General features: G+C 70.8%; 50 protein-coding genes and 1 pseudogene. 25 read left to right on the top strand and 26 right to left on the bottom strand.

Features of this window, described 5'->3' with window-relative positions; all coding sequences use genetic code 11:
* Window positions 1-157: 157 nt before the first annotated feature.
* Window positions 158-1,540, bottom strand: a complete 1,383-nt coding sequence (locus AB0I54_RS04370; protein WP_363294332.1) for a cation:dicarboxylase symporter family transporter — start codon at window positions 1,538-1,540, stop codon at window positions 158-160.
* Between the two features lie 153 nt (window positions 1,541-1,693).
* Here AB0I54_RS04370 and AB0I54_RS04365 point away from each other — a divergent pair, with 153 nt between their 5' ends.
* Together AB0I54_RS04365 and AB0I54_RS04360 are read left to right on the top strand one after the other, a co-directional pair.
* Window positions 1,694-3,358 carry a sensor histidine kinase gene (locus tag AB0I54_RS04365; RefSeq protein WP_363294331.1) on the top strand — a complete coding sequence of 555 codons (1,665 nt, stop codon included), beginning with the start codon at window positions 1,694-1,696 and terminating at the stop codon, window positions 3,356-3,358.
* Complete coding sequence (locus tag AB0I54_RS04360) at window positions 3,355-4,044, top strand: response regulator (RefSeq protein WP_363294330.1); 690 nt, start codon at window positions 3,355-3,357, stop codon at window positions 4,042-4,044. The genes AB0I54_RS04365 and AB0I54_RS04360 overlap by 4 nt, the downstream gene beginning before the upstream one ends.
* A 21-nt stretch (window positions 4,045-4,065) precedes the next feature.
* Here AB0I54_RS04360 and AB0I54_RS04355 read toward each other — a convergent pair whose 3' ends face one another.
* Entirely contained in the window at window positions 4,066-4,668 is a 603-nt protein-coding gene (locus AB0I54_RS04355; RefSeq protein ID WP_363294329.1) for a hypothetical protein, read from the bottom strand.
* Window positions 4,669-4,701: 33 nt separating this feature from the next.
* Between AB0I54_RS04355 and AB0I54_RS04350 the strand changes: the two genes are divergently transcribed.
* On the top strand, window positions 4,702-5,550 hold the full coding sequence (locus tag AB0I54_RS04350) for a 5'-methylthioadenosine/S-adenosylhomocysteine nucleosidase (protein WP_363294328.1): 849 nt from the start codon (window positions 4,702-4,704) through the stop codon (window positions 5,548-5,550).
* Between the two features lie 177 nt (window positions 5,551-5,727).
* Complete coding sequence (locus AB0I54_RS04345) at window positions 5,728-6,357, top strand: XRE family transcriptional regulator (RefSeq protein WP_363294327.1); 630 nt, start codon at window positions 5,728-5,730, stop codon at window positions 6,355-6,357.
* A gap of 90 nt (window positions 6,358-6,447) precedes the next feature.
* Here the strand turns inward: AB0I54_RS04345 and AB0I54_RS04340 are convergent, their stop codons facing one another.
* Window positions 6,448-7,473, bottom strand: a complete 1,026-nt coding sequence (locus AB0I54_RS04340; protein ID WP_363294326.1) for an ATP-dependent 6-phosphofructokinase — start codon at window positions 7,471-7,473, stop codon at window positions 6,448-6,450.
* 181 nt (window positions 7,474-7,654) lie between these two features.
* Between AB0I54_RS04340 and pta the strand changes: the two genes are divergently transcribed.
* From pta to pyk, 3 genes are all read left to right on the top strand, one after another.
* Window positions 7,655-9,739: a phosphate acetyltransferase gene (gene pta / locus AB0I54_RS04335; protein ID WP_363294325.1), complete on the top strand. Its 2,085-nt coding sequence runs from the start codon at window positions 7,655-7,657 to the stop codon at window positions 9,737-9,739.
* A gap of 38 nt (window positions 9,740-9,777) precedes the next feature.
* Window positions 9,778-10,998, top strand: coding sequence for an acetate kinase (locus tag AB0I54_RS04330; protein ID WP_363294370.1), 1,221 nt, complete (start codon window positions 9,778-9,780; stop codon window positions 10,996-10,998).
* A gap of 132 nt (window positions 10,999-11,130) precedes the next feature.
* Complete coding sequence (gene pyk / locus AB0I54_RS04325) at window positions 11,131-12,558, top strand: pyruvate kinase (RefSeq protein ID WP_363294324.1); 1,428 nt, start codon at window positions 11,131-11,133, stop codon at window positions 12,556-12,558.
* 98 nt (window positions 12,559-12,656) lie between these two features.
* Here pyk and AB0I54_RS04320 read toward each other — a convergent pair whose 3' ends face one another.
* From AB0I54_RS04320 to AB0I54_RS04305, 4 genes are all read right to left on the bottom strand, one after another.
* Window positions 12,657-13,994 (bottom strand): hypothetical protein, encoded by a 1,338-nt coding sequence (locus tag AB0I54_RS04320; protein ID WP_363294323.1) that lies wholly within the window; start codon window positions 13,992-13,994, stop codon window positions 12,657-12,659.
* Complete coding sequence (locus AB0I54_RS04315) at window positions 13,984-14,559, bottom strand: DUF6114 domain-containing protein (protein WP_363294322.1); 576 nt, start codon at window positions 14,557-14,559, stop codon at window positions 13,984-13,986. Before AB0I54_RS04315 ends, AB0I54_RS04320 begins: the two co-directional genes overlap by 11 nt.
* A gap of 118 nt (window positions 14,560-14,677) precedes the next feature.
* Window positions 14,678-15,331, bottom strand: a complete 654-nt coding sequence (locus tag AB0I54_RS04310; RefSeq protein WP_363294321.1) for a DUF6230 family protein — start codon at window positions 15,329-15,331, stop codon at window positions 14,678-14,680.
* A 659-nt stretch (window positions 15,332-15,990) separates the two neighbouring features.
* Window positions 15,991-16,962 (bottom strand): tetratricopeptide repeat protein, encoded by a 972-nt coding sequence (locus AB0I54_RS04305; protein ID WP_363294320.1) that lies wholly within the window; start codon window positions 16,960-16,962, stop codon window positions 15,991-15,993.
* A 222-nt stretch (window positions 16,963-17,184) separates the two neighbouring features.
* Here AB0I54_RS04305 and AB0I54_RS04300 point away from each other — a divergent pair, with 222 nt between their 5' ends.
* A complete protein-coding gene (locus AB0I54_RS04300) occupies window positions 17,185-17,811 on the top strand; it encodes a TetR/AcrR family transcriptional regulator (protein WP_363294319.1) in 627 nt (208 codons plus the stop codon).
* A gap of 442 nt (window positions 17,812-18,253) precedes the next feature.
* On the opposite strand, the gene AB0I54_RS04295 is transcribed toward AB0I54_RS04300, so the two are convergent.
* From AB0I54_RS04295 to AB0I54_RS04280, 4 genes are all read right to left on the bottom strand, one after another.
* Window positions 18,254-19,954, bottom strand: a complete 1,701-nt coding sequence (locus tag AB0I54_RS04295; RefSeq protein ID WP_363294318.1) for a methylmalonyl-CoA mutase family protein — start codon at window positions 19,952-19,954, stop codon at window positions 18,254-18,256.
* 75 nt (window positions 19,955-20,029) lie between these two features.
* Window positions 20,030-20,368, bottom strand: coding sequence for a DUF3817 domain-containing protein (locus AB0I54_RS04290; protein WP_363294317.1), 339 nt, complete (start codon window positions 20,366-20,368; stop codon window positions 20,030-20,032).
* A gap of 69 nt (window positions 20,369-20,437) precedes the next feature.
* Window positions 20,438-20,947 carry a MarR family transcriptional regulator gene (locus tag AB0I54_RS04285; RefSeq protein WP_363294316.1) on the bottom strand — a complete coding sequence of 170 codons (510 nt, stop codon included), beginning with the start codon at window positions 20,945-20,947 and terminating at the stop codon, window positions 20,438-20,440.
* A 32-nt stretch (window positions 20,948-20,979) separates the two neighbouring features.
* Window positions 20,980-22,212 (bottom strand): MFS transporter, encoded by a 1,233-nt coding sequence (locus AB0I54_RS04280; RefSeq protein ID WP_363294315.1) that lies wholly within the window; start codon window positions 22,210-22,212, stop codon window positions 20,980-20,982.
* Between the two features lie 203 nt (window positions 22,213-22,415).
* Here AB0I54_RS04280 and AB0I54_RS04275 point away from each other — a divergent pair, with 203 nt between their 5' ends.
* Window positions 22,416-23,396, top strand: coding sequence for a DUF5937 family protein (locus AB0I54_RS04275; RefSeq protein ID WP_363294314.1), 981 nt, complete (start codon window positions 22,416-22,418; stop codon window positions 23,394-23,396).
* A gap of 334 nt (window positions 23,397-23,730) precedes the next feature.
* Here the strand turns inward: AB0I54_RS04275 and AB0I54_RS04270 are convergent, their stop codons facing one another.
* From AB0I54_RS04270 to AB0I54_RS04250, 5 genes are all read right to left on the bottom strand, one after another.
* Entirely contained in the window at window positions 23,731-24,381 is a 651-nt protein-coding gene (locus AB0I54_RS04270) for a TetR/AcrR family transcriptional regulator (RefSeq protein WP_363294313.1), read from the bottom strand.
* A complete protein-coding gene (locus AB0I54_RS04265) occupies window positions 24,378-25,058 on the bottom strand; it encodes a DUF4166 domain-containing protein (RefSeq protein ID WP_363294312.1) in 681 nt (226 codons plus the stop codon). The genes AB0I54_RS04270 and AB0I54_RS04265 overlap by 4 nt, the downstream gene beginning before the upstream one ends.
* Window positions 25,055-25,816, bottom strand: coding sequence for a hypothetical protein (locus tag AB0I54_RS04260; RefSeq protein WP_363294311.1), 762 nt, complete (start codon window positions 25,814-25,816; stop codon window positions 25,055-25,057). Before AB0I54_RS04260 ends, AB0I54_RS04265 begins: the two co-directional genes overlap by 4 nt.
* A gap of 149 nt (window positions 25,817-25,965) precedes the next feature.
* Window positions 25,966-26,259, bottom strand: coding sequence for an MTH1187 family thiamine-binding protein (locus tag AB0I54_RS04255; protein ID WP_363294310.1), 294 nt, complete (start codon window positions 26,257-26,259; stop codon window positions 25,966-25,968).
* On the bottom strand, window positions 26,256-26,600 hold the full coding sequence (locus AB0I54_RS04250) for a DUF3817 domain-containing protein (RefSeq protein WP_363294309.1): 345 nt from the start codon (window positions 26,598-26,600) through the stop codon (window positions 26,256-26,258). Before AB0I54_RS04250 ends, AB0I54_RS04255 begins: the two co-directional genes overlap by 4 nt.
* A 156-nt stretch (window positions 26,601-26,756) precedes the next feature.
* Here AB0I54_RS04250 and AB0I54_RS04245 point away from each other — a divergent pair, with 156 nt between their 5' ends.
* The 4 genes from AB0I54_RS04245 to AB0I54_RS04230 all read left to right on the top strand — a co-directional run bounded on the left by AB0I54_RS04245 (window position 26,757) and on the right by AB0I54_RS04230 (window position 29,413).
* Window positions 26,757-27,389: an AIM24 family protein gene (locus AB0I54_RS04245; RefSeq protein WP_263216708.1), complete on the top strand. Its 633-nt coding sequence runs from the start codon at window positions 26,757-26,759 to the stop codon at window positions 27,387-27,389.
* A 1-nt stretch (window position 27,390) separates the two neighbouring features.
* Window positions 27,391-28,041: an AIM24 family protein gene (locus tag AB0I54_RS04240; protein ID WP_363294308.1), complete on the top strand. Its 651-nt coding sequence runs from the start codon at window positions 27,391-27,393 to the stop codon at window positions 28,039-28,041.
* A 47-nt stretch (window positions 28,042-28,088) separates the two neighbouring features.
* Complete coding sequence (locus AB0I54_RS04235; protein ID WP_363294307.1) at window positions 28,089-28,844, top strand: AIM24 family protein; 756 nt, start codon at window positions 28,089-28,091, stop codon at window positions 28,842-28,844.
* 92 nt (window positions 28,845-28,936) lie between these two features.
* Complete coding sequence (locus tag AB0I54_RS04230; RefSeq protein ID WP_363294306.1) at window positions 28,937-29,413, top strand: MarR family transcriptional regulator; 477 nt, start codon at window positions 28,937-28,939, stop codon at window positions 29,411-29,413.
* Window positions 29,414-29,457: 44 nt separating this feature from the next.
* Here AB0I54_RS04230 and AB0I54_RS04225 read toward each other — a convergent pair whose 3' ends face one another.
* The 4 genes and pseudogenes from AB0I54_RS04225 to AB0I54_RS04210 form a co-directional block, all read right to left on the bottom strand.
* Window positions 29,458-30,714, bottom strand: coding sequence for an MFS transporter (locus tag AB0I54_RS04225; RefSeq protein ID WP_363294305.1), 1,257 nt, complete (start codon window positions 30,712-30,714; stop codon window positions 29,458-29,460).
* A 144-nt stretch (window positions 30,715-30,858) separates the two neighbouring features.
* Window positions 30,859-31,062: pseudogene (locus AB0I54_RS04220) on the bottom strand (methylmalonyl Co-A mutase-associated GTPase MeaB); the annotation flags it as partial.
* A 15-nt stretch (window positions 31,063-31,077) separates the two neighbouring features.
* Window positions 31,078-32,034, bottom strand: a complete 957-nt coding sequence (gene meaB / locus AB0I54_RS04215) for a methylmalonyl Co-A mutase-associated GTPase MeaB (protein ID WP_363294304.1) — start codon at window positions 32,032-32,034, stop codon at window positions 31,078-31,080.
* A gap of 50 nt (window positions 32,035-32,084) precedes the next feature.
* A complete protein-coding gene (locus AB0I54_RS04210; protein WP_363294303.1) occupies window positions 32,085-33,287 on the bottom strand; it encodes an acetyl-CoA C-acetyltransferase in 1,203 nt (400 codons plus the stop codon).
* A 149-nt stretch (window positions 33,288-33,436) separates the two neighbouring features.
* Here AB0I54_RS04210 and mce point away from each other — a divergent pair, with 149 nt between their 5' ends.
* The 7 genes from mce (at window position 33,437) to AB0I54_RS04175 (ending at window position 43,123) form a co-directional block, all read left to right on the top strand.
* Window positions 33,437-33,877: a methylmalonyl-CoA epimerase gene (gene mce, locus AB0I54_RS04205; protein WP_363294302.1), complete on the top strand. Its 441-nt coding sequence runs from the start codon at window positions 33,437-33,439 to the stop codon at window positions 33,875-33,877.
* 211 nt (window positions 33,878-34,088) lie between these two features.
* A complete protein-coding gene (scy, locus tag AB0I54_RS04200; RefSeq protein ID WP_363294301.1) occupies window positions 34,089-37,937 on the top strand; it encodes a polarized growth protein Scy in 3,849 nt (1,282 codons plus the stop codon).
* 183 nt (window positions 37,938-38,120) lie between these two features.
* Window positions 38,121-39,056 (top strand): cellulose-binding protein, encoded by a 936-nt coding sequence (locus tag AB0I54_RS04195; RefSeq protein ID WP_363294300.1) that lies wholly within the window; start codon window positions 38,121-38,123, stop codon window positions 39,054-39,056.
* 81 nt (window positions 39,057-39,137) lie between these two features.
* On the top strand, window positions 39,138-40,091 hold the full coding sequence (locus AB0I54_RS04190; protein WP_363294299.1) for an ABC transporter ATP-binding protein: 954 nt from the start codon (window positions 39,138-39,140) through the stop codon (window positions 40,089-40,091).
* Window positions 40,092-40,094: 3 nt separating this feature from the next.
* Complete coding sequence (locus AB0I54_RS04185) at window positions 40,095-40,865, top strand: ABC transporter permease (protein ID WP_363294298.1); 771 nt, start codon at window positions 40,095-40,097, stop codon at window positions 40,863-40,865.
* Between the two features lie 120 nt (window positions 40,866-40,985).
* A complete protein-coding gene (locus AB0I54_RS04180; RefSeq protein WP_363294297.1) occupies window positions 40,986-42,248 on the top strand; it encodes an ABC transporter ATP-binding protein in 1,263 nt (420 codons plus the stop codon).
* On the top strand, window positions 42,245-43,123 hold the full coding sequence (locus AB0I54_RS04175) for an ABC transporter permease subunit (protein ID WP_363294296.1): 879 nt from the start codon (window positions 42,245-42,247) through the stop codon (window positions 43,121-43,123). The genes AB0I54_RS04180 and AB0I54_RS04175 overlap by 4 nt, the downstream gene beginning before the upstream one ends.
* Before the next feature lie 12 nt (window positions 43,124-43,135).
* On the opposite strand, the gene AB0I54_RS04170 is transcribed toward AB0I54_RS04175, so the two are convergent.
* Window positions 43,136-43,468: an ATP/GTP-binding protein gene (locus tag AB0I54_RS04170; protein WP_363294295.1), complete on the bottom strand. Its 333-nt coding sequence runs from the start codon at window positions 43,466-43,468 to the stop codon at window positions 43,136-43,138.
* A gap of 224 nt (window positions 43,469-43,692) precedes the next feature.
* Here AB0I54_RS04170 and AB0I54_RS04165 point away from each other — a divergent pair, with 224 nt between their 5' ends.
* Window positions 43,693-44,721 carry an LLM class flavin-dependent oxidoreductase gene (locus tag AB0I54_RS04165; RefSeq protein WP_363294294.1) on the top strand — a complete coding sequence of 343 codons (1,029 nt, stop codon included), beginning with the start codon at window positions 43,693-43,695 and terminating at the stop codon, window positions 44,719-44,721.
* A gap of 130 nt (window positions 44,722-44,851) precedes the next feature.
* Here the strand turns inward: AB0I54_RS04165 and AB0I54_RS04160 are convergent, their stop codons facing one another.
* On the bottom strand, window positions 44,852-45,244 hold the full coding sequence (locus AB0I54_RS04160; RefSeq protein WP_363294293.1) for an SCO5389 family protein: 393 nt from the start codon (window positions 45,242-45,244) through the stop codon (window positions 44,852-44,854).
* Window positions 45,245-45,542: 298 nt separating this feature from the next.
* Between AB0I54_RS04160 and nucS the strand changes: the two genes are divergently transcribed.
* Window positions 45,543-46,214: an endonuclease NucS gene (gene nucS / locus AB0I54_RS04155; RefSeq protein WP_363294292.1), complete on the top strand. Its 672-nt coding sequence runs from the start codon at window positions 45,543-45,545 to the stop codon at window positions 46,212-46,214.
* 80 nt (window positions 46,215-46,294) lie between these two features.
* Here nucS and AB0I54_RS04150 read toward each other — a convergent pair whose 3' ends face one another.
* From AB0I54_RS04150 to AB0I54_RS04135, 4 genes are all read right to left on the bottom strand, one after another.
* A complete protein-coding gene (locus tag AB0I54_RS04150; RefSeq protein WP_363294291.1) occupies window positions 46,295-48,802 on the bottom strand; it encodes an ATP-binding protein in 2,508 nt (835 codons plus the stop codon).
* A gap of 267 nt (window positions 48,803-49,069) precedes the next feature.
* Window positions 49,070-49,393 carry an STAS domain-containing protein gene (locus tag AB0I54_RS04145; RefSeq protein WP_263212752.1) on the bottom strand — a complete coding sequence of 108 codons (324 nt, stop codon included), beginning with the start codon at window positions 49,391-49,393 and terminating at the stop codon, window positions 49,070-49,072.
* A gap of 177 nt (window positions 49,394-49,570) precedes the next feature.
* Window positions 49,571-50,419 carry a 3-hydroxyacyl-CoA dehydrogenase family protein gene (locus tag AB0I54_RS04140; RefSeq protein ID WP_363294290.1) on the bottom strand — a complete coding sequence of 283 codons (849 nt, stop codon included), beginning with the start codon at window positions 50,417-50,419 and terminating at the stop codon, window positions 49,571-49,573.
* A 124-nt stretch (window positions 50,420-50,543) separates the two neighbouring features.
* Entirely contained in the window at window positions 50,544-51,185 is a 642-nt protein-coding gene (locus tag AB0I54_RS04135; RefSeq protein WP_363294289.1) for a helix-turn-helix domain-containing protein, read from the bottom strand.
* 92 nt (window positions 51,186-51,277) lie between these two features.
* On the opposite strand from AB0I54_RS04135, the gene AB0I54_RS04130 reads away from it, so the two are divergent.
* The 3 genes from AB0I54_RS04130 to AB0I54_RS04120 are packed head-to-tail and all read left to right on the top strand — an operon-like array spanning window position 51,278 to window position 53,457.
* Complete coding sequence (locus AB0I54_RS04130; protein ID WP_363294288.1) at window positions 51,278-52,099, top strand: ATP-binding cassette domain-containing protein; 822 nt, start codon at window positions 51,278-51,280, stop codon at window positions 52,097-52,099.
* A 19-nt stretch (window positions 52,100-52,118) separates the two neighbouring features.
* Window positions 52,119-52,868 (top strand): ABC transporter permease, encoded by a 750-nt coding sequence (locus tag AB0I54_RS04125; RefSeq protein WP_363294287.1) that lies wholly within the window; start codon window positions 52,119-52,121, stop codon window positions 52,866-52,868.
* A 13-nt stretch (window positions 52,869-52,881) separates the two neighbouring features.
* Window positions 52,882-53,457 carry a cob(I)yrinic acid a,c-diamide adenosyltransferase gene (locus AB0I54_RS04120; protein ID WP_363294286.1) on the top strand — a complete coding sequence of 192 codons (576 nt, stop codon included), beginning with the start codon at window positions 52,882-52,884 and terminating at the stop codon, window positions 53,455-53,457.
* Window positions 53,458-53,493: the final 36 nt, after the last annotated feature.

Raw genomic sequence — 53,493 nt, 5'->3', positions numbered from 1 at the left:
AGTGCCGGTCGATGGCCGCGGCGAGTCGGTCCAGCATGACACCCTCCTTGCTTGAGAGGATCAGGCAATCCTATGCGATCGGTGCCCCGGGTTCAGGCAGGGCCGGGCGCCCGGCGGTCGGAAGGGGCGTCGGAAAAGGCGGAGGATGAGGCCCCGGTCAGGCCTTCGCGAGTTCCTTCTCGCCGTCCCCGGTCGGCTCGGCGGCCGCGGCGGCCTCGCCCTCGTCCAGCAGGGTCGTCTCGTCGAACGGCAGCTCGCCGGCGAGGACCTGCTTGACGCGGTCCTTGTCGATCTCCTTGGTCCAGGTGCCGATCAGCACCGTCGCGACCGAGTTGCCCGCGAAGTTCGTCAGGGCACGGGCCTCGCTCATGAAGCGGTCGATGCCGACGATCAGGCCGACGCCGTCGACCAGCGCGGGCTTGTGCGACTGCAGACCACCGGCCAGGGTCGCAAGCCCCGCGCCGCTGACGCCCGCCGCGCCCTTGGAGGCGAGGAGCAGGAAGAGCAGCAGCGGGATCTGCTCGCCGATCGACATCGGCGTACCGAGCGCGTCGGCGATGTAGAGCGACGCCATGGTCATGTAGATCATGGTGCCGTCGAGGTTGAAGGAGTAGCCGGTCGGCACGGTGATGCCGACGACGGCCTTGCTGACGCCCAGGTGCTCCATCTTCGCGATGAGCCGCGGCAGCGCGGACTCGGAGGAGGAGGTGGACAGGATCAGCAGGAACTCCCGGCCCAGGTACTTGAACAGCGAGAAGATGTTCAGCCCGGAGACGGCGCGCAGCAGCGCGGCGAGCACGATGAAGACGAACAGGAAGCAGGTCACGTAGAAGCCGAGCATCAGCACGGCGAGGCTCTTGAGCGCGTCCAGACCGGCGGAACCGACCACCGCCGCGATGGCGCCGAAGGCACCGATCGGGGCGGCCCACATCACCATGGCGAGGATGCGGAACACGAGCCGCTGGATGTGCTCGATGCCGCGCAGCACCGGCTGGCCGACCGGGCCCATGGCCTGCAGCGCGAACCCGGTGAGCAGCGCCACGAGCAGGGTCTGCAGGACCTGTCCCTCCGTGAACGCGGAGACGAAGGTCATGGGGATGATCGACAGCACGAACTCGACGGGCGGCAGCGCGTCCGCGGACACCTGGTCGTGCCCGGTCGCCTTGAGCGCGTCGGTCAGATGCAGCCCGTCGCCCGGGTGCAGGACGTTGCCGACGACGAGCCCGATGCTCAGCGCGACCAGCGACATGACGAGGAAGTAGCCGAGGGCGATACCGCCGACGGCGCCGACCTTGGCGGCCTTGCGGACGGACCCGATCCCGAGCACGATCGTGCAGAAGATGATCGGCGAGATCATCATCTTGATCAGGTTCACAAAGCCCGTACCGAGGGGCTTGAGCTCGACCCCGAGGTCGGGCCAGATGAGCCCCACGGCGATACCGAGCGCGACCGCCGCGATGACGGCGATGTACAGGTAGTGGGTACGGTCCCGCTTCACAGCGGGTGCGGCTGGAGCCGTATCGGGGGTACTGGCGGCCACGGCTGCCCTCCTTGACGTCTTCGTCGGCAACACACCGGCGTGCGGCTCACGTCCGGGGGTTATGGGGAATGCCGTGACTATCTCCCGCCCTGTGAGGGCGGTCACCCTTCCGTTCATTTAGTTCACGCTTAACCGCAGAGGCACACTGACGACATGCGCTTCCCGTCCGTCCCCCGTCCCCGCAGCCTGGCCGGCCAGCTCTTCGCGATGCAGGCCGTGCTGATAGCGGTGCTCGTGGCCGGGTACGCGCTGTTCACCTACGTCAGCGACCAGCGGCAGGCCGAGGACGCGGCGGCCCGTCACGCCACGGCCGTGGCCCGCTCGATCGCGGACTCCCCCTCGGTCCGCTCTGCCATCCACACCGCCGACCCCACCCTCCGGCTACAGCCCTACGCCCTCCAGGTGATGCGGGACGCGGACGTCGACTTCGTGACGATCATGAACCCGTCCGGCATCCGCTGGACGCACCCCGAGGAAAAACAGATCGGCAGGCACTTCCTCGGCCGTATCGGCCCCGCCCAGCACGGCCACACCTTCACCGAGACGTACACCGGCACACTCGGTCCGTCCGTCCGCGCGGTCACGCCCGTGGAGGAGAACGGCCGCGTCATCGGCCTGGTCAGCGCCGGCATCAAGGTCGAGGCGATCAGCAAGCGGGTGCAGGGCCAGGTCACCGCGCTGCTCGCGGTGGCCGGCGGTGCCCTGCTGCTGGGCGCGGTCGGTACGTACGTCGTCAACGCCCGGCTGCGCCGCCACACCCACGGCATGAACGCGACCGAGCTGAGCCAGGTGCACGACTACCACGAGGCCACGCTGCACGCGGTGCGCGAGGGGCTGCTGATGCTGGACGGCCAGTACCGGGTGGCGCTGATCAACGACGGCGGCCGGGAGCTGCTGGGCGTGCCGGCCGAGGCGGACGTGATCGGCACGTCGGTGGCGGGACTCGGGCTGCCTGCCCCGCTGACGGGTGCCCTGCTCGCCTCCGAACCCCGGGTGGATGAGGTCCATCTGACGGCGGACCGGGTGCTGGTCGTGAACACCTCGCCGGTGTCGGGCGGCGAGCGCCGCGGAACGGTCGTGACGCTCCGGGACGTGACCGAGCTCCAGTCCCTGATGGGCGAGCTGGACTCCGAACGCGGTTTCACCCAGGCACTGCGCTCCCAGGCGCACGAGGCGGCGAACCGTCTGCACACGGTCGTCTCGCTGATCGAACTGGGCCGCGCCCAGGAGGCGGTCGACTTCGCCACGGCGGAGCTGGAACTGGCGCAGGCGCTGACGGACCAGGTGGTGGCGGCGGTGAGCGAGCCGGTCCTGGCCGCCCTGCTGCTCGGCAAGACGGCGCAGGCGAACGAGCGGGGCGTGGAGCTGGTCCTCTCCGAGGACAGCCGCCTGGACGACGGGGTCCTCCCGCGCGGCCTCCCGGCCCGCGATCTGGTGACCATCCTGGGCAATCTGATCGACAACGCGGTGGACGCGGCGCAGGGCAGCGTCGGGGCGCGGGTGACGGTGACCGCATACCCAGAAGGCGGGGCGGGCGCGGAAGGCGGGAAGGGAGGGGATCTCGTCCTGCGGGTCGCGGACACCGGCAGCGGTGTGGATCCGGCCCATGCGGAACTGGTATTCCAGCGGGGGTTCACCACCAAGCCGGCGGGACCCGGCGGGCGCGGGCTCGGCCTGGCCCTGGTCCGGCAGGCCGTGCACCGTCAGCAGGGGACGCTGACGGTGGCGGAGGCCGACGGTGGTGGGGCGGAGTTCGAGGTGCGGTTGCCGTTGCACACGGCGGTCGGGCCGTCCCCGGTGTCTGGAGGCGACGTATGACGAACGAGCAGTCCATCCGCGTGCTGGTGGTGGAGGACGACCCGGTGGCGGCGGACGCGCATGTGATGTACGTCGGCCGGGTGCCGGGGTTCGTCGCCGTGGGCAAGGCGCACACGGGGGCGGAGGCACGGCGCCTCCTGGACCGTACGCGGGTGGACCTGCTGCTGCTCGATCTGCATCTGCCCGATGTGCACGGCCTGCAGTTCGCGCGCTCCCTGCGGGCGGCCGGGCATCACGCCGATGTCATCGCGGTGACCTCGGCGCGGGATCTGACCGTGGTCCGGGAAGGGGTCTCGCTCGGGGTCGTGCAGTACGTCCTGAAGCCGTTCACGTTCGCGACGTTGCGGGACCGGCTGGTGCGGTACGCCGAGTTCCGTGCGGCGGTGGGCGAGGCAAGCGGTCAGGACGAGGTGGACCGGGCACTGGCCTCACTCCGGGCGCCAGGACCGGCGGCACTGCCGAAGGGGCTGAGCGGGCCGACGCTGGAGCGGGTCACGGTGACCCTGCGGGACTGCGCGCAGGGCCTCACGGCCGCCGGTGTCGCCGAGGCGGTCGGCATCTCCCGCATCACGGCCCGCCGCTATCTGGAGCACCTGGTGGACGCGGGACGGGCGGCGCGCAGTCCGCAGTACGGGACCGTGGGGCGGCCGGAGTTGCAGTACCGGTGGGTCAAGGGGCAGCAGTGAGCCGCCCCTTGAGCCGCCCCGTCACCCGGAGGTGTTCGCCCCGGCGTACGACACGACCTGCGCGCCGAGACCGACCACGGCCAGGGCTTCCACGACGGACACCACGAGGAGGCCGCCGCTGCCCTGCCCGCCGGTCCAGTAGACGGTGAGCCCGGCGAGCGGCACGAGGCAGAAGGCGAGCAGGTCGATGACGCACTGCACGGCCTTGCGCGACCGGCGACGCCGGTCGCCGCGATGAACGCGCTCCCAGCCGAAGACCTCCGCACCCTCCCCGCCCTCCCCGGCCTGTCCGGACGCTCCGGACGCGCCGGACCCTCCGACCTCTTCGGACCGGGCGAGCCGCGCGAGCCGGGGACCCAGGTCCTCGCGAACGTACCGGCCGATCGCCGAGATCTTCTGGTCGTTGACGAGATAGGTCCAGCCGAGGACCACACAGACCGGCGGCAGCGCGAGCAGCATGGCGGGCCGTCCGGCCTGCGCCGACGCGGCGATGACGGCGGCGACGACGGTGAGCGTGACGTAGAGGAGGTTGTCCCGGAACCCGATCCTCGTCTTCTGCTCGTCCTTGACGGTCTGGTACTCGATGAGCAGCAACTGCCCCACGGTGACGTCTCGTTCCGGCACTACGACCCCTTCCCCCGGCAGTACCTTAAGAGTGTGCCGGAGACACAGCCCACCGTTCTGGTCCTGACCGCGCTCGCTCTGGAGTACTCCGCCGTCCGCGCCCATGTCGAGGACCGCCAGGAGCTCGTCCACCCCGGCAACGGAACCCGGCTCGAACGCGGACGGCTGCCCGGCACCCCCTGGCACGTGGCGATCGGCGAGCTGGGCGAGGGCGCCAGGGCGACCGCGGCGCTCACCGCGTCGCTCATCGACTGGCTCCGTCCGCGGGCGGTCCTCTTCGTCGGTGTCGCGGGCGGCCTCAAGGACGACATCGGCATCGGCGACGTCGTCGTCGGAACCAAGGTGTACGGCATCCACGGCGGCAAGCAGACCGCCGAGGGCCTGCTCGTCCGCCCGGATGCCTGGTACGGCTCCAACGCGCTGGTGCAGGCCGCGCGTTCGGCCGTACGGGACATGACGGACGTACGGGCCCACTTCAAGCCGATCGCCACCGGTGACGTCGTCCTGGCCGACGCCGGCTCCGAGGTCGCCCGTCACCTCCGGGAGCACTACAACGACGCGGCCGCGATCGAGATGGAGGGGTCCGGCGCGGCCCATGCGGCGCAGCTGAGCGGGCAGGTGGACGCCCTGGTCGTCCGGGGCGTCAGCGACCACGCCGACGCGCGGAAGTCCGAGGCGGACGCCGGGGGTTCACAGCGGCGGGCGGCCACGCGCGCGGCAGCGGTGGCGATGGCGCTGCTGCGCAAGCACCGGCCCGGAGCCGGCGATGCTTCCACGCACTCCGAGGAGGGGCCCCGAGCCGTCTACGGGGGCGACCACATCGACTTCAGGGGCGGGACCTTCTACGGTCCCGTGACCGGGAAGCGGACCGGACGGCAGTAGTCCCGACCGGCCGGAACCGTACGTTCCTACAATCGGTGATCCTGGCCGAACAGACCGTAGTCAGCGCCCCCGCGCACCCGTACGTTGTCCGCTGTGCGCCGACCGCCAGACCCACGGAACCAGCCAGGTCCCCCCTTCAACGCCCCCGCCGCCCGCCGACTCCGTGCCGCTCTCGGCATGACACCCGAACACGTCGCCCACGGAATGCGTGCCTCGTACGGGTTGCCGTACGTCACCGCTGACCTGGTCGTCACCTGGGAGCGGGGCCTCGCCACGCCCAGCAGTCCCGAACTCACCGCTCTCGCCGGGGTGTTGTGGTGTTCACCGGGTGAGCTGATCGGGCGGCCGCGCAGTCTGCGCGAGCACCGCGTCGCCCGTGGGCTGGCGGCGGAGGACGTCGCCCTCGCCGTCGGGGTCGAACTCCTCGCCTATCTGCGGATGGAGGAGCACGACGAGTGGCGCGGCACCGAGCGGCAGTCCGCCGCCCTCGCCGAGCTGCTCGCGTTGTCCCTGCCCGACTTCGTGACCGTCAGCGGCCGCGACGGGAAACTGGCCGAGTTGCTGCGCAGTGCGGTCACCACGCGGTGGCGGGCCTATGTGCGACCGGTGAGCCGGATGGTGCCGCTGGACCGCCGGCTCCTGGAGGGCACCCTCCAGGAGCTGCACCAGGACTACCAGGGGCGGATGGTGGCCACGCTGAGCTGGGGCGGCACCAGTGCCGCGGAGGACTCCAGCGGCAACGGCCGTGACTTCCTCGACCGGATCGTGGAGCACTTCTGGTCGAGGGTGGAGGCCAGTACGGCCTGAGACCAGGAGGACCTGGAGGGCCTGGCTGGACCTGCCGGGACCGCGCAGGACCCGGCAGGCCGACGCAGCACCGCGCCGTGCCTGGACGTCCTAGAAGACCGACTCCGTCTCGTCCATCCGGTCCTTCGGGACCGTCTTCAGCTCGGTGACCGCCTCCGCGAGCGGCACCATCACGATGTCGGTGCCGCGCAGCGCCGTCATCCGGCCGAACTCGCCCCGGTGCGCGGCCTCCACCGCGTGCCAGCCGAAGCGGGTGGCGAGGATGCGGTCGTACGCGGTCGGGGTGCCGCCGCGCTGGACGTGGCCGAGGATGACGGGCTTGGCCTCCTTGCCGAGGCGCCGCTCCAGCTCGTACGCCAGTGCCGTGCCGATGCCCTGGAAGCGCTCGTGGCCGAACTGGTCGATCTCGCCCTTGCTGTAGTCCATGGTGCCCTCGGCGGGGTGGGCGCCCTCGGCGACGCAGACGACGGCGAACTTCTTGCCGCGGGAGAACCGCTCCTCGACCATCTTGACCAGGTGGGCCGGGTCGAAGGGGCGTTCGGGCAGGCAGATGCCGTGGGCGCCGCCGGCCATGCCGGACTCCAGGGCGATCCAGCCCGCGTGACGGCCCATGACCTCGACGACCATCACGCGCTGGTGGGACTCGGCGGTGGTCTTGAGGCGGTCCATGGCCTCCGTGGCCACGCCGACCGCGGTGTCGAAGCCGAAGGTGCGGTCCGTGGAGGAGATGTCGTTGTCGATCGTCTTCGGCACGCCCACGACCGGCAGACCGGCGTCGGAGAGCATCCGGGCGGCGGTCAGCGTGCCCTCGCCGCCGATCGGGATCAGCGCGTCGATGCCGAACTCGCCGACCATGTCGGTGGCCCGCTCACAGGCCTCGCGCAGCCGGTCGCGCTCCAGCCGGGAGGAGCCGAGGATGGTGCCGCCGCGGGCCAGGATGCCGCTGACCGCGTCCAGGTCGAGGGTGCGGTAGTGGCCGTCGAGCAGTCCCCGGTAGCCGTCCTCGAAGCCGATGACCTCGTCGCCGTACTGCGCCACCGCCCGGTGCACGACGGACCGGATCACGGCGTTCAGGCCGGGGCAGTCGCCGCCTGCGGTGAGAACTCCGATGCGCATCGTGCTGTGTCTCCTGGTCGCTGTCGGTACCGGTGAGCAAGTCCGATTGTTTCACGTCCGCCAGGGGGCCGATGCCCTGGCGGGCGCCTTATCTAGCGCCAGGGGTATTGTCAAGAGGGATCTGCTCACCTCGGTGGGCGATTTTTATGCGGAGACGTGCCAGACGAAACGGAGTGCCCGCGTGACGCGCAGCGTGTACGTGACGGGGATCGACCGCGGCGACGGCCGCCAGGTCGTCGAGCTGGGAGTCATGGAGCTGCTGACCCGGCAGGTCGACCGGGTGGGGGTGTTCCGGCCGCTCGTCCACCACAGCCCCGATCGTCTGTTCGAGCTACTGCGCGCCCGGTACCGGCTGTCCCAGGATCCGGCGACCGTCTACGGCATGGACTACCACGAGGCGTCCGCGCTGCAGGCCGAACAGGGAACGGACGAACTGGTGTCCATCCTCGTCGACCGGTTCCATCTGGTCGCGCGGGACTACGACGTCGTCCTGGTCCTCGGCACCGACTTCGCCGACACCCAGCTCCCGGACGAGCTGTCCCTGAACGCCCGGCTCGCCAATGAGTTCGGCGCGTCCGTGATCCCGGTCGTGGGCGGCCGCCGGCAGACCGCCGAGTCCGTGCGCGCCGAGACGCGCAACGCGTTCCGGGCGTACGACAGTCTCGGCTGCGACGTCCTCGCCATGGTCGCCAACCGAGTGGCCCGCGAGGACCGCGCCGAGATCGCCGAGCGGCTCGGCAACCGGCTGCCGGTCCCCTGCTGGGTGCTGCCCGACGAGCCCGCGCTGTCCGCGCCGACGGTCTCCCAGATCACCCAGGCCCTGGGCGGCACCGTGCTGCTCGGGGACGACTCGGGGCTGGCCCGGGACGCGCTCGGCTTCGTCTTCGGCGGCGCCATGCTGCCGAACCTGCTCGGCGCCCTGACCCCCGGCTGCCTGGTGGTGACCCCCGGCGACCGCGCCGACCTGGTGATCGGCTCGCTCGCCGCGCACAGCGCCGGCACCCCGCCGATAGCCGGCCTGCTGCTCACCCTGAACGAGCGGCCCTCCGAGGAGATCCTCACCCTCGCCGCCCGGCTCGCCCCGGGCACCCCGGTCGTCTCGGTGCCCGGCAACAGCTTCCCCACCGCCGAGCAGCTGTTCTCCCTGGAGGGCAAGCTGAGCGCGGTCACCCCGCGCAAGGCGGAGACCGCGCTCGGTCTGTTCGAGCGGTACGTCGACACCGGCGACCTGCTCAAGCGGGTCTCCGCGCCGAGCAGTGACCGGGTCACCCCGATGATGTTCGAGCACAAGCTGCTCGAACAGGCCCGCTCCGACAAGCGCCGTGTCGTCCTGCCGGAGGGCACCGAGGAGCGTGTGCTGCACGCCGCCGAGGTGCTGCTGCGCCGGGGTGTGTGCGACCTGACCCTGCTCGGTCCCGTCGACCTGATCCGCAAGAAGGCCGCCGACCTCGGCATCGACCTCGGCGACGCCCAGCTGATCGACCCGGCCACCTCCGAGCTGCGCGACGCCTTCGCCCAGACGTACGCCGGGCTGCGGGCCCACCGGGGCGTGACGGTGGAGCTGGCCTACGACGTCGTCTCCGACGTGACCTACTTCGGCACCCTGATGGTCCAGGAGGGTCTCGCCGACGGCATGGTCTCCGGGTCCGTGCACTCCACGGCCGCCACCATCCGGCCCGCCTTCGAGATCATCAAGACCACCCCGGAGTCGTCCATCGTCTCCTCCGTGTTCTTCATGTGCCTGGCCGACAAGGTGCTGGTCTACGGCGACTGCGCGGTCAACCCGGACCCGAACGCCGAGCAACTGGCCGACATCGCCATCCAGTCGGCCGCCACCGCGCAGCAGTTCGGCGTGGAGCCGCGGATCGCGATGCTGTCGTACTCCACGGGTACGTCCGGTTCGGGCGCCGACGTCGACAAGGTGCGCGAGGCGACCGAGCTGGCGCGCTCGCGGCGGCCCGACCTGAAGATCGAGGGGCCGATCCAGTACGACGCGGCCGTGGAGCCGTCGGTCGCGGCCACCAAACTGCCCGGCTCGGAGGTCGCCGGACAGGCCAGCGTGCTGATCTTCCCCGACCTCAACACCGGCAACAACACGTACAAGGCCGTGCAGCGCTCGGCCGGCGCGATCGCCGTCGGCCCGGTGCTGCAGGGGCTGCGCAAGCCGGTCAACGACCTGTCCCGGGGTGCCCTGGTCCAGGACATCGTCAACACCGTCGCCATCACGGCCATCCAGGCCCAGAGCGAGAAGGCAACCGCCCAGTGACCGCCCACCCGTCACCCACCACCGCCCTGTCCGACGAGCTGCGCTCGGCCCCTTCTGCTTCGCGCGTCCTCGTCCTCAACTCCGGCTCCTCGTCGGTGAAGTACCAGCTGCTGGACATGCGCGACAGCAGCCGGCTGGCGGCGGGCCTCGTCGAGCGCATCGGCGAGCAGACCTCCCGGCTGAAGCACACCTGTCTCACCTCGGGCGCCGCCCGTGAGGAGAACGGGCCGATCGCCGACCACGACGCCGCCCTCAAGGCCGTGGCCGAGGAGCTGGCCAAGGACGGTCTCGGCCTGGACTCGCCGGAACTCGCCGCGATCGGGCACCGCGTGGTGCACGGCGGCATGTTCTTCACCGAGCCGACCGTCATCGACGACGCCGTGCTCACCGAGATCGAGCGGCTGATCCCGGTCGCGCCGCTGCACAACCCGGCCAACCTCACCGGTATCCGCACGGCCCTGGCGCTGCGCCCCGACCTGCCCCAGGTCGCGGTGTTCGACACCGCGTTCCACACGACCATGCCGGAGTCCGCGGCGCGCTACGCGATCGACCCGAAGCTGGCGGACCGGTACCGCATCCGACGCTACGGCTTCCACGGCACCTCGCACGCCTACGTCTCCCGGGCGACCGCGAAGCTGCTCGGGAAGGCGCCGGAGGAGGTCAACGTCATCGTGCTGCACCTGGGCAACGGGGCGTCCGCCTCGGCGGTGCGCGGCGGCCGGTGCGTGGACACCTCGATGGGGCTCACCCCGCTGGAGGGGCTGGTGATGGGGACGCGCTCCGGCGACCTGGATCCGGCCGTCATCTTCCATTTGCAGCGTGTTGGCGGAATGTCCATGGACGAGATCGACACTCTCCTCAACAAGAGAAGCGGTCTGTTCGGGCTGTGCGGTGACAACGACATGCGGGAGATCCGCCGTCGGATGGACGAGGACGACGAACGGGCGCGTCTCGCCTTCGACATCTACATTCACCGCCTGAAGAAGTACATAGGCGCCTATTACGCGGTGCTCGGACGGGTGGACGCGGTCACTTTCACAGCGGGAGTCGGGGAAAACGCGAGTCCCGTGCGAGAGGCTGCCGTGGCGGGCCTGGAGGAGCTGGGCCTGGCGGTGGACGGCGAGCTGAACGCCGTACGCGGCGACGGGCCACGGCTGATCTCGCCCGAGAACGCGAGGGTGGCCGTCGCCGTGGTGCCCACCGACGAGGAACTGGAGATCGCCACACAGACCTACGCACTGGTCGGAAAGAACAGCTGAGCGAACAGCTGAGCATTTAGGCGAACAGCTGAGCAATTACACGGCGGTAACACGACTGAGCGCACGTCCGCCCATTTGTATCTTCCACCAGACGGAATATTCCGTAGCGAAACAAACCGATAGGATCGCTCCATGCGCCGTTCGAAAATCGTCTGTACTCTCGGCCCCGCGGTCGACTCCCACGAGATGCTCGTCTCCATGATCGAGGCCGGCATGAATGTGGCTCGGTTCAACTTCAGCCACGGCACCCACTCCGAGCACCAGGCGCGGTACGACCGCGTCCGGGCCGCCTCCAAGGAGACCGGCCGCGCCATCGGCGTCCTCGCCGATCTGCAGGGCCCCAAGATCCGTCTGGAGACCTTCGCCGAGGGTCCGGTCGAACTGGAGCGTGGTGACGAGTTCGTCATCACGACCGAGGACGTACCGGGTGACAAGCAGATCTGCGGTACGACGTACAAGGGCCTGACGGGCGATGTCGCACGGGGCGACCAGATCCTGATCAACGACGGCAACGTCGAGCTGAAGGTGGTGGACGTCGAGGGCCCGCGGGTGCGGACGATCGTCATCGAGGGCGGTGTCGTCTCCGACCACAAGGGCATCAACCTGCCCGGCGCGGCCGTCAACGTGCCCGCGCTGAGCGAGAAGGACGTCGAGGACCTGCGGTTCGCGCTGCGCATGGGCTGCGACCTGGTCGCCCTGTCCTTCGTCCGTGACGCCAAGGACGTGAACGACGTCCACCGGATCATGGACGAGGAGGGCCGTCGCGTCCCGGTCGTCGCCAAGGTGGAGAAGCCGCAGGCGGTGGAGAACATGGAGGACGTCGTGATGGCGTTCGACGGTGTGATGGTCGCGCGCGGCGACCTGGCCGTCGAGTACCCGCTGGAGCGGGTCCCCATGGTGCAGAAGCGCCTGATCGAGCTGTGCCGGCGCAACGCCAAGCCGGTGATCGTGGCGACCCAGATGATGGAGTCGATGATCACCAACTCCCGCCCGACCCGCGCCGAGGCCTCCGACGTGGCCAACGCGATCCTGGACGGCGCCGACGCGGTCATGCTGTCGGCCGAGTCGAGCGTGGGCGCGTACCCGGTCGAGACGGTCAAGACGATGTCGAAGATCGTCACCGCGGCCGAGGAGGAGCTGCTCTCCAAGGGCCTGCAGCCGCTCGTCCCCGGCAAGAAGCCCCGTACGCAGGGTGGTTCGGTCGCGCGTGCCGCGTGCGAGATCGCGGACTTCCTGGGCGGCAAGGGCCTGATCGCCTTCACCAAGTCCGGTGACACCGCCCGCAGGCTGTCCCGCTACCGCGCGGCCCAGCCGATCCTGGCCTTCACCACGGACGAGGGCACACGCAACCAGCTGACGCTCAGCTGGGGCGTGGAGTCGCACGTCGTTCCGTTCGTGAACAGCACGGACGAAATGGTCGACATGGTCGACCAGGAACTGGCCAAGCTCAACCGCTTCACCCCGGGCGACACGGTCATCATCACCGCCGGCTCACCCCCCGGCGTCCCCGGCACCACGAACATGGTCCGCGTCCACCACGTCGGCGGCGACGGCAAGTGACGCCCCGCTGAAGGACCTTGTACGCCACTGAGGGCGCCCCCTGCGACAGGGGGCGCCCTCAGCTTGTGAGCGGCTCCCGAATGGGCTTGTGTGGGTGCTCAGTCGGTCGTGTACACCTGCATCCCGGGTACGTGAAGGGTTCCGCCGAACTGAGCGGCCTGCGTCACCTTCACCTTGGTGAAGTAGATCAGGGGGATGTTGAGCGGCGGCGGGCTGTCCGGGCTGAATGTCACGGGGATCAGGCCGAACAGGTTGCCGGAGATGCTCTCCGTGTACATCACGGTGTCGCCGTCCCGGATGGTGGACGTCGAGCCGGAGGCCGCCTGCACGTGGTAGGTCTTGCCCGACTGCTTGTCGTTCACCGTCTGGTGCAGGTCTCCGATGTCGGTTCCGCCGGAGATGACGTACTTCAGCACCTTCTTCGTGGTGCCGTTGGCCGTCTTCACCTCGACGATGCCCTGGTAGTCGGCGCCCTTGAGCAGCAGCGAGCTGGCGTTGAGGTACCAGGGGTCGTCCGCCACCGGCACCTTGTTGTCGACACCGCTCGTGTCGTCGGTGGCGGCCGGGCAGTTGTCCGCGGACGTGGTGGAGCTCGCCGACGGGCTCGGACTGGCGGTGGCCGTCGCGGCCGCGTCGGCGGCGTCCTGGGCCGCCGTGGTCGCCGTGTCGGTGGCCTTCTTGACGGTGTCGTCGACCGTCTTGGTGGCCGTGCCGACCGTGTCCTTGACGGTGTCGGTGGCGCTGCTGCCGGAGGCCTTGCTGTCGCTCGACGAAGACGACGAGGACGACGACGTGGACGCGGAGGCCGACGGCGTGGGGGTCGCACTCGCGGTGGAGGTCGAGTCGCCGCTGCCCCCGGTGAGGACGTCCTTGATCGCGCCACCGATCGTGTCGAGCAGGTTCCCGCTGGTCGCGGACGGCGACGGGGTCTCGGTCGCCGTGCCGCCGCCACCGGACGACGACGTGTCCGACGTACCCGACGAGGGCGTGGCGGACGGCGCGGGCGTGGCCTTGTCGGCGGAACCCGAGTCCGACGAAGAGGTCTTGCCCGAGGACGAGTCCTGCGCCGCGGCGGACGCCGTGGGGGTCGGCGTGGCCGTGTCCGTGGGGCTCGTCGACTCGCTCGCCGACGCGGAGGGCGTCGGCGTGGCCGAGGGGCTCTCGGACGCGTCCAGGGCCTTGACGCAGTCCTTGTACTCGTCCGCCGTCAGACTCTTGGACGTGGGCGGTGTGGAGTTGTTGTCGGCGAGGGCCAGGCTCGATGTGAACCCCATGCCCATCAGCACCGCGGTCGGCATCGCCACCGTGGCTATCGCCTTGCCTGCCGGCATGTGGAACCTGGTGAACAGCGGCTTCTTGGGTGCCGCATGCCGCGGCCCGGTTCTCACACGGGACTCGTCCACATCAGTCCCGTGGGTCACCTCGTCAGCCGGCACTGTGCCTCCCGTTCGCCCCGTTCGCCGGGCTCGTTCCTGACAGGTCGTTCAACTCGCCCGCGTCGCCCATGTCCTTGTCGAGCGCAACCTCAGGGGTGGCCTCGGGCGCAACCTCGGGTGCGCCACCCCCGCCGGTGGTGGCCCCCTCGGCCGGCTCCGGCTGCGGAGGCACTCCCGGCGCCCACGCCACGGCCATCGCTCCGCCGACGAGGGCGAGCAGGAAGCCCAGGAGGAAGCCACCGAAGTTGGAGACGGGGAGGGACACCAGCCCCAGCAGGATCGCCGCGACACCCGCGAAGGTACGCACGTGCTTCTGGAACCAGAGGCTGACGCCCAGTACGACGAGCAGCACGCCGATGATCAGGGAACCGGCCCCGGCCGTGGTCGCCATGGCCAGCGTCAGATGTCCGACCTGGAGGTTGAAGTACGGGAAGTACATGATCGGAAGACCGCTGAGCAGGACAAACAGACCGGCCCAGAACGGACGAGTGCCCCGCCAGGCGCGGAACTGCAGCCTCCGGCGGGTGAACTGGCCGGGTACGACGGCAGGAATCTCGGCGCTCATGGAAAACAGCTCCCTGGTGCGGCGTTGCTGTGGTGGTGATGTGTGCCGCGCGTGAAGACGCGGCCATAAGGGGGAACGGGCGGGGGCGCCATCGGCTCCCCCGCCCGTCAGCGAGTGATTAGTAGCACTCGATTCCTGCGCCGCTGCCCTTGTGCAGCGACATGTGCAGACCGCTGAGCTTGAAGGTTCCGGCGGTGGTCGCCCACGCCGTCTGCTTCACGTTGCTCAGGTCCGCCGAGTCCGCCTGCTGGGCGAAGCCGAACGGGTTGGCCTGCTCACCGTTGCCCTTCATGCCCGGACCCTTGCTGGCGTCCTTGGCGGCCACACCGATGTCGATGTTGTGGAAGGTGGCGTCGGCGTCGAGCGTGTCGACGTCGATGTACAGGTTCTCCGCCGCGACCTGCTTGGCCTCGTCGGAGCTGTCACCCGCCTCGAGGCGCAGCGTGACATCGCCGAGGATCGGGATGTCCGGGGTGACGACCGACTGGCACATCTTCTGGATCGTGGCCGACTTGAAGGCCGAGACGGCGACGGGGTGAAGCGACTTGCCGCCGGACATCGTGTAGCCCTGGTCGATCGCCCCGTACTGCGAGAAGCCCTTGCCGTGGAGCTCCTGCGCCGTCACCTTGAACGACTGACCCGAAACGCTGAACGACGCGGCCAGAGCGCCCTGCGCGAGGGCGACACCTATACACGCCGTGGCGGCGACGCTGGGCACCATGACCACAGCGAACCGCTTCCATCTGGTCCCGCCACGCACCTGGGACTCCATATTTCCTCCTTCTCGGACGTACATCTCCTGGCCCTGACTAGTCACCAGTCGGCGGCTCAGCCGGGCAGGGATGGGAGAAGTGCTACGTCCTCGGGAAGGGGAGCGCCCGTAGTCGGAGGCGCGAACCGCGCCCGAATCACCGGCGATCACCCCCGAGCGACAACCACTGGTCGCGCCTGACACGCATCACGCACAACCTGCTGGACAGGCTTCGCCGTGATGGCGAAGACCCCCCTGTCCAAGAGCCGGCGCCACTGCCGCCGACTCTGCTCGGTGGGGACCCAGTTGAACCCGTGCACCCGACCGGCTGTCGGGGTGGGGGAATGGACCGAGCGTGGCCGATCGTGGTGCATTCTCGCCGCCCGCACAAGGGGGTTCGTTACTCGCTAGTAACGGCCGGATAACCGAAGAACGACCCGGCGGTCTCGAAAGGCCACCCTCAGTGGCATCCAGGGGCAGAGCAAACCTGTTTACTCTTGGACAGAACCAGACAGAACTACGCCCTGGATTTACTCCGAGTAACAGCGGCCGCGATTACCAAGATTTGGTAAAGCGCGGCCGCTCTGACGCCTCGTCGGCAAATCTTTCACTCGGGCATCACACGACGTGACGTTTAGCAACTGGTCAGAACCGGCCCGCCGCCCCGCTCGGGATCCCGGTCAGAACAGCGCCCGGGCCAAGGCCCGGCGCGCCCCGATCACCCTCGGATCCTCGGCACCGACGAGCTCGAAGAGCTCCAGGAGCCGACGACGTACGGCATCGCGGTCGTCACCCACCGTACGCGCCACCGTCTCGATGAGCCGCCCGAAGGCGTCCTCCACATGACCCCCGACGAGATCCAGATCGGCGGCGGCGATCTGCGCCTGCGCGTCCGCCGGCTTCTCGGCCGCGTCCTTGCGCACCCGCTGCGGGTCGACGCCCTGCACCCGCTCCAGCAACTCGGCCTGCGCCAGACCCAGTTTGGCCTCGGAGTTGCCGGGGTCCTCGCTCAGCACGTTCTTGTACGCCTGGATCGCCCCGCCCAGGTCACCCGCGTCCAGGGCCTGTACGGCGGCCTCCAGGACCGCGTCGTGCGGCCCGGCCGGCGCCGCGGGGGCCGCACGACCGCCCGGCTCGGCGTCGGGGTCGACGGTCAGGCCGGTCAGCCCGAAGCGCTGCTCGGCGACCTGCACCAGCTGGTCGAGGGTCTCCCGGATCTGCTGCTCGCCGGCCGCCCCCTGGAAGAGCGGCAGGGCCTGGCCCGCGACGACGGCGAAGACGGCCGGGATGCCCTGCACCCCGAACTGCTGCATCAGCATCTGGTTGGCGTCGACGTCGATCTTCGCGAGCAGAAAGCGCCCGTTGTACTCGACCGCGAGCCGCTCCAGGACAGGGCTCAGCTGTTTGCAGGGCTGACACCACTCGGCCCAGAAGTCGATGACGACCGGTACCTCGGCGGAGCGCTGCAGTACGTCGAGTTCGAAGGTGGCCTCGTCGACGTCGATGACGAGATCGGCCGGGGAGACGGCACCCGCCCCGCCCTGCCGGGCGGCCTCGGCGCGCGCCTGCTCCGCCTTGGCCTTGGCCTCCTGGGCCGCCTTCACCGCGGCGAGGTCGACGACGCCGCTCATGGACATGTTCCGTGGCTGCATGCGTCTATCCTCCCCCGTTCCCGCGCGTGAGTGAAAAACGATGTGGAAGCGCCGGGGTCCCCACCCCACGCCACTGGTCCGTCGTGCGTGTGCGCCGCCCGCGCACGTCCAGCGCGAGCTTTCGCTACGACTCGTAGCGTAATCCCATCGAAGGTCTCCGCGACACCACGCCCCGGTGATCTCCCTCACGACTGCACAAGAACGGCCGGTTATGGTCGTGGGATGCAGAGCCGCACTCCCGCCACCCGCGCCACCGGGCGCCCGCGCAACGCCGCCGCGGACACCGCGATCCTGGCGGCGACCCGGCAGGCGCTGGTGGAACTGGGCTGGTCGAAGCTCACCCTGGGAGACGTGGCCACGCGGGCCGGGGTTGCAAAGACGACGCTCTACCGCCGCTGGTCGGGCAAGAACGAGCTCGTGGTCGACGCGGTCGCCGAGCTCTTCGACGAACTCGTCCTTCCCGACCGGGGCTCCCTGGCAGCCGACATCGAGGGCGTGGTGCTCCAGTTCGCCGCGATCCTGGCCCGGCCGGAGGCGAAAAGTGGCTTGATGGCGGTGGTCACGGAGTCGACCCGGGACGACGCGCTGCGCGCGCGCATCCGCGACTCCATCGTGGACCGCCAGAAGTGCCTGGTCCTGGAGGGCCGCGCACGGGCCCAGAAGCGCGGCGAGCTGCCCCCGGAGCCCGATCCGCGGGAGGCGGCCCGCACGGTGGACCTCATCTTCGACATGGTGGCGGGCGCGGTGGTGCACCGCACACTCGTGAGCGCGGAGCCGGCGGACGAGGAGTGGGTACGAAGCTTCACCCGGGTACTGCTACTGGGCCTGACGGGCGCCGACGCCGGCTGAGCCGGCTCACGCGGACAGCGGGCGCATCGAGCGGATGACGTACGTGGCCCACTCGGGCTCCCACGCCTCGACGACCACCGTCACCAGGCCAAGGGCGCCGTCCAGGCCCAGGCGTCGCGCCACTCCAACTCCGCCGCGTCGGGCCGCGGCGGCCAGGGCTTCGGCGGCCTGCTCTCGTCGTCCCCGGCCAGCCCGTACCAGTCCTTCAGGCGGGGATGCGGGGCCGCCGGCCGCTCGGCCGACCCGGAAGCGGACTCGGGTCTGTCGCCCCAGCGGGAAGCCGGCGTGAACAGGCCCGTCACGATCACCACACCCCCGTCAGGGGCGCCGGGCCATCGACCCACAGGCGCCTGGCACCTCCCCCCGCGCACCGATCGCGCGCACGGGGGCGCGCCGCCCAGCATGCCCTCGGGGCCGAGGGCGGCGCGGTGGTGTGTGCTCGTCAGAAGCCCGCGGGCTCCGTGTACACGCCCCACTCGTCCCGCAGCACCCCGCAGATCTCGCCCAGGGTCGCCTCGGCGCGTACGGCGTCCAGCATGGGCTCGATCATGTTGGAGCCGTCGCGTGCGGCGGCGAGCATCGCGTCCAGGGCCGTACGGACCCGGGCCTCGTCACGCGTGGTCCTGCGGGCGCCCAGCACCCGCACCTGCTCCCGCTCCACCTCGTGGCTGACCCGCAGGATCTCCAGGTCACCGGTGACGGAGCCGGTGTTGACGTTGACGCCGACGACCCGCTTGTCGCCCTTCTCCAGGGACTGCTGGTAGCGGAACGCGGACTCCGCGATCTCGCCGGTGAACCAGCCGTCCTCGATCCCGCGCAGGATGCCGGAGGTGATCGGACCGATCGGGTGCCGCCCGTCGGGGTGGGCGCGCAGCCCCCGCTCCTTGATCTGGTCGAAGATCTTCTCCGCGTCGGCCTCGATCCGGTCCGTCAGCTGCTCGACGTACCAGGAACCGCCCAGCGGATCGGCCACGTTGGCGACCCCGGTCTCCTCCATCAGCACCTGCTGCGTGCGCAGGGCGATCTCGGCGGCCTGCTCGCTCGGCAGCGCGAGGGTCTCGTCCAGGGCGTTGGTGTGCAGCGAGTTGGTCCCGCCGAGCACCGCCGCGAGCGCCTCCACGGCCGTGCGCACCACGTTGTTGTACGGCTGCTGGGCGGTCAGCGAGACACCGGCGGTCTGGGTGTGGAAGCGCAGCCACTGGGCCTTGTCGGTCTTCGCGCCGTACACGTCCCGCATCCAGCGGGCCCAGATCCGGCGCGCCGCGCGGAACTTGGCGATCTCCTCGAAGAAGTCGACGTGGGCGTCGAAGAAGAAGGACAGGCCGGGGGCGAAGACGTCCACGTCGAGGCCGCGGGACAGGCCCAGTTCCACGTAACCGAAGCCGTCCGCCAGCGTGTACGCCAGCTCCTGCGCGGCCGTCGCACCGGCCTCGCGGATGTGGTAGCCGGAGACCGACAGCGGCTTGTAGGCGGGGATGCCGGCCGCGCAGTGCTCCATCAGGTCGCCGATCAGCCGCAGATGGGGCTCCGGCTGGAAGAGCCACTCCTTCTGCGCGATGTACTCCTTGAAGATGTCCGTCTGGAGCGTGCCGTTGAGGACGGACGGGTCGACGCCCTGGCGTTCGGCCGCGACCAGGTACATGCAGAAGACGGGGACCGCGGGTCCGCTGATCGTCATCGAGGTCGTGACATCACCCAGCGGGATGTCCTTGAACAGGACCTCCATGTCCGCCGCCGAGTCGATCGCCACACCGCAGTGCCCGACCTCGCCCAGCGAGCGCGGGTCGTCGGAGTCGCGCCCCATGAGCGTGGGCATGTCGAACGCCACGGACAGACCGCCGCCGCCGGCGGCCAGGATCATCTTGTACCGCTCATTGGTCTGCTCGGCGTTCCCGAACCCGGCGAACTGGCGGATCGTCCAGGTGCGGCCGCGGTAGCCGGTCGGATACAGCCCGCGGGTGAAGGGGTACTCCCCGGGCCAGCCGATCCGCTCGAAGCCCTCGTAGGTGTCCCCCGGTCGGGGTCCGTAGACCGGCTCCACGGGGTCTCCGGAGAGCGTGGTGAAGTCAGCGTCGCGCTTGCGTGCGGCGTCGTACCGGGCCTGCCAGCGGGTGCGGCCCTCATCGATGGCGTCAGCGTCCATACCATCGAATTTACTAGGACGTCCTAGTAAATGTCGATGGCAAACCGCCACGCGGTACTCGCGCGGCGGTGGAGCCTACGCCTTGGCGACGGCCGGGACCTGGTCGGCGACCTTGGCCTCCAGCTCGTGGCTGACCTTCCGCTCGACGAAGAACGCGGCGGTCGGGACGGTCCCCGCGAGCAGCACCCACAGCTGCTTGCCGACCGGCCACTTCGCCTTGGAGCCCAGGTCGAAGGCGAAGACGAGGTACACGACGTACAGCCAGCCGTGGGCGATGGCCACGACCCGGGTGAAGTCCGCCGCGCCGTCCATGTCCAGCCCGTACTTGGCGATCATGCTCAGGCACAGCAGCACGAGCAGCACACCGGTGACATAGGCCAGGACGCGGTAGCGGGTCAGCACGCTTTTCTTCATGCCGACGAGCGTAACCGCCCGTTCCGGGAGATCTTGTCCCGGGTCACGACACGTCGACGTCGTGCCGGGTCACTGCTCGTCGAAGTCGTGTGCCGCGACCCGCAGCGGCCGCAGCATCGCGAAGATCTCCCCGCACTCCTCCGCGTCGTACGCCCCGAGCCCGAAGTCCATCGCCATCAGGTCCCGGGTGGCCGCCTCGACCACCTCGCGGCCCTTGTCCGTGATGACGGCGAGCGTGCCGCGCCCGTCGTTGGGGTTGGGCCGCTTGGCCACCAGACCCGACTTCACCAGCCGGTCCACGGTGTTCGTCACGGAGGTGGGATGCACCATGAGCCGCTCACCGATCTTCGACATCGGCAGCTCGCCGGCCTTGGAGAAGGTGAGCAGCACCAGCGCCTCGTAGCGCGCGAAGGTCAGTCCGTACGGCTTCACCACCGCGTCGACCTCGCCGAGCAGGATCTGGTGCGCACGCATGATCGAGGTGATCGCGGCCATCGACGGCACGTTTCCCCAGCGCTGCTTCCAGAGGTCGTCGGCACGGGCGATGGGGTCGAAGGGGAGACTGAGAGGCTTCGGCACGCCACCGACCCTACCGGCCGGTCATTTCGGGTTCAGCCCCGTCTCGGCCTTCGGTCGCCCGGAGCTTCCGTACGCCGGACCACGGCCGCCGGCACACAGCAGCACACCGCGCCCAGCGCCCCGGCGCCCGCGACGGTCGCGGTCACGCCGACGAACTCGGCCGCAGCGCCCGCCAGGGCCATGCCCACGCCCTGGATCGTCATCATCCCCGCGCTGAGCACGGTCATCGCCCGGCCGCGCAGCTCCTGCGGCACGTCCCGTACGAACCACTGGTCCAGGCCCAGGGTGTACGCGGATCCGGCGCCGGAGAGCAGCAGCAGGAGCAGCGCGGCCGGCAGACCGGGGTGCAGGGCGTAGCCGAGGTAGGGCAGCAGCGTCAGGCAGACCAGGGGCAGCGCGATCCGCTCACGGGTCACGGGCCGCAGCCGGGAGCCCGCGAACACCTCGCCCGCGACCGTCCCCACGGGCAGGGCGCACATCAGCAGGCCGAGGCCGGTGGATCCGGCGCCGAGCTCATCGGCGTACGGCGCGGCCAGCGCCTCCGGGGCCACGGAGAACATGGGCGGCACCCAGGACAGGAGCAGCAGGACCAGGATCCGCCGGTCGGCGAACACCTGCCGGGTGCCCTGGGAGTCCCCGGCCTCCCTGGCCCGGGCGGGGCGCCGCCGGGTGCCGAGGCGCAGCAGCGCGGCCGAGGCCAGGAAGGTGCCCACGGTGATCAGCAGCGCGTGCCGGGGCACCACGACGGTGAGCAGCAGCCCGCCCAGCCCGTATCCGACCAGCAGCGAGCTCTGCGCGACGATCCGCAGCAGGGACCGGCCCAGCACGAACAGGTCGCCGTCGCCCAGGATGTCCGCGAGGGTCGCCATGCGCGTCCCCGCGAACACCGGCGAGACGACCGCGAGGCCGCAGCGCAGCGCGAGCAGGACGGCGATGTCCGCCCCCGGCAGCGCCATCAGCGCGACGCACCCCGCGCACACCAGGTCGCAGACCACCAGCACCCGCCGGGCCGGGAAGCGGTCGGCGACGCCCGAGAGCAGGGTGCCGCCGAGGAGATACGGCAGAAAGCCGAGCGCGAAGGCGAGCGCGCTCATCAGCGGCGAGCCGGTGAGGTCGTACACGAGCACGGACAGGGCGATCTCGCTGACGATCACGCCGAGCATGGACAGCGTGTGGGCGGCGAAGACGACCCGGAACTCGGGCACGGCGAAGACACGGGCATAGCCGGTGGGCTGCGCCACCGGTCTCTGTTGCGCGACGGACATGGACGGCAGCGTGCGGGCGCCGGGGCCCGGCCGGTAGAGATTCGGCGTGGCCCGAATCCCCAGGGGCTCGGCTCCCGGTCCGCGCCCCCACGGCGGTGACCGATAGTTGTACGACAGGAAGAGGGCTTCCTCGTCGGGCAGGGCTTCCTCGTCGGGCGGGTGTCCTCTTCGGTTCTCGTGTCGTCTTTCCGGGGAGGTCCGCCGTGCCGTCGCGCCTGTATTTCGAGGACGGGGACTTTCTCAGGTGCCGGTTCGCGGTGTCGCCGCTGTGGGAGACGCAGGACGCGGTGCGCACGCTCAAGCGCCCGGACCGGCACGGGTACCACGCGCCCTGGCTGCGCCGGATCCGCCGGGCGGGCGCCGGGCTCGACCTGACCCCGCTGTGGCTGCTGATGCCGCGCCGCGGCCACTCGCCCGACTGGCTCGGCCCGCCCCCGCTCGGTCCGGCGGCCACCTTCGAGGAGGAGATCGCGGCGGTGCGTGCGGCCGATCCGGAGGCGGCCCGCGCGGACACGGCCCGGTCGCTCGCGGACACCCCCGGCGCGCTGGAGTCGCCGTACGGCAGGGCCTGGCTGGCCGACCCGGAACGGATGGTGCGGGAGCTGGCGGACGCGATGGAGCAGGCCTGGCACGTGCTCGTCGAACCGGACTGGCCCCGGCTGCGGGCCCTGCTGGAGGCCGATGTCGCCTTCCACTCCCGGCGGCTGGCCGAGGTCGGCCTGGGCGGCCTGCTGCCGGAGCTCAGCCGGCGCTTCGGCTGGCACGCCGGAACACTGACCGTCGAGTCGGGGGGCGAGTACGAGCGGCACCTCGGCGGGCAGGGCCTCGTGCTGATGCCGAGCGTGTTCAGCTGGCCGGACGTGGTCACCGGCTTCGAGCCGCCCTGGCAGCCGGCCCTGGTCTATCCGGCCCGCGGTATCGGCGGGCTGTGGTCCGAGCCCGCGGACCGCGCCCCGGACACGCTGGTACGGCTCCTGGGCCGTGGCCGGGCCGCCGTGCTCACGGCTCTGGACGAGCCGTCGACCACCACCGCCCTCGCCCACCGCCTCGGCCTCGCCGCGTCCTCGGTGTCCGCGCATCTGACGGTGCTCCGGGACTCGGGCCTGCTGACCTCGCGACGCTACGGGCACCAGGTGCTGTACGAGAGGACCCCGCTCGGGATCATGCTGGCGTCAGGCGAGTAGGGCGCCCCGCGAGGAGCGGCGGGCGGGTTCGAGCGGGGGCCCGACGCGGCGCTGTGGCGGCCGTCGGAGGCCGCCCGCGCGAGCGCCCCCGCCGCCACTGCCACGGCACGGCGGACGGGCGGCCAGGGCTGGGGCTGGGCGTACGCAGCCGCCGGCTGCCCGGACGGCGCCCGCCGGGCACCTGGGGCCGGGCACTGTGACCCGGTCCGTCGGCGTCGGTGGACGGCGGCCAACGGGAGTCGGCGGCGCCTCGCCCGGGCCACACGTCCGCCGCTCGGGCCCCGACGGCTCCCGTGGTGGCCCGGGCCTGGAAGCGGGCGGCCGCCCACGGCCGTCAGCGGCGGCCGGCGTGGCGCAGGTGGTTGCGGACCGCGCGCTGGGCTACGGGGCCCAGTTCCTCCAACGCGGCCACGAGGGCGCCTAGTTGCTCCAGGGCGGCGAGGGCGGCGTGGGCGCCGGTCTCGTCCACTCCCTCGTACAGCTCGATGCCGACGAACGAGGCGGCAAGCGCGCGCGCCAGGCCCGCCGGGTCGGTGAACTCGCCGAAGGGGGTGTCCGCGAGCACCCGCCTGAGCACCTGCTCGATCTCGGTGATCCACAGGTCGAGGCCTGCGGCGGTGGCCGGGCGCAGGATCTCGTGGGTCTGGGCACCGGCGAGCAGCTGGCCGAGGAGTGCCACATGGCCGCCCGCCCGCTCCTGCTCGTGTATCTCGCGGCCGACGGCGAGGAGTTCGGACAGGGAGGTGACGGCGGCGAGGCGGCCGCGGTACCGGGCGACCGCCTTCTCGGCGCCGTAGCGGCAGGCGGCGGCGAGGAGTTCGTCCACGGATCCGAAGTGGTAGAAGACGAGCGCCTGATTGACTCCGGCGGCCGCCGCGACCGTACGGGCCGAGGTCTTGGCGATGCCCTGTTCGGTGAGCGTCCGCAGCGCGCCCTCCAGGAGTTTGGTCTTGGTCTCCTGGGACTTCACCGTCTCCGGGCTCATGCGCGGAACTCCTCGCGCACCGGGCGCAGACCGGGTCGCACGCCGCAGGTCCGGATGTCCGTGTACGACGCCGTGAAGGAACCCTCGTAGCCGAAGAGCGGGCCGAAGTACTTGTTCACCACCCGCACGCGGATGCGGAAGCGGCCCGCCGCGTCGTCGTAGGACTCCCGCACCTCGGCCGTGGCGCCGATGAGTTCGGGCACCCGGACGTCGACCGCGCCCTCGCGGAAGCGGTGTTCGCCGGAGCGGATGAGCAAAGAGCCGTCGGGATCGGCGCGCAGGTGCAGCTCGCTGGCGAGGTGCTGGTGGGTGCCGAGGTAGTCGAGGATGCGGTCCCCCTTGGGGCTCAGCACCATCTGGGCGTCGAAGCGGCGGGAGCGTCCGGGCAGGTCGAAGGTGCGCACGAACGTCACCGTCTCACGCCCGAAGGTGTCCGCGTAGGGCACATTCTCGATCTTGAAAGGAATGTTCCTGCCCGCGCGCGGGACCAGGATGTTGCGGGTGGTGCCGAGGGCCAGGAACGGCTTCACGAAGGCCCCGCCGTGCCAGATGCGGTCCATCACGCCCCGGCCGGTGCAGGCCTCGCCGCTCGCCAGGCCCACCGAGAACCGACGCCGCAGCTGCGGGTGGAGGCGGTCGAAGTCCGGGCCCATGACGGTGCGGAACATCGAGCTCATGTCGGGTTCTCCAGGGTGCACAGCAGTCGGGGGGCGCGCACGCGCGACGGCGGGGTGCGCAGACAGCGGCGGGCGGCCGGGGTGCCCGGGCGGGGCGCCATGAAGAGGGCCAGGGAGATCGCGACGAGGAGCAGGAGCGGACACAGGAAGGCGACGGTGGGCGCGAGCGCGCCGAGCAGGCCGACGAGGGAGCCGAGGCCGAGGCCGGCGCAGCCGGCGGCGAGCACGAGCGCGCGGACCGCCAGTTCGGCGAGCCAGTTCAGCAGCGCCCGCTCGGGGGTGATCCCGCGCTCCAGCCACAGCCGCAGCCGGTCGAAGGACCACGCGGTCGCCCAGCCCATCAGCGGGCGGAACAGCAGCCGGTCTGCGAGCGCCCCGAAGGCGCCCCAGCGGGGGCGGTAGTCGTAGCCGGTGAGGAAGCGGACGCCGTCGGCCTCGGGGACGTAGCGCCAGTAGCCGCTGCCCTCGGCGATCAGCGAGAGCGGGTGCGGGGAGGTGAAGCGCAGGGCGGAGGTGCGGGTGCCGTCGGGGCGCTCCTTCTCGCCTGCGGAGACTCCGGTGCCGGAGACGGTGAGGAACGGCAGGAGGCGCGTGGCGTACCGGAAGCGCTGCGGCTCGCCCTCCGCGCGCGGGAGGAGGTCGATCTCGGTGAACCGGAGGTCCCAGCGCTGATGCCGGGCGGGGTCCTGGGTACGGGTCCACAGCTCTTCGAGGTCGGCGCGTATGCGCGCCTCGATATAGAGCGCCTTGCTTGCCATTCGGTGTTCCCCCATGTCAGCCAGGTTTTTGAGCGATTGCTCAAATGATCTGACCAGGAAAATACACGTCTTTGAGCGATCGCTCAAAGGGCGGGTGCGAGAAAACCCCGGCCCTGGGGACCGGGGTTTCGCGCGGGACCGGGGACCGGCTAGCCGGCCAGATGGCGCTCGACCGTCTCCACCTTGGAGGTGAGGCCGTCGGTCACACCGGGACGGATGTCGGCCTTGAGGACGACCGACACGCGTGGCGCGCGCTCCTCCACGGCGGCGACGGCACGCTTCACCACGGCCATGACCTCGTCCCACTCCCCCTCGATGGAGGTGAACATGGCGTCGGTGCGGTTGGGCAGCCCCGACTCGCGGACGACACGCACGGCGTCGGCGACGTACTCCCCCACGTCCTCGCCGACGCCCAGGGGCGTCACGGAGAAGGCGACGATCATGCCTTCACGACCCCTTCCCTGCGGGCACGGGCGGCGATGACCTCGTCCTCGGCCTGGCGGCGCAGCTTGCGCTCGGCGAAGAAGCCACCGGTGGGCAGCACGGAGAGGACGAAGAAGAGGGCCGCGGTCCCGGCGCTCCACTTGGCGCGGTTCCAGGCGTCGGCCCAGAAGATCACGTACAGGATGAACAGGACACCGTGGACCGCGCCCATCACGGGCACCGCGTTGAAGTCCGTGGTCCGCTTCAGTACCGAGCAGAGCAGCAGGATGAGGAACGACACGGCCTCGGGGGCGGAGACCAGGCGGAGGCGGCGGAGTGCGGTGGCGGTCTTGATGTCCACGGATCACCTTCGGTGGGAGGGGAGGTCGACGGTTCGTGCGGCACGATTTGTGAACGCAAGCACAAACGTTTGCCCATTGTGGCAAACGCCCCACCGGTCCCGGGGAGAGGGGTCTGTCCGTCATCGGCCGTCCGCCGCTACCTTCACTGCGTGGCGATGTTCCGACTTCAAGGAAGCAAGGTTCTCGCCGTCGACATGACCGGCGATGCCGTGAAGGCGAAGAACGGCTCGATGGTCGCGTACGACGGGCAGATGGCCTTCAAGAAGCTGAGCGGCGGCGGTGAGGGGCTCCGGGGGATGGTGACCCGGCGGCTCACCGGCGAGCAGATGACCGTGATGGAGGTGAAGGGACACGGGACGTGCTGGTTCGCGGACCGTGCGTCCGAGATCAACCTCGTGAATCTCCAGGGGGACAAGCTGTACGTGGAGTCGAGCAATCTGCTCGCCACGGACGCCGGGCTGCGCACGGGGACGACCTTCACCGGGCTGCGGGGCGCCTCCCAGGGCAACGGGCTGTTCACGACCACGGTCGAGGGGCACGGGCAGGCGGCCATCACCTCCGACGGGCCGGCCGTCGTGCTGCGGGTCAGCTCCCAGTACCCGCTGATCGTCGACCCGGGGGCCTACATCGCCCACCAGGGGAACGTACGGCAGTCCTTCCAGTCCGGTGTGACGTTCCGCACGTTCTTCGGCGAGGGCGGCGGCGAGGCCTTCCAGATCCGGTTCGAGGGGGACGGCCTGGTGTACGTGCAGCCGAGCGAGCGGAACACGATCGCGGGGGACGTGTGAGATGGCCCTTCGGGAGATCAATTCCAAGATGGTCGAGGCCACGGTGCTGCCCGGCCAGCGGTTGTTCAGTCAGCGCGGGGCCATGCTCGCCTACAAGGGCGACGTCTCCTTCACCCCCAACATCCAGGGCGGCCAGGGCGGGATCATGTCGATGATCGGCCGCCGGGTGGCGGGCGAGGCCACCCCGCTGATGACCGTGGAGGGCAGCGGCACCGTCTTCTTCGGGCACGGCGGCCACCACGTCCAGGTCATCAACCTCTCCGGCGACACCCTCTACGTCGAGGCCGACCGGCTGCTCGCCTTCGAGGGCACGCTCCAGCAGGGGACGATGTTCATGGGCTCGCAGGGCGGGGTCATGGGGATGGTCCGGGGGCAGGTGACGGGGCAGGGGCTGTTCACGACCACCCTCAAGGGGCACGGAGCCGTCGCCGTGATGGCGCACGGGGGCGTGTTCGAGATTCCCATCACTCCACAGCACCCGGTCCATGTCGATCCGCAGGCCTACGTCGCCCACCACGGCGACGTGCGCAACAAGCTGTCGACCGCGCTGGGCTGGCGCGACATGGTGGGGCGCGGCTCCGGCGAGGCGTTCCAGCTGGAGCTGAGCGGAAGCGGCACGGTGTACGTCCAGGCCTCGGAGGAGAAGCTGTGAGCACGTATCCGGGGGGCGGGGCGGCCGGCCCCGTGATCCACGACCCCATGACGCTGCCCGTCGACGACAACGTCAACAAGTACACGTTCTGCGTGGAGCTCAAGAGCGGGCAGTGGTTCCTGCAGAAGGGGAAGATGATCGCCTACTACGGGGCGATCGAGTTCAACGGCGTCGGGCACGGTCGACTCGACCGACTTGTCCGTACGTCGTTCCATTCGCCTCTGCACGCGAGCGACTGGGTCGTGGCGGAGGGCTCGGGCAAGATGCTCCTCGCCGACCGGGCCTTCGACGTGAATTCGTATGACTTGGACGAAGGCAACCTGACCATTCGCTCGGGCAACCTGCTCGCTTTTCAGCCAAGTCTTGCGCTCAAACAGTCGATCGTGCCGGGTTTTCTGACCCTTATCGGAACCGGCAAGTTCGTGGCCGCATCTAACGGCCCGGTGGTGTTCATGGAACCTCCGATCCGGGTGGACCCTCAGGCGCTGGTCGGGTGGGCCGACTGCCCCTCGCCGTGCCACCACTACGACCACGGTTACCTGACCGGCGTAATGGGCGGTCTACGTGCAATGACGGGCCTCGGCGGGGCCTCCGGGGAGGAGCACCAGTTCGAGTTCGTGGGGGCGGGCACCGTCCTGCTCCAGTCGACCGAAACCCTCATGGCCGAGCAGGCCACGGGAGCGGTTCCGCACGAGCCCGGAGTGCCCGGTGGAAGCGGGGTACCCGGAGGTCACGGACAGCCTCCGGGCACACCGCGCCTTCCCGGACAGCTGGGGGACCTCCAGCGTCGCTTCGGGCTGTGAGCGGTAGTCTGCGGAGTGTGACGTCGAACGCGTGCGCACTGTCACACCACCCTCACTAGTTCATCTTTCAACTTCTTAGGTAGACTTCATTCATGGAGACCGACACGGCCACGCGCTGGCTGACCGATGCGGAGCAGTGCGCCTGGCGCACCCACCTGGAGGTCAACAGGCTGTTGACGTACCAGCTCGAAAAGGATCTGCAGCCGTTCGGCCTGACAATGAACGACTACGAGATCCTGGTGAATCTGTCCGAGTCGGAGGACGTACGGATGCGGATGAGCGACCTCGCGTCCGCCACCCTCCAGTCCAAGAGTCGTCTCTCGCACCAGATCACACGCATGGAGAACGCGAACCTCGTGCGGCGCGAGAACTGCGAGTCCGACCGCCGCGGGCTCTATGCGGTGCTCACCGAGCACGGCATGGAGACGATGCAGAAGGTCGCGCCGCATCATGTGGCGTCCGTGCGGAGGCATTTCATCGATCTGCTGTCGACGGACGCGCTGGCTGAGCTGGACAAGGCGCTGAAGCCGATCGCCGAGCATCTGCGGGGGCAGCGGGGGCGTCCCTGACGGCGGTCCGAGCGAAGCGGCAGCCTGGCGGCAGGCGGGGTGGTTCAGGTCCCGTCTGCCGTTCGCTGTCCGGCGGTGAGGCCGGCCCGGGTGGGCACGGCCGGGCGGCAGGCCGACGCCGTCACCACGGCCACCGCGCCCGCCAGCACGAAGCACCCCCACAGCGGGACTCGGCCGATCAGCAGGCCGGCCGTCACCGAGCCGGTCGAACTGCCCGCGTTCACCGCCGCGTTCACCCAGGCCCCCGCCCGGGTCCGGGTCGACTCCTGCGCCGTCTCCTCCGCGAGGAGGTACGCCGTCGTCAGGGTCGGGGCCACGAAGGCGCCCGCGCAGGTCATGGCGGCCGCGAGGGTCCATGGACCGGGCGCGAGGCCCGCCAGTGAGAGGGTCACACCCGCGCCCGCCATGAACCACGGCAGGCGTTCGCGCGCCGGGGCGCGCCAGGCGATCGCCCCGTTCAGCAGGCCGCCCGCCGCGCTGCCCGCGGACAGGGCGCCGAGGATCCAGGGGACCACGGCGTCGTCGTACGACCGCTGCCGGGCGAAGGCCGTCACCAGCAGCTCCACGGCGCTCAGGGCGAGGCCGAGGCCCGCCGCCGCGGCCATGGGTTGAAGCAGTCCCGGTGGGAATCCGCGCCCCCGGCGTACGCCCCCCGGCTTCGGGCACCCGGTGCCGCGCACCGCCGGTGACGTCACGAACGCGCAGGTCCCCATCACCATCAGCGCGGCGCTGAGCAGCAGCCCCACGGGCGGCGGGCCGAAGCGCAGCAGGACGCCCACCAGGGCCGGCCCGGAGACGAACAGCAGTTCCTCCGCCACACCGTCCAGGCTGTAGGCGCGCTGCAGAAGCAGCCGGTCACCGACGAGTTCGGCCCACACCGCGCGCATGGTGGGGCCGAGCGGGGGCGCGCAGGCGCCGGTGAGGGCGGTGACCGCGGCGAGCGTCACCGGGGATGCTCCGGGACGCCAGGTCAGGGCCGCCAGGGCGCAGAGCAGGGCGCTGTGGGCCACCGCCATGGGGAGCAGGGAGCGGCGCGGGCCGTGGCGGTCGACGAGGGCCGCCCGCACGGGCATCAGCAGGACCGCCGAGGCGCCGAAGACGGCCATCACGGCGCCCGAAGCGGCGTACGAGCCAGTCGCCCGGGTCACCGACAGCAGCACGGACAGAGCGACCGTGCCGTAGGAGAGGCGGGCCGCCAGGGCGGCGGCGAAGGTGCGGCGCGCGTGCGGGACACGCAGGACGGCGGCGTACGAGGGCCGCCGTGAGGTGGGGGCGGGGCACGGCGAAGCGGGCGCGGACATGCGTGCGGTTCCTCGGAAGGAGACGGAGCGGGGACACCTGACCGCCCTCGACAACCTGCGGTCGTCGCGGCGCGCTGCGCGCTCTACGCCAAGGAGAGGAACATGCGGATCAAATTAGCAGCCGCGCCTCGGGGTTGGCGACCGTCAGCGCTCCGTCAGGCCCTCCACCAGTTCGTCCGCCGCACGGTACGGGTCCAGCTCCCCCGCCACGACGCGCTCCGCCGGCGCACCCAGGTGCAGGTCGCCGATGCGCTCACGCAGGGCCGTGACCGCGATCGTCTCCACCTCGCGCCAGGCGCGGGCCAGCCGACGCTCCACCCACGCTCGGTGCTTCTCCAAGACATCCAGCGCGGGCCGCGACCCTCAGCGCTCCGTCAGGCCCTCCACCAGTTCGTCCGCCGCACGGTACGGGTCCAGCTCCCCCGCCACGACGCGCTCCGCCAGCGCACCCAGATGACGGTCACCGTGCAGGTCCCCGATGCGCTCACGCAGGGCCGTGACCGCGATCGTCTCCACCTCACGGGATGCACGGGCCAGCCGGCGCTCGGCCAGGACGCCCCGCTCCTCCATCCACGCTCGGTGCTTCTCCAGGGCTTCCACGACCTCGTCGATGCCCTCGGCGCGGGCCGCGACCGTCTTGACGATCGGCGGGCGCCAGTCGCCGGGGCCGCGGGACTCGCCCAGACCGAGCATGTGGTTCAGTTCGCGGGCCGTGGCGTCGGCGCCGTCGCGGTCGGCCTTGTTGACCACGTACACATCGCCGATCTCCAGGATTCCGGCCTTGGCCGCCTGGATGCCGTCGCCCATCCCCGGCGCGAGGAGGACGACGCAGGTGTCGGCCTGGGAGGCGATCTCCACCTCCGACTGGCCCACGCCGACCGTCTCGACCAGGATCACGTCGCAGCCCGCCGCGTCCAGGACGCGGATCGCCTGCGGCGCCGACCAGGCAAGGCCGCCGAGATGGCCGCGGGTGGCCATGGAACGGATGTAGACGCCGGGGTCGGAGGCGTGCTCCGACATCCGGACGCGGTCACCGAGCAGGGCACCGCCCGAGAAGGGGGACGACGGGTCGACGGCCAGGACGCCGACCCGTTTGCCCTGTTTGCGGTACGCGGTCACCAGCGCCGAGGTGGAGGTCGACTTGCCGACGCCCGGGGAGCCGGTGAGACCGACGACATAGGCGTTGCCGGTCAGCGGCGCGAGCGTCGCCATGACCTCCCTGAGCTGCGGGGACGCCCCCTCCACCAGGGAGATCAGCCGGGCCACGGCCCGCGGCCGGCCTTCCCTGGCCTGGGCCACCAGAGAGGAGACGTCCTGCATCACAGCTCCGTTCGCTTACGAGACGTACCGCTTGCTTGTCGTACGGGGACTCAGGCCTTGGGTACCCGGACGATCAGCGCGTCACCCTGACCGCCGCCACCGCACAGCGCGGCCGCGCCGACCCCGCCGCCGCGCCGCTTCAGCTCCAGCGCCAGGTGCAGCACGAGACGGGCACCGGACATACCGATCGGGTGACCCAGGGCGATGGCGCCGCCATTGACATTCACCTTTTCGGTGGAGACGCCAAGGTCCTTCATCGACTGGACCGCGACCGCGGCGAACGCCTCGTTGATCTCGACGAGGTCCAGGTCGGAGACCTCCAGGCCCTCCTTCTTGAGGGCGTGCAGGATGGCGTTGGAGGGCTGGGACTGGAGCGAGTTGTCCGGGCCGGCCACGTTGCCGTGGGCGCCGATCTCCGCGATCCACTCCAGGCCGAGCTCCTGGGCCTTGGCCTTGCTCATCACGACCACGGCCGCCGCACCGTCCGAGATCTGCGAGGAGGTGCCGGCGGTGATCGTGCCGTCCCGGGTGAACGCCGGGCGCAGCTTGCCCAGGGACTCCACGGTCGTGTCGCCGCGGATGCCCTCGTCCTTGCTGAAGACGACCGGCTCGCCCTTACGCTGCGGGATCTCGATCGGGGTGATCTCGGCCTCGAAGATGCCGTTCTTCTGCGCGGCGGCGGCGCGCTGGTGCGACAGGGCGGCGATCTCGTCCTGCTCGGGACGCTGGATGCCCAGACGCGTGTTGTGCTTCTCCGTGGACTCGCCCATGGCGATTCCCTCGAAGGTGTCGGTCAGACCGTCGTGCGCCATGCAGTCGAGCATCTCGATCGCCCCGTACTTGAAGCCCTCGCGGGACTTCGGCAGCAGGTGGGGCGCGTTGGTCATGGACTCCTGGCCGCCGGCGACCACGATGTCGAACTCACCGGCGCGGATCAGCTGGTCGGCCAGCGCGATCGCGTCGAGGCCGGACAGACACACCTTGTTGACGGTGAGCGCCGGGACGTTCATCGGGATGCCGGCCTTGACCGCGGCCTGGCGTGCCGGGATCTGCCCCGCCCCGGCCTGCAGCACCTGGCCCATGATCACGTACTGCACCTGGTCGCCGCCGATCCCCGCACGGTCGAGGGCTGCCTTGATCGCGAAACCGCCGAGGTCGGCCCCGCTGAATGACTTGAGCGAGCCGAGCAACCGCCCCATCGGGGTGCGGGCACCCGCGACGATGACGGAGGTCGTGCTGTTCGTTCCTGACATGAGGTGCGATCCCCTTCCAGCTGCACAAAGCTGAGGAGTGAACGAGGGTTTACTTCGAATGTACTGAGCGGTACTGCACCCCGTCATCGGCCGGTCGGTGTGATCGCGCGCACGTTGCGTAACCACCTTCGGAGCGCTGCACTGAATCCATGCTGACGCGAATCGACCACATCGGGATCGCCTGCCATGACCTCGACGCGACCGTCGAGTTCTACCGGGCCACGTACGGCTTCGAGGTTTTCCACTCCGAGGTCAATGAGGAGCAGGGCGTACGCGAGGCCATGCTCAAGATCAACGATACGTCCGACGGCGGGGCCTCGTACCTCCAGCTGCTCGAACCGACCCGGGAGGACTCCACGGTCGCGAAGTGGCTGGCGAAGAACGGCGAGGGCGTCCACCACATCGCCTTCGGTACGGCGGATGTCGACGCCGACGCCGCGGACATCCGTGACAAGGGCGTACGCGTTCTGTACGAGGAGCCACGGCGCGGTTCCATGGGGTCGCGGATCACTTTCCTGCATCCCAAGGATTGCCACGGTGTCCTGACAGAACTGGTCACTTCGGCGCCTGTTGAGTCACCTGAGCACTGACCCTCGTACATAGGGGCCGGTAGGGTTGGGGGCGGTCGTCGCCACCACGCGGGCGGCCGCATGCCGGGGTCCGGGTTTCGGGGGGCGAGCGTCGGGCAGCACAGCCCGTGCACCGCCGTTGATCTGACACCATTCCCCGGGGGCCCCGTTCGGCGGATGGACGGTGCTCGTTTGGACATGCCTGCTACCAGGGGACGGATGGGACCGCGCAGTGCGGGGCTACGAGAGCCAGGAGCGAGAGCCGGCGGCTGACGTCGACCACCTCTCTCGGTTCGAGGCCGAGATGAAGCGGCTGAAGACCGAGCGGGAAAAGGCGATCCAGCACGCCGAGGACCTCGGCTACCAGGTCGAGGTGCTGCGCGCCAAGCTGCACGAGGCGCGGCGCACCATCATGTCCCGGCCCGCTTTCGACGGCGGTGACATCGGCTATCAGGCCGAGCAGCTGCTGCGGAACGCGCAGATGCAGGCCGACCAGCTGCGCATGGACGCCGAGCGCGAGCTGAGCCAGGCCCGCGCGCAGACCCAGCGCATCCTCCAGGAGCACGCCGAGCAGGCCGCCCGTCTGCAGGCCGAGCTGCACGCCGAGGCCGTGGCCCGCCGCCAGCAGCTGGACCAGGAGCTGGCCGAGCGCCGGCAGACCGTCGAGTCGCACGTCAACGAGAACGTGGCCTGGGCGGAGCAGCTGCGGGCCCGTACGGAGTCCCAGGCCCGCCGGCTGCTCGACGAGTCCCGCGCTGAGGCCGAGCAGGCCATGGCGGCCGCGCGTGCCGAGGCCGAGCGGCTGACCGACGAGGCCCGGCAGCGGCTGACGAGCGACGCCGAGTCGGCGCGCGCGGAGGCCGAGCAGCTGCTGCGCCGGGCCCGGACGGACGCCGAGCGCCTGCTGAACGCCGCGTCCACCCAGGCCCAGGAGGCCACCGACCACGCGGAGCAGCTGCGCAGCTCCACCGCGACGGAGTCGGACGCCGCCCGCCGCCAGGCGAGCGAGCTGAGCCGGGCCGCCGAGCAGCGCATTGCCGAGGCCGAGGCGGCGGTGCGCAAGGCGCAGTCCGAGGCCGAGAAGCTGGTCAACGAGGCCAAGGAGGCCGCCGCCAAGGCGCTGGCCAGTGCCGAGTCGACCAACGAGCAGCGCACCCGCACGGCGAAGGAGCAGGTCGCCCGGCTGGTCAGCGAGGCCACGAAGGAGGCCGAGTCCACCAAGGCGGACGCCGAGCAGATCGTCGCGGACGCCCGCGCCGAGGCCGAGAAGATCCTCGCCGAGGCCGGCGAGAAGGCCCGCAGCGTCACCGCCGAGGAGACCGCCTCCCAGCTGGGCAAGGCCGCGAAGACCGCCGAGGACGTCCTCAACAAGGCCTCGGAGGAGGCCCGGAAGACCACCAAGGCGGCCGGCGAGGAGGCCGAGCGGATCCGCCGTGAGGCGGAGGCCGAGGCCGACCGGCTGCGGGCCGAGGCGCACGACCTCGCCGAGCAGCTCAAGGGCGCGGCGAAGGACGACACCAAGGAGTACCGCGCCAAGACGGTCGAGCTGCAGGAGGAGGCGCGCCGGCTGCGCGGCGAGGCCGAGCAGCTGCGTGCCGACGCGATCGCCGAGGGCGAGAGCCTGCGTGCCGAGGCCCGGCGCGAGGCCGTGCAGCAGATCGAGGAGGCGGCCAAGTCCGCCGAGGAGCTGCTGTCCAAGGCGAAGGCCGACGCGGACGAGCTGCGGCAGAGCGCCACGACGGACAGCGAGAAGGTCCGTACGGAGGCCATCGAGCGGGCCACCACGCTGCGCCGGCAGGCCGAGGAGACCCTGGAGCGCACCCGCAAGGAGGCCGAGCGGCACCGCGCGGAGGTCGACGAGCAGGCCGAGGCGCTCAAGGAGGACGCCGAGCGGGCCGCGCGCGAACTGCGGGAGGAGACCGAGCGCGCGGTGGAGGCCCGGCGGCTGGAGGCGGCCGACGAGCTGACCCGGCTGCACACCGAGGCCGAGGACCGGCTCGCCTCCGCCGAGCAGTCGCTGTCCGACGCCCGCGACGAGGCCGCCCGCATCCGCCGGGAGGCCGCCGAGGAGACCGAGCGGCTGCGCACCGAGGCCGCCGAGCGCATCCGTACGCTCCAGCAGCAGGCGGAGGCCGAGGCCGAGCGGCTGCGCACCGAGGCGGCGGCGGACGCGTCCGCGTCCCGCGCGGAGGGCGAGAACGTCGCCGTGCGCCTGCGCTCGGAGGCCGCGGCCGAGGCCGAGCGGCTGAAGTCGGAGGCCCAGGACACCGCCGACCGGGTACGGGCGGAGGCGCAGGCCGCCGCCGAGCGCCTGGGCACCGAGGCGTCCGAGACGCTGGCCGCCGCGCAGGAGGAGGCCGTCCGGCGCCGCCGCGAGGCCGAGGAGCTCCTCGGTTCCGCCCGGCAGGAGGCCGACCAGGAGCGCGAGCGGGCCCGCGAGCAGAGCGAGGAGCTGCTGGCCTCCGCCCGCAACCGGGTGGAGGAGGCGCAGGCCGAGGCCGTCCGGCTGGTCGAGGAGGCCGACCGGCGGGCCACCGAGATGGTGTCGGCGGCCGAGCAGCACGCCCAGCAGGTCCGGGACTCCGTCGTCGGCCTGCACGAGCAGGCGCAGGAGGAGATCACCGGCCTGCGCTCCGCCGCCGAGCACGCGGCGGAGCGTACGCGCCGGGAGGCCGAGGAGGAGGCGGACCGCGTCCGCGCCGACGCCTACGCCGAGCGGGAGCGGGCGAGCGAGGACGCGACCCGCGTCCGGCGCGAGGCGAACGAGGAGTCGGAGGCGGCCAAGAGCCTCGCCGAGCGCACGATGGCGGAGGCGATCGCCGAGTCCGAGCGGCTGCGTTCGGACGCGTCGGCGCACGCCCAGCGGGTGCGGACGGAGGCGTCCGACACCATCGCCCAGGCGGACCAGGACGCGACCCGCACCAGGGCGGACGCCCGCGACGACGCCAACCGCATCCGCTCGGACGCGGCGACGCAGGCGGACACCCTCATCACCGAGGCGCGTTCCGAGGCGGAGCGGCTCCAGACGGAGACGATCGCGGAGGCCGACCGGATCCGGGCGGAGGCCATCGCCAAGGCTGAGAAGCTGATCACGGACGCCACCGGGGACGCGGAGCGGCTGCGCGCCGAGGCCGCCGAGACGGTCGGCTCCGCCCAGCGGCACGCCGAGCGGGTCCGCAACGATGCCGAGCGGCTCGGGGCGGACGCGGAGGCGGCGGCCGAGCGGCTGGTCTCGTCCGCGCGCAAGGAGGCCGAGCGGACGCTGGACGAGGCCCGCAAGGACGCCAACAAGCGGCGCTCCGAGGCGGCCGAACAGGTCGACACACTCATCACGGAGACCACGGCCGAGGCCGACAAGCTGCTCACCGAGGCGCAGCAGCAGGCGCTGCAGACCACCGCGGACGCCGAGTCGCAGGCGGACACCATGGTCGGCGCCGCCCGCAGCGAGGCGGAGCGCCTGATCTCCGAGGCGACGGTCGAGGGCAACGGGATGGTGGAGAAGGCCCGTACGGACGCGGACGAGCTGCTCGTCGGCGCCCGCCGGGACGCCACCGCCATAAGGGAGCGCGCGGAGGAGCTGCGCGACCGCATCACCAGCGAGATCGAGGGGCTGCACGAGCGGGCCCGCCGTGAGGCCGCCGAGACCATGAAGTCCACCGGCGACCGCTGTGACGCGCTCATCAAGTCCGCCGAGGAGCAGCACGCCAAGGCGCAGGCGAAGGCCAAGGAGATCGTGTCGGAGGCCAACTCCGAGGCGGGCAAGGTCCGGATCGCGGCCGTGAAGAAGGCCGAGACGCTGCTCAAGGAGGCCGAGCAGAAGAAGGCCACGCTCGTCCGGGAGGCCGAGGAGCTCAAGGCCGAGGCGATCCGCGAGGCCAAGAAGACGGTCGAGGAGGGCAAGCGCGAGCTGGAGATCCTGGTGCGCCGCCGCGAGGACATCAACGCGGAGATCTCCCGTGTCCAGACCGTGCTGGAGGCGTTGACCTCATTCGAGGCGCCGAGCACGGGCAAGGACGGCGGCGTCAAGGCGGGGGCAACGATCGGGACGCCTCGTTCGGGTGGCAAGTCTTCGGATGACTAGCCGAACCCTTCGATTCCGTTACCTTCTGGGCTCTTTGTCCGAGTCGTTGGCAAGCGCTGCGCGGGTTGACCACTCAAAAGAGGTGTCATTCTCCAGATCAAACACGTATCCGCTCGATGACACACCGCTTCGGCCCCTAGGATTCCACCTATCACCTCACCGGTCTCATTCGACAGGAACCCCATGAGCGACACTTCCCCCTACGGCTTCGAGCTAGTGCGGCGTGGGTACGACCGCGCTCAGGTGGACGAACGGATCTCCAAGCTCGTCTCCGACCGTGACAGCGCTCTCGCCCGCATCACCGCTCTGGAAAAGCGCATCGAGGAGCTCCACCTCGAGACACAGAACGCCCAGGCACAGGTGACCGACGCCGAGCCGTCGTACGCCGGTCTCGGTGCACGTGTCGAGAAGATCCTCCGCCTCGCCGAGGAGGAGGCCAAGGATCTGCGCGACGAGGCCCGGCGCGCGGCCGAGCAGCACCGCGAGCTCGCCGAGTCGGCGGCCCAGCAGGTCCGCAACGACGCGGAGTCGTTCGCCGCGGAGCGCAAGGCCAAGGCCGAGGACGAGGGCGTCCGGATCGTCGAGAAGGCCAAGAGCGACGCCTCTCAGCTGCGCTCCGACGCCCAGAAGGACGCGCAGTCGAAGCGCGAGGAGGCCGACGCCCTCTTCGAGGAGACCCGTGCCAAGGCCGCCCAGGCCGCGGCCGACTTCGAGACGAACCTCGCCAAGCGCCGCGAGCAGTCCGAGCGCGACCTGGCCTCGCGTCAGGCCAAGGCCGAGAAGCGTCTCGCCGAGATCGAGCACCGCGCCGAGCAGCTGCGTCTGGAGGCGGAGAAGCTGCGCACCGACGCCGAGCGCCGTGCCCGCCAGACGGTCGAGACGGCCCAGCGCCAGGCCGAGGACATCGTCGCCGACGCCAACGCCAAGGCCGACCGCATCCGCTCGGAATCCGAGCGCGAGCTGGCCGCTCTCACCAACCGCCGCGACTCCATCAACGCCCAGCTGACGAACGTCCGCGAGATGCTCGCCACGCTCACGGGCGCCGCGGTGGCCGCCGCCGGCTCCCCGGCCGAGGACGAGCCGATCTCCCGGGGTGTTCCGGCCCAGCAGTCCCGGTAACACCCGGCGTACGCCGACAGAACAAAGAAGCCCCCTGCCGCTCCGGTGGCAGGGGGCTTCGTCCCGTCTTAGCGTGTCCGCATGATCGAGCTGGTGGGGCTGACCAAGCGGTACGGCGAGAAGGTCGCGGTCGACAATCTGACCTTCGCCGTGCGGCCGGGCATCGTCACGGGGTTTCTCGGGCCCAACGGGGCCGGGAAGTCCACGACCATGCGGATGATCCTCGGACTCGACCACCCCACCGCGGGCGACGTCCACATCGACGGCAAGCACTACGACCAGCTGAAGGACCCGCTGACGTACATCGGGGCGCTGCTGGAGGCGAAGGGGGTGCACGGCGGGCGGAGCGCGTTCAACCATCTGCTGTGCCTCGCGCAGAGCAACGGGATCCCCAGGAGCCGGGTGCACGAGGTGCTGGACACCGTGGGGCTCACGGCGGTGGCACGGAAGAAGGCCAAGGGGTTCTCGCTGGGCATGGGACAGCGGCTCGGCATCGCGGCCGCGCTGCTCGGTGATCCCCGGATCCTGATGTTCGACGAGCCGGTCAACGGGCTCGACCCCGAGGGCATCCACTGGATCCGCAACCTGATGAAGTCGCTGGCCGCGCAGGGCCGGACCGTGTTCGTCTCCAGCCATCTGATGAGCGAGATGGCGCTGACCGCCGACCACCTGGTGGTCATCGGTCAGGGGCGGCTGCTCGCGGACACCTCCATGGCCGACTTCATCCGGCAGAACTCACGGTCGTACGTCCGGATCCGCACCCCGCAGCGCGAGCGGCTGCTCGACGCGCTGCACGAGGGCGGGATCACCGCCGTCGAGTCGGGCAGCGGGGCGCTGGAGGTGGACGGCGGCAAGGCCGAGCAGATCGGCGAGCTCGCCGCGCGAGGCGGGATCGTGCTGCACGAGCTGAGCCCGCAGCAGGCCTCCCTGGAGGAGGCGTTCATGCGGCTGACGGCGGAGTCGGTGGAGTACCACGCACACGCAGACACCGCCCCCGTCCAGCAGGACTGGGGCGCCGACTGGAAGGGGGCCTGAACCGTGGTGGTCGCACAGGTCGTCCGGTCCGAGTGGACGAAGATCCGGTCCGTCGCGTCCACCGTGTGGACGCTGTCCCTCGCCGTGGTCGTCACCGTCGCCCTCGGCATGCTGATCTCGGCGCTGTCGAGGAGCCAGTTCGACAACATGCCCGTGCGGGAGCGGCTCTCCTTCGACCCCACCTTCATCAGCTTCGCGGGCATGACGCTCGGACAGCTGGCGATGATCGTGTTCGGGGTGCTCGTCGTGTCGAACGAGTACAGCACCGGCATGATCCGCACCTCGCTGGCCGCCGTACCGCAGCGCGGCACCTTTCTGTTCAGCAAGATCGCGGTGGCCACCGGGCTCGCCCTGGCCGTCGGCATGGTCACCAGCTTCGCCGCCTTCTTCCTCGGGCAGGCGATGCTCGGCTCCCACCGGACGCAGCTCGGCGACACCGGGGTGCTGCGGGCGGTCCTCGGCGGCGGGTTCTACATGACCCTCATCGCGATGTTCTCGATGGGCGTCGCCTCGATGCTGCGCTCGCCGATGCTGTCGCTCGGCATCCTGATGCCGTTCTTCTTCCTGATCTCCAACATCCTCGGCAACGTCGACGCGACCAAGAAGATCGGCCGGTTCCTGCCGGACCAGGCGGGCAGCCGGATCATGCAGGTGGTCCCGCGGGTCGACGACGACACCCCGTACGGCCCCTGGGGCGGGCTGGGGATCATGGTGCTGTGGGTGATCGCCGCGATCGCGGGCGGGTACGTGCTGCTGAAGAAGCGCGACGCCTGAAGAAGCGCGACGCCTGAGGTTTTACTTCTCCTTGAGCGGAACCGTCAGCGCCCGGTTATCCTCCTAACCCTTACGGGGGCGTGTGCCCCGCTGTCCTGAACCTTTCGATGGGTGCGGAGCATGATCGAGGCTGTCGGCCTGACCAAGCGCTACGGCGACAAGACCGCCGTGTACAACCTTTCCTTCCAGGTGCGGCCCGGAGCCGTCACCGGCTTCCTCGGGCCGAACGGCTCGGGCAAGTCGACGACCATGCGGATGATCCTGGGGCTGGACAACCCGACCGCGGGCACGGTGACGATCGGCGGTTACCCGTACCGCAGGCTGCCCAACGCCCCCCGCCAGGTCGGCGCGCTGCTGGACGCCAAGGCGGTGCACGGCGGCCGGCACGCCCGCAACCATCTGCTGTGCCTGGCCCAGCTGTCGGGCATCCCGGCCCGGCGGGTGGACGAGGTGCTCGGGGTCGTCGGCCTCCAGGACGTGGCGAAGAAGCGGTCCAAGGGCTTCTCGCTCGGCATGGGGCAGCGGCTCGGCATCGCGGCCGCGCTGCTCGGCGACCCGCAGGTGCTGCTGTTCGACGAGCCGGTCAACGGCCTCGACCCCGAGGGCATCCTGTGGGTGCGCAATCTGATGAAGGCGCTGGCGGCGGAGGGACGGACCGTGTTCGTCTCCAGCCACCTGATGAGCGAGATGGCGCTGACCGCCGACCACCTCATCGTCATCGGGCGCGGACAGCTGCTCGCCGACATGAGCATCAAGGACTTCATCTCGGCGAACTCGGCCGACTTCGCGCGCGTGAGGACGCCCGACACCGAGCCCCAGCTGCGCGAGAAGCTGACGTCCGCGCTCACCGAGGCGGGCGGGCATGTGATGCCGGAGCAGGACGGGGCGCTGCGCGTCACGGGACTCGCGCTCCCCCGCATCAGTGACCTGGCGCACGAGTCCGACGTACGGCTGTGGGAGCTGTCGCCGCACCAGGCATCGCTGGAGGAGGCGTACATGCGGATGACGCAGGGCGCCGTCGACTACCGCTCGACCGTCGACCAGAAGGCCGGCCTCCAGCAGCCGCTGCCGCCCGGCGCCCAGCCGCCGATGCCGGTACCGGGCCAGGGCCAGCCGGGCTGGTACGCCCCGCCGCCGCCCCAGCAGGGCGGTGGGCCGTTCGCCCCGCCGCAGGGCCAGGCGGCGCCGGGCGCGGCGCCCACGGGGCCCTACGGCGCTCCCGCCGGGGCCCCCGGCGCCGGACAGCCGAACCCGTACGCGCAGCCCGCCTCGGCGGCGCCCCAGCAGCCGCCCGCGGCCCCGGCCCCCGCTGCCGAATCGTCACCGCAGCCGGCCGCCGCTCCCGTCACCGCCGACCTGACCAAGCCCGAGGACGCCCGATGAGCACGCACCAGCCCCCGATGCCGCAGGCAGCCGCAGCCGCGCCGAACTGGCAGTCGGCGCCCGGCGGGCAGTACCCCGGTTACACCTCGCCGATCCCGGTGGTGCGCACCCACCTCGGCCATGCGCTGGCCTCCGAGTGGACGAAGATCAAGTCGGTGCGTTCGACGATGTGGACGCTCGGTGTGTTCGTGGTCCTCGTCGTCGGCATCGGCCTGCTCGCCGGTACGGTGGTCAGCAACTCCTCCTCCGACCTGTCGGGCGAGAACCCGCTGAGCCTGGGCTTCTTCGGATTGCTCCTGGGCAGCATGTGCATCATCACGCTCGGCGTGCTGACCACGGCCTCGGAGTACGGGACGGGGATGATCCGTACGACGATGACCGCCTGCCCCAGCCGTGCGCGTGTGCTCGCGGCCAAGGCGATCGTGTTCTTCCTCGTCGCCTTCGTGGTCACGCTCGCGGCCGCGTCGTTCGTCGCCATGGTCCAGGCGTCCCTGCTGGAAGGAAACGGCGCGCGCACCCCGTCCGGCGGGGAATGGCTCAAGGGCACCGTCGGCATCAGCCTCTACATCGCCCTGCTCGGCCTGCTCTCGCTGGTCGTCGGCTCGATCATCCGGCACTCGGCGGGCGCCATCACCATCATGATCGGTGCCGTCCTGGCCCCGCTGGTGATCGCGCTGTTCATGTTCTCCTCGTCGCTGGAGAAGGTGCGCGAGGCCCTGTTCCAGTACTCGATCCCCAACCAGATGAGCGTCTTCTACTCCAACTCCCTCAGCGACAAGGGCCCGTCCGGCTGGGACCCGCTGTGGATCATCGTGGGCGTGACGGCCGTCGCGTTCGGCGGAGCCCTCGTGCTGCTGCAGAAGCGGGACGTGTAGCTCGTACGAAGCTCAGAACCTCGGCGCGTTCCGGGACCGCTGCACCCGTGTGGTGCGGCGGTCCTTCGCGTTCCAGCAGGCCTTGTGCCAGTGCCGGCGGTCGTCGACGCCGGCGTGCTGCGGCCAGGCCACGACGTGCGGGACGCCGGAGGGGATCACCTGGTCGCAGCCGGGGCAGCGGTAGGTCTTGCCCTCCGCGCTCGCCCCGGCCACATGGCGCACGTACCACTCCTCCCCCTGCCAGCTCTCCGTGGACTGCCAGCCGCCGTAACGGCCGCCGCCCTCCTCCTCGGCGCTCCGGCCGGACGAACCGGCTCCCTTGGCTCGGTTGCGACGCGGGGACACGGGACACCTCTCGGGGCTATACAGGAAGCACGGGCTGTGTCCAGCCTACGCGGCGCGGACAGGGGTACGCGTAGGGAACCAACCCGCACAAGTCCCTCTCCAGGGCGACCCGTTCTGCAGACAATCCGGAAATCTCTTCGCGAGGCCGTGTCCTCGGCACGTGTCGGACGGTTATGCCGGGTGGGGGAGCTCCGCGTCGGAGCCAAGGAAGCAGGAAAAGAACGATGCGCGTCGGAAGTTTTGTGCTGGCAGCCCAGTTCCCGGGCCAAGGCCAGGGGGAGGCCCTGCACCGGGCGGTCCGCTCGGCGGAGGTCGCCGAGGAGGCGGGGCTGGACACCGTCTGGCTCGGCGAACACCACTTCGTGCCGTACGGCACCTGTCCATCGGCGGTCACCCTGGCCGCCCTGCTGCTGGGCCGCACCCAGCGCATCCGGGTCGGCACGGCCGTCAGCGTACTGCCCACCGTCCACCCGGTCGCCCTCGGCGAGCAGGCCGCGCTGCTGCATGTGACGAGCGGCGGGCGCTTCACCCTCGGCCTGGGGCGCGGCGGGCCCTGGGTGGACCTGGAGGTGTTCGGCTCCGGCCTCGGTGCGTACGAGCACGGGTTCCCGGAATCACTCGATCTGCTGGTGCGCTGGCTGCGCGAACCGGCGGTCGCGGCCGCGGGGGAACGGTTCTCCTTCCGTGAGGTCCCCGTCGTACCCCGCCCGTCGGAGGCGCTGACGGACACCCCGGGTCCCGAGGTCGTCGTCGCCTGCACCTCGCCGGCGAGCGTACGGCTGGCGGCCGAGCGCGGACTGCCGATGCTGCTCGGCATGCACATCGGGGACGAGGAGAAGGCCGAGATGGTCGCCCTGTGGCGGCAGCACGCACGCGCGGCGGGGCGGACCACGGACGAGATCCTCGGCGCGGCCCATGTCTCGGCGGGCGTCTGCCAGATCGCGGACCGGCGCACCGACGCGGCGGAGACGCTGCTGAAGGCGATGCCGGGCTGGCTGAAGCAGGGCCTGGAGGCCCATGTGACGGTGGACGGCCGGCAGCGCGCGATGCGCGATCCGCTGGCGTACACCGAACTGCTCTGCGGACTGCACCCGGTGGGCACCCCGCGGCTGTGCACCGACCGGCTCGCGGCGACCTCGGAGCGAACCGGCATCACCCGGTTCGCCCTGATGGTCGAGGGTTCGGGCGACCTGGCGGCGACGGAGGAGAACGTTCGGCGGCTCGGCGCGGAGGTACTGCCCGGCCTCCGCTGAACGAACCGACCGTCGCGCCGCTCAACACCCTTGCCACGCAGAGAGCTTGCCGCCCCTGTACCGATTGCACCTCCCGCATGTGGAGCGGCAAGCAAGCGGCTCACTGCGTGAGCGGTCCCGGAGCTCCGCGTCAGCAGTCCCGGAGCTCCGGGGACTGGTTCAGCAGCTGACTGCGCACCGAGGTGAAGCGGGCCAGCGTCTCGTCGACCGAGGCGTCCACCGGGAACACCGCCACCCGGTGGCAGTTCTGGAAGGCCAGCCGCACACCGAAGTGCCGCTGCAGCGCCCCGCGTATGGCGTCACTCGCGAGTGCGCGGAGCAGCTGGCCCCGTGCCTGCTCGTCCGGCGGGGGCGTCTGGTTGTCGGCGAACTGTCCGCCGTCCACCTTCAGCTGGGCCACCAGGGAGCTGATCATCTCCCATGCATAGGGCAGGGAGGTCCGGACGCAGTCGACGAAGGCAGCTTCGTCGACCTCGCCTCGCTCGGCCTGTTCGAGTAGGGCCGGTGAGACGTCGAGCGACATGGGTTCTCCTCTCGCACCCCCGACGAACAGGGGTTGCCGGACAGGTAAGAGAGTTCGCGATACCGAACACGCTGCGTACACACATCGCGACCTCCCGTTTACTACGGTAGGCAACCGACGGTGACCGCACCAGCAGATTGCGTACATGGCCCGGTCCCGTTGGGGGCACAATCGGCCAAGGATGAACAAGAGTTTCCAAAGCAAAAGGGGCGGCCCCGAGGGTCTCCAGTGAGGGGGGAGGCGGGAGACAGGTGGGCGAATCGCGTGGGCGGCGGGGTGTCGAGTAGCGTTGCCGACCATGCGTCTCGTCATCGCCCGGTGCTCCGTCGACTACGCCGGCCGGCTCACCGCCCACCTCCCCTCGGCCCCCCGCCTGATCCTGGTCAAGGCGGACGGCAGCGTCTCGATCCATGCGGACGACCGGGCCTACAAGCCCCTCAACTGGATGTCGCCGCCCTGCACGCTGAAGGAGGGGGCCGGCGAGGAGGAAGGTGTCTGGACCGTCGTCAACAAGACGGGCGAGAAGCTGATCATCACCATGGAGGAAGTCCTCCACGACTCCTCGCACGAACTCGGCGTGGACCCCGGCCTGATCAAGGACGGCGTGGAAGCACACCTCCAGGAGCTGCTCGCCGACCGCATCGAGACCCTCGGCGAGGGCTACACCCTGATCCGCCGCGAGTACATGACCGCCATCGGCCCGGTCGACATCCTGTGCCGGGACGCCGACGGGCAGACCGTCGCGATCGAGATCAAGCGGCGCGGCGAGATCGACGGCGTGGAGCAACTCACCCGCTATCTCGAACTGCTGAACCGCGACCCCCATCTCGCCCCGGTGCGCGGCATCTTCGCCGCCCAGGAGATCAAGCCCCAGGCCCGGGTCCTCGCGACCGACCGCGGCATCGGCTGCCAGGTCCTCGACTACGACGCGCTCAGGGGCATCGAGGACGACAAGCTGCGGCTGTTCTGAGGCGCCGGGAGCGGCTTCGGTACGTACGGCACACGAGGGCCGGGTCCCGACGGGGACCCGGCCCTCGTGTGCCGTACGGCTCAGATCACCGGACCGTCGGAGCCACTTTTCGGTGCGCCCGCCGAACTGCTCGACGCGGCGGGGGCGCTGGAGGCGGGGCCGCTGGCCGAGTTGGAGGTCGTCGGGGTCGACGACTGGGTCTGCGTCGGCGTGGGCGTGGGCGTGCTCGACCGGGTCGGGGTGGACGACGGGGTCGGCGATGAGGAGTGCGAGTTCGACGGCCGCGGGGACGTCGGGCGCGTGCTGGACTTGGACGGCTTCGGCGAGGTGCTGCCGCTGTCGCCGCCCGACCCCTTCGTGCCGCTCGGCCGCTCCGAGGGCTCGGGGGTGTCGGACGGGGAACTCGGGTCCGTCGGGCGGCTGGTGGCCGTGCCCGTGTCGCCCTTGCTCCCGTCGTCCTGCGTCGGGTCCGCGCCGAGGCTGCCGTCGTCGGTGCCCTGACTGGCCGAGGGGTTGACGCTCACGTTGTTCGACGGGTCGTCGGCGCTGTCGTGCGACGTCATGCCGAGGGTGACCACCGTGCCGAGCACCGCGGCGAGCAGCGCGCCGGAACCGGCGGCGACGAGGTTGCGCCGGGCCAGGCGCCGCAGACCGCCGCCCTGCGTCTTCGGCGCCGGGTCCGAGGGCCGGTGGGTGACCAGTGTGTCGCCCGGGGGCGGCAGCGCCGGCAGGTAGGCCGCACGAACTCCGCCGGGCGGCGACGCCGACTCGTCGTGGCGCGCGTCGGGCACCTCCTCGCCCGCCGTGGCCCCCACGCCGGGCACGTCGCCCGCGCGGTCGGCGACCAGGGCGAGGGCGCGCCGGCCGACGACCGTGCCGCGCTTGTCGGCGAGGGCGCCGCGCAGCCCGTTGGATGCCTCCAGCTCGGCGCGGGCCCGGTCGAGCTGTCCGCCGCAGAGCGCGAGTATGCCCAACTCATGGTGGAAGTAGGCCTGTTCCGAGACCTCACCGGCCTGCCTGGCGGCCTCGGAGCCGGAGCGCAGCGCCCGGTCCCAGGCGTTCCAGTGGAGGCCCGCGGCGAAGGCCGGGGCGGCCGTGCGGGCCAGCTCCACGGCGGTGCTCTCCTCGCCCTCGGCCGGGGGCGTCGTCGCGGGCACCACGACGGCCAGCGCGGCGAGCAGGGCGTCGGCCTCGGCGCACACCCGCTCCGGGGTGACGGAGGGGTGTCCGGCCCACCAGGCGTAGTGCCGGGCCGCGGTGAGGGCGGTGTCATCGGCGCCGTCGGCGTATCCGGCGGCCTCCAGCTGGGCCTGCACACCGGCCGCCAGGCGGTAGCGGGAGCCGACCGGGGAGACCAGTCCGCAGGCGGCCAGCTCGGCGAGGGCGGCGTCCGCGTGGGTGTCGCCGACCAGGGCGGGCAGATGGGCCTGGTGCGGCACCTCGCCGCCCAGGGCGACGGCGAAGCGCAGGGCGGCGCGGGCGGAGGCGCTCAGCCGGGAGGCGAGCAGCGGCGCGGGCGCGGCGGCCTCGCCGAGGGACGGCAGGGGCACCTCCGCGGCGTCGACGGGTTCCGCCTCGACCGGGGTGGTGGGGGTACCTCCCTGCTCGAGCGCAGCCGAGAGCTTGGGGGAGGGGAGCCGTACGTCCTCGAAGACGCCGACCTCGTCGACCGCGCCCGCGCTGGCCCGCAGTTGGTCGCGCTGCCGCAGCAGGGCCCCGGCCTGGACGAAGCGCAGGGGCAGGCCCTCGGACTCGAACCAGAGGTCGCCGGCCCAGTTGGACTCGTCCTCGGTGAGGACGCGGCCGACGGCGCGCTCCATCAGGTCCACGCCCGCGGCGCGGTCGAGGCCGCTGAGGAAGACCTCCTCGATCGCGGAGTCGGCGGAGGGGGCGGGCACGTCCGGGGTGGCGCCGATCAGGAAGGCGCACTCGGGGGTGGCGTCGATGAGCTCGTCGAGCCCGGTGCCGCCGAACTCGATGTCGTCGACGACGACGACCGCGCCGATCTCCCGGACCAGTTCCAGCAGTTCGTCCTGGGCCGGCCGGTGCAGGGGCGCGTCGTAGACCGCGTGGAACAGGTCGTGGAGCAGGTCGCTCGCGGTGCGGTGGAACCCGGTGAGGCGGACCACGCCGTCGGGGGCGAGGTCCGAGCAGTCGTCGGCGACGAGGTCGAGGAGGGCGCTGCGGCCGGCGCCGGCCGGGCCGGTGAGCCGTACGGAGCGGCCGCGGGCGAGCAGCCGCACGAGGCGCTCGCGCTCTTCCTGGCGCTCCAGGAGCGGCAGCGCGGGCTGCGCGGGTCCCGGGGGCACGGGCGGCCGGGCGGCGCGCTCGGTCTCGGCTCGCTCGGCCGCGGTGAGCTTCGTGGGCCGGCCGGGCCGCTCCGCGGGCGGGCAGAGCTCTATCTCGCTGCCGTCGACGGGATTGACGGTGAGCAGGAGGTCGCCCGAGACGAGCTGCACCGTGCGGGCGAGTGCGGGTGCGCTCTGGACGAAGTCTGAAGTGAGGGATTCCCGGGGCGGGCGCTGGCGCGGCGTGCTGCCGTCACCGTTCTGGCCGTGCCCCTCGGGTCCCCGGTTGATCGGGTCCATAGGTTCCTAGCCCCCCAAAAGCGTCGTGTGCCCGTGTCCGGCCCCTCCCGGCCTGCTGCACACCGCGCTGTCGCTTCTGGTCCGGGCCCGCTCGAGGGTTGCTTGGCTGCGGGCGACCGAACCTTAAACCTTGGCACAGTATCTCCGACAGGTCGGGGTACCGGGCCGTCCGAGACGTCACAGTCTCGTGAGGATTGCGCGCGACGTGCGGTTCGCCGATGTCCGACCGGGTCTCGTCCGCCCCCTGGAGCACACCCGGTCGAGGAGTTACACGCGGGGCAACGACTCCACCCCGATGCCTCCCTCGATGGCCAGGATCCGGTGCAGCCGGGTGGCCACCAGCAGGCGCTGCATCTGCGGCGGTACACCGCGCAGCACCAGACGCCGGCCGCAGCGGCCGGCCCGCCGGTGGGCGCCCATGATCACCCCGAGTCCGGTGGCGTCCCAGGAGTCCAGTTCTGACAGGTCGAGCACGAGGTCGCCGACTCCGCCGTCGACGGCCGCATGCAGGACCGTACGGGCGTCCGCCGCGCTGCGTACGTCGAGGCGGCCCCCGACGACCAGCCCGGCGTGGTCGCCCCTGATGTGCATATGCGCTCCCCGTGAGTGCGGCGTCGTGCTCCAGGTACTCCAAGACGGTGCGTTGCACCGTCTGACTGCTTCAGCGGCGGTCAGGTTGCCGTCTGTAAGCGAACCGATACCGAATTCACCCCCGCGGGTGATACCCGCGGGGACTGTGCGGTTTCAGCGGCGGTACGTACACGAGTTTCAGTACGTGTAGAAGCCCTGCCCGCTCTTGCGTCCGATGTCACCGGCGTCAACCATCCGGCGCATCAGCTCCGGCGGCGCGAACTTCTCGTCCTGCGACTCCGTGTAGATGTTGCTGGTGGCGTGCAGCAGGATGTCGACACCGGTGAGGTCCGCCGTGGCGAGCGGGCCCATGGCGTGGCCGAAGCCCAGCTTGCAGGCGAGGTCGATGTCCTCGGCCGTCGCGACGCCCGACTCGTACAGCTTGGTCGCCTCGACGACGAGGGCCGAGATGAGCCGGGTGGTGACGAAGCCGGCCACGTCCCGGTTGACGACGATGCAGGTCTTGCCGACGGACTCGGCGAACTCCCGCGCGGTGGCGAGGGTTTCGTCGCTGGTCTTGTAGCCGCGGACGAGTTCGACGAGCTGCATCATCGGCACCGGCGAGAAGAAGTGCACACCGACGACCCGCTCGGGGCGCTCGGTGGCCGCCGCGATCTTGGTGATCGGGATCGCGGAGGTGTTGGAGGCGAGCACCGCCTCCGGGCGCACGATCTTGTCGAGCGCACGGAAGATCTCGTGCTTGACCTCAAGCTTCTCGAAGACGGCCTCGACGACGACATCGGCGTCCGCGGCCGCGTCCAGGTCGGTGGTCGCGGTGATGCGGCCGAGGGCGGCGTCGGCGTCGTGCGCCTCCAGCTTGCCCTTGCTCACGAACTTGTCGTACGAGGCCTTGATGCCGTCGGTGCCACGCTTGAGCGCCTCGTCGGTGACGTCACGCAGGACGACGTCCCAGCCCGCCTGTGCGGAGACCTGGGCAATGCCGGAACCCATGAGACCGGCCCCGATGACGGCAAGCTTCCGTGCCACTCCGACTCCCCTTACACGCTGTTTACGTATGGCTCTTTCGCGGACGATAGCGCTCGTGAGGGGCCGTGTGACCGGTAAGTAATGCGCGTCACGTCTCAGCTGACGGACATCACACCGGGAGGGGTCATTCCAAGCCTCGGACGGCGTAGTTGAGCACCTTTTCACTGAACAGGTCCTCTATCTCGTCGAGGAGGAACAGCACTTCTCGGGACACTTCACGCGGATCGCGACCTTTGATCATCTCGCAGGCGATGGCGGACATGACGGCGTGGTGGGCCCAGTTGATCTGACCCGCCATCAGAGCGGGGAGCGGATCGTCCTGCGCCGCGCCGGTCTCCTCGCGCAGCAGGGCCTCAAGATTGGCCTGGATCTCCTGCTGGATCGCCCACAGCCGGGAGCGCAGCGCGGGCGCCTCCTCGATCACCCGCATGAAGCGGGCGTAGCCGGGGATCAGCCCGACCCGGGGCGAGACCGCCTCGACCTCCTCGCGCAGCTCGCGCAGCACCGCCACGGCGGCCGACTCCCCGTCGGCGCGGCCGCGCACCCAGCGGGCCAGCCGGTCGATCATGCCGGAGGACCGGTCGAAGAAGAGGTCCTCCTTGGCCGGGAAGTAGTTGTAGACCGTGTTGACGGAGACATTGGCGGCGTCGGCGATCTCCGCCATCGTCACCGCGTCGAATCCGCGCTCGATGAACAGGCCCGTGGCGACATCCGAGATGTACTGCCTGGTCTGCCGCTTCTTCCGCTCCCGGAGCCCTTCTGCCATGGCCGAATCCTAGCCTCGCCGGACCGCTTCACTGGGCAGAGTGAAAACTTGTGGTCATTGCAAAATTTCAGGGACTCTGTTTTTCTGGCGGCATGACAGCAGTCATCAGCGCGGCCGGACTGGCCCGCACCTTCCAGACGAAACGCGGCCCCGTGGAGGCCGTGCGCGGCATCGACCTCACCGTCCACGAGGGCGAGATCCTCGGCTTCCTCGGCCCGAACGGCGCCGGCAAGACGACCACCCTGCGGATGCTCACCACCCTGCTGGAGCCGACCGGCGGCGTGGCGACCGTGGCCGGCCACGACCTGGCCACCGACCCGGCCGGGGTGCGCCGCGCATGCGGCTACGTCGCCCAGTCCGGCGGTGTCGACGGACAGATCGGCGTACGGGAGGAGCTGGTCACCCAGGGCCGCCTGTACCGCCTGCCAAAAGCTCGGGCCGTCGAGCGAGCCGACGAACTGGCCCGCGACCTGGACCTCACCGGCCTGCTGGACCGCAGGACGTCCGCGCTGTCGGGCGGCCAGCTACGACGACTGGACATCGCGATGGCACTCACCCACCGCCCGAAGGTCCTGTTCCTCGACGAGCCCACGACCGGGCTCGATCCCGGCAGCCGCGCGGACCTGTGGGCACTGGTCCGACGGCTGCGCGACGAGCACGGCACGACGGTCTTCCTCACCACCCACTATCTGGACGAGGCCGACGCCCTCTCCGACCGTCTGGTCGTCGTCGACCGGGGTGTGGTCGTGGCCGAGGGCACACCGAGCGCGCTGAAGCTGGAGTACGGCGGCTCGCTCGACGCCTCGCTCCAGGACACGTTTCTCGCCATCACCGGCCGCGGGCCCTCCCCCAGTCTCGAACAGGCTCGACCGGGGGGACCCCCATCGGCCGACGCCGCCCCCGTAGCCGTATAGGACACCGAGGACCGAGCCGATGCTCCTTCACGACACCGCACTCATCTACGGCCGCTGTCTGCGCCAGTCCCTGCGCTCCCGCTTCGCGCTGCTCTTCGGCGTCCTGATGCCGCTGCTGTACCTCTTGTTCTTCGGCCCGCTGCTCACCGGCCTGCCGCTCGGCGCGCGGGGCAGCTCCTGGCAGGTTCTCGTCCCCGGGCTGCTGCTCCAACTCGGCCTGTTCGGGGCCGCCTTCGCGGGGTTCGCGATCATCATCGAGAAGGGGCAGGGGGTGGTGGAGCGCATGCGCGTCACTCCGGTCAGCCGGCTCGCCCTGCTGCTCGGCAGGGTGCTGCGCGACGCGACGGTCTTCGTCTTCCAGGCGGTGCTGCTGGTGCTGGCCGCGGTGGCGATGGGGCTGCGCGCGCCGCTGCCCGGCATCCTGATCGGCTTCGCGTTCGTCGCCCTGCTCACCGTCTCGCTCGGCTCGCTGTCGTACGCGATGGCGATGAAGGTGAGTACCCCGCAGGAGTTCGGCCCGCTGGTCAACGCGCTGACCATGCCGTCGATGCTCCTGTCCGGCCTGATGCTGCCGATGACCCTGGCCCCGGGCTGGCTGGACGTGCTCTCCCACTTCGTCCCGTTCCGCTATCTCGTGGACGCGGTGCGCGACGCGTACGTCGGCTCCTACACGACGGCCCACATGTTCTACGGCGTCCTCGTCGCCGTCGCCTTCGCGACACTGGCCGTGACGGTGGGCACACGCGTGTTCCGAACGGCCGGAGGGTAACTACGCTGGTCACATGGTCAATCTGACGCGCATCTACACCAGGACCGGCGACAAGGGCACCACAGCCCTCGGTGACATGAGCCGGGTCGCCAAGACCGATCTGCGGATCTCGGCCTACGCCGACGCCAACGAGGCGAATGCGGTGATCGGTACGGCGATCGCGCTGGGCGGGCTGAGGGAGGAGATCGTCGAGGTCCTCACCCGGGTGCAGAACGACCTGTTCGACGTGGGTGCGGACCTGTCGACGCCGGTGGTGGAGAACCCGGAGTTCCCGCCGCTCAGGGTCGAGCAGTTCTACATCGACAAGCTGGAGGCGGACTGCGACCGCTTCAACGAGCGGCTGGAGAAGCTGCGCTCCTTCATCCTCCCCGGCGGCACCCCCGGCGCGGCCCTGCTCCACCATGCCTGCACGGTCGTACGCCGCGCCGAGCGCTCGACGTGGGCGGCCCTGGAGGCCCACGGCGAGATCATGAACCCCCTGACGGCCACCTACCTCAACCGCCTCTCGGACCTGCTCTTCATCCTGGCACGGACGGCCAATGGAAGCGCGGGCGATGTCCTGTGGGTGCCAGGCGGCGAACGCGGGTAAACACCCCGGCCGGGGGCCCGGGGGTAGCCCCCGGGA

This window comes from Streptomyces sp. NPDC050625 (assembly GCF_040654755.1).
In the GTDB taxonomy this organism is placed as follows: Bacteria; Actinomycetota; Actinomycetes; order Streptomycetales; family Streptomycetaceae; genus Streptomyces.
Note: the sequence above shows the minus strand (reverse complement) of the source record. Positions and strands in the feature narration are given on the sequence as shown.

What these genes read in the sequence shown, in the direction of transcription:
- AB0I54_RS04365 (WP_363294331.1), top strand. Translation starts at nt 1,694, where the DNA reads ATGCGCTTCCCGTCCGTCCCCCGTCCCCGCAGCCTGGCCGGCCAGCTC.
- AB0I54_RS04360 (WP_363294330.1), top strand. Translation starts at nt 3,355, where the DNA reads ATGACGAACGAGCAGTCCATCCGCGTGCTGGTGGTGGAGGACGACCCG.
- AB0I54_RS04345 (WP_363294327.1), top strand. Translation starts at nt 5,728, where the DNA reads ATGACACCCGAACACGTCGCCCACGGAATGCGTGCCTCGTACGGGTTG.
- AB0I54_RS04340 (WP_363294326.1), bottom strand. Translation starts at nt 7,473, where the DNA reads ATGCGCATCGGAGTTCTCACCGCAGGCGGCGACTGCCCCGGCCTGAAC.
- pyk (WP_363294324.1), top strand. Translation starts at nt 11,131, where the DNA reads ATGCGCCGTTCGAAAATCGTCTGTACTCTCGGCCCCGCGGTCGACTCC.
- AB0I54_RS04315 (WP_363294322.1), bottom strand. Translation starts at nt 14,559, where the DNA reads ATGAGCGCCGAGATTCCTGCCGTCGTACCCGGCCAGTTCACCCGCCGG.
- AB0I54_RS04310 (WP_363294321.1), bottom strand. Translation starts at nt 15,331, where the DNA reads ATGGAGTCCCAGGTGCGTGGCGGGACCAGATGGAAGCGGTTCGCTGTG.
- AB0I54_RS04305 (WP_363294320.1), bottom strand. Translation starts at nt 16,962, where the DNA reads ATGCAGCCACGGAACATGTCCATGAGCGGCGTCGTCGACCTCGCCGCG.
- AB0I54_RS04300 (WP_363294319.1), top strand. Translation starts at nt 17,185, where the DNA reads ATGCAGAGCCGCACTCCCGCCACCCGCGCCACCGGGCGCCCGCGCAAC.
- AB0I54_RS04295 (WP_363294318.1), bottom strand. Translation starts at nt 19,954, where the DNA reads ATGGACGCTGACGCCATCGATGAGGGCCGCACCCGCTGGCAGGCCCGG.
- AB0I54_RS04290 (WP_363294317.1), bottom strand. Translation starts at nt 20,368, where the DNA reads ATGAAGAAAAGCGTGCTGACCCGCTACCGCGTCCTGGCCTATGTCACC.
- AB0I54_RS04280 (WP_363294315.1), bottom strand. Translation starts at nt 22,212, where the DNA reads ATGTCCGTCGCGCAACAGAGACCGGTGGCGCAGCCCACCGGCTATGCC.
- AB0I54_RS04270 (WP_363294313.1), bottom strand. Translation starts at nt 24,381, where the DNA reads ATGAGCCCGGAGACGGTGAAGTCCCAGGAGACCAAGACCAAACTCCTG.
- AB0I54_RS04265 (WP_363294312.1), bottom strand. Translation starts at nt 25,058, where the DNA reads ATGAGCTCGATGTTCCGCACCGTCATGGGCCCGGACTTCGACCGCCTC.
- AB0I54_RS04260 (WP_363294311.1), bottom strand. Translation starts at nt 25,816, where the DNA reads ATGGCAAGCAAGGCGCTCTATATCGAGGCGCGCATACGCGCCGACCTC.
- AB0I54_RS04255 (WP_363294310.1), bottom strand. Translation starts at nt 26,259, where the DNA reads ATGATCGTCGCCTTCTCCGTGACGCCCCTGGGCGTCGGCGAGGACGTG.
- AB0I54_RS04245 (WP_263216708.1), top strand. Translation starts at nt 26,757, where the DNA reads ATGTTCCGACTTCAAGGAAGCAAGGTTCTCGCCGTCGACATGACCGGC.
- AB0I54_RS04240 (WP_363294308.1), top strand. Translation starts at nt 27,391, where the DNA reads ATGGCCCTTCGGGAGATCAATTCCAAGATGGTCGAGGCCACGGTGCTG.
- AB0I54_RS04235 (WP_363294307.1), top strand. Translation starts at nt 28,089, where the DNA reads ATGACGCTGCCCGTCGACGACAACGTCAACAAGTACACGTTCTGCGTG.
- AB0I54_RS04230 (WP_363294306.1), top strand. Translation starts at nt 28,937, where the DNA reads ATGGAGACCGACACGGCCACGCGCTGGCTGACCGATGCGGAGCAGTGC.
- AB0I54_RS04225 (WP_363294305.1), bottom strand. Translation starts at nt 30,714, where the DNA reads ATGTCCGCGCCCGCTTCGCCGTGCCCCGCCCCCACCTCACGGCGGCCC.
- meaB (WP_363294304.1), bottom strand. Translation starts at nt 32,034, where the DNA reads ATGCAGGACGTCTCCTCTCTGGTGGCCCAGGCCAGGGAAGGCCGGCCG.
- AB0I54_RS04210 (WP_363294303.1), bottom strand. Translation starts at nt 33,287, where the DNA reads ATGTCAGGAACGAACAGCACGACCTCCGTCATCGTCGCGGGTGCCCGC.
- mce (WP_363294302.1), top strand. Translation starts at nt 33,437, where the DNA reads ATGCTGACGCGAATCGACCACATCGGGATCGCCTGCCATGACCTCGAC.
- AB0I54_RS04195 (WP_363294300.1), top strand. Translation starts at nt 38,121, where the DNA reads ATGAGCGACACTTCCCCCTACGGCTTCGAGCTAGTGCGGCGTGGGTAC.
- AB0I54_RS04190 (WP_363294299.1), top strand. Translation starts at nt 39,138, where the DNA reads ATGATCGAGCTGGTGGGGCTGACCAAGCGGTACGGCGAGAAGGTCGCG.
- AB0I54_RS04180 (WP_363294297.1), top strand. Translation starts at nt 40,986, where the DNA reads ATGATCGAGGCTGTCGGCCTGACCAAGCGCTACGGCGACAAGACCGCC.
- AB0I54_RS04175 (WP_363294296.1), top strand. Translation starts at nt 42,245, where the DNA reads ATGAGCACGCACCAGCCCCCGATGCCGCAGGCAGCCGCAGCCGCGCCG.
- AB0I54_RS04165 (WP_363294294.1), top strand. Translation starts at nt 43,693, where the DNA reads ATGCGCGTCGGAAGTTTTGTGCTGGCAGCCCAGTTCCCGGGCCAAGGC.
- AB0I54_RS04160 (WP_363294293.1), bottom strand. Translation starts at nt 45,244, where the DNA reads ATGTCGCTCGACGTCTCACCGGCCCTACTCGAACAGGCCGAGCGAGGC.
- nucS (WP_363294292.1), top strand. Translation starts at nt 45,543, where the DNA reads ATGCGTCTCGTCATCGCCCGGTGCTCCGTCGACTACGCCGGCCGGCTC.
- AB0I54_RS04150 (WP_363294291.1), bottom strand. Translation starts at nt 48,802, where the DNA reads ATGGACCCGATCAACCGGGGACCCGAGGGGCACGGCCAGAACGGTGAC.
- AB0I54_RS04145 (WP_263212752.1), bottom strand. Translation starts at nt 49,393, where the DNA reads ATGCACATCAGGGGCGACCACGCCGGGCTGGTCGTCGGGGGCCGCCTC.
- AB0I54_RS04135 (WP_363294289.1), bottom strand. Translation starts at nt 51,185, where the DNA reads ATGGCAGAAGGGCTCCGGGAGCGGAAGAAGCGGCAGACCAGGCAGTAC.
- AB0I54_RS04130 (WP_363294288.1), top strand. Translation starts at nt 51,278, where the DNA reads ATGACAGCAGTCATCAGCGCGGCCGGACTGGCCCGCACCTTCCAGACG.
- AB0I54_RS04125 (WP_363294287.1), top strand. Translation starts at nt 52,119, where the DNA reads ATGCTCCTTCACGACACCGCACTCATCTACGGCCGCTGTCTGCGCCAG.
- AB0I54_RS04120 (WP_363294286.1), top strand. Translation starts at nt 52,882, where the DNA reads ATGGTCAATCTGACGCGCATCTACACCAGGACCGGCGACAAGGGCACC.